Raw genomic sequence first — 56,036 nt, forward strand, 5'->3', positions numbered from 1 at the left:
ATAGCGACGCTGCAGCACATCCACAACAGCTCCGCCACAAGCAGCGGCGCCGGCAACGGTCTCAGCTTCCAGCCGCTGATCTTCGAGGAACAGGGCATCAAGCCGGGCAGTGGAGGCATGAATGCCTTCCATCGCTGCCGCCGTTCCCGTGCCGTTTCCCATACAAACATCTTCTAATGGGGGTCTGACAATTCTGGCGGGCATAGGTCCGGGGGCTGGTGGGGGTACAGGAGCAGCGGGCGAGGCAGGCGAAATCAGCACGTCACCGCCATGCTCGCCCGCAAGGATTCCCATAAAGACATCGTCTAATAGGGGTCTGACAGTTGTGGGGCAGGGGTGCCGGCGGCTCGAAACCCTTGGGTGCCTTTCATGCAGGGCCTGAAAAATGCCATACTCGGCGCGTGAAGCCGTCGTATTCCTTCAAGGCCGAACTCTGGCTCTATCCGGGCGAGGCTGGTTGGCATTTTCTGACCCTGCCTCCCGAGGTCGCAGATGACGTCCGGGTTCAAACTGCCGGTGCGAGCAAAGCGTTTGGCTCTATCAAGGTCACGGCCGAAACCGGTGGACACTCCTGGCAGACTTCCCTCTTCCGGGACACAAAGAGCGGCTCCTACCTGCTTCCCGTCAAAAAGGACATCAGGGACAAAGCCAAGATCGGCCAAGGCGACGAAGTAGTCGTCCACCTTTCTATATGGAACTTCTGAGCCCCCCTACACGGCGCAGGTTCCCGGCACAGGCGCACTAATGCAATCCAGCGCCCGAGCCGTGCCCGGACCCGGCACCGAACCGAGCCCCGGCCAGCACTAAATCTGCTTCAGTGCCTGTTCCAAATCGCCGATCAGGTCGTCCACGTCCTCAAGCCCCACGGACAGCCGAACAACTCCGTCACTGAGGCCGATGGCAGCGCGGCCTTCCGGCCCCATGGCGCGGTGCGTGGTGGTGGCCGGATGCGTAATCAGGGACTTGGAATCTCCCAGGTTGTTGGAGATGTCAATGATCCGCAAGGCGTCCAGCAGTGCAAAGGCGGCTTCCTTGCCGGAGCGCCCGCCCGATGGTGCCAGTTCGAGGGTGAGCACCGTTCCGCCGGCCTTCATCTGTTTGGCGGCAAGGCCGTATTGCGGGTGCGACTTCAGGAGCGGGTACTTCACCCAGCTCACTGCAGGCTGCTGCTCCAGCCACTCGGCGATCCGCAGCGCGGAGGCGGAGGAGTGGTTCACACGCAGGGCCATGGTCTCAAGGCCCTTGGTGAGGACCCAGGCGTTGAAGGCGGACAACGACGGACCGGTATGGCGCATGAGCTGCTTGACCGGACCTTCGATGAATTCCTTCGTTCCCAAAATCGCACCGCCCAGGACCCGGCCCTGGCCATCAATGTGCTTGGTCCCGGAGTAGACGATGACGTCGGCGCCCAACTGGCCGCAGCGCTGCAGCAGCGGAGTGGCAAAAACGTTGTCCACAACCACGGTGGCACCCGCCGCATGGGCGAGTTCGCTCACCGCGGCGATGTCCACGATCTCCTGCATGGGGTTGGACGGTGATTCGAAGAAAACGGCGGTGGTGGGCTGGGACAGGGCTTCGCGCCACTGGTCGAGGTCCGGGCCGTCCACAAAGACAGTCTCAACGCCCCACCGGGGCAGGATCTCGTTGAGGATCACAAAGCAGGAGCCAAAGAGTGAGCGGGCGGCGACCACGCGGTCGCCGGCAGCCAGCAAGGCGCCCAGGGCGGTGAAAACCGCCGACATGCCGGACGCGGTCGCAAAGCACGCTTCGGTGCCCTCAAGGAGTCGGAGCCGCTCCTGGAAGGTGGCCACAGAGGGGTTGCCGTAGCGGGAGTAGACAAAGCGCTCGTCCTCGCCGGTGAAGGCGCGCTCGGCAGCGGCGGCGGATTCATACACGAAGCCCGAGTTCAGGAACACCGCCTCGCTGGTTTCCTGGAAGTTGGTGCGGTCCAGTCCGCCGCGGACGGCCTGGGTGTCAGGGCTCCAGCCGGGGGCGTCTTCGTTGAAGGTCATTTAGTTCTTTCCCAGGTTGGTTGGCAGGCCGCGGTTCTTCCAGCCATTAACGGTGCGTTCGCCGTAGCGGTCCGGCTCGCCTTCGAAGCCCTCCAGCACGTTGTAGGAGGTGAAGCCGGCCTGTGTGGCGGCGATGGCGGCAGCGATGGACCGCTGGCCGGATCGGCACAGGAACAGCAGTTCAGTGGAGCCATCCTCGGGGGCCTGCAGGCTCAGGTCCTTGATGAAGTCGGGGTTAGGGATTCCGCCCGGGAAGGTCCACTGGATGAACAGGGGATCGTTGTCCGTGGCTTTGGTGTCCGGGATGCCGATATGGGCCCATTCACCCTCGGTGCGGACGTCCACCAGGATGGCACCCTGCTGTAGCTTGTCCCAGGCTTCCTGGGGAGTGAGGTCGCCGGCGTAGCTCATGCGTGGCCCTCGCCTGCGAACTCGAGGTCTTCGCCTGACAGTTCAAGCTCATCCACCGCAGTGGCCACCGCGGCATCAGCGGAAGCGATCGCTGCCGGCAGTACGACGGCCTGCGCCACGATGGCGGTGCTGCCGTTGAACGTGACGGCGGGGCTTCCGTGCAGCACATAGCCCTCGGCCAGGGCGGCGGAAATCCGCTCGCAGAAGGAGCGGTCATCAGGCCCCGTGATAAGGCGGTAGGCCAGTTTTTCTTCGTTGGCAGGGGCGTCTGACATGACGGATCTCCTTCTCTCACGCTTGCAGCTCGAATCGGTCGATATGCCGAGTATTCACCTGAGGCACCCCGCCGCGGAAGGAGGGTTGCCGACCGGCCAGTCAGGGCTTGGCGCCGGTACTCATTACTCCCCAAAAACGTAACACTTGGCACGTGGGCCCGCACCGCCGTCGTCGTCATGTTCCGTAACCGAAGCGCTGCTGGAGCAACTCGGGCGCACGTGCAGACGGTTCCCGGAACGGACGACGGCGGGAGTCACCACGGGCGGCTCAGGGCACCTGGCGCCCGTGGCTGCTTTCCGGGCAGATAGGGTTCTTGTGGGGCGCCGCCCCGGCAGTCGGAGCAAAGTCCTTGGGGGTCCTCATCAGTACGCCAACAGCCGCCGCACTGCAACACCTTTTAGGACACGGCCGTCTGCCAACTCGCCGCAGGCAACTCACCCGACAGTCCCTTCTCCGCGCCGCAGCTGCCCTTCTTGCCGCGATGCTGATTGCCGTCCTGGCAGTGATACTGCCCGCCGGGCCCGCCCGTGCTGCAGACACCGTCGCGGCCGAGGGCAAGCCGCTTCTGGGCGCAGTCCTCGAATGGGGCGAGGACACCGCGGCTGGCTTTACAGACAGGCTGGGAGCATCCCCGGCGCTCTTCGGGCATGACATCGCCCTACCCTTCCGCGGCTCGGAGGAGGAGAACATCAGGGGCTTCCTGGAGCAATCGGGGATGCAGGGCGCCCACGCCATGCTGACGGTCAAGCCCAGCATCGCCCTGGAGCAGGTCACCGCCGAGGCCGCCGCATCGTTTGCCGCCGAGGTACGGAAGCTGACTGCGAACTTCAAGGGCGAGGTGTTGATCCGCTTTGCCCCCGATATGAATGCCAGCTGGGTGGAGTGGGGCCAGCAGCCGGCCGCCTATCGGTCCGCCTTCCGGGCCGTCGCTGGGGCCTTTGAGGATACCGGCGGCCGTACGTCGATGGTGTGGGAGCCATACCTGGGAACGGGCTACCCATTTGTCCGGAACCGGAACGCTCCTGCGCCGGGCAGCGAGGGTTTCGCCCTCCTCGATAGCAACCGCGACGATGCGTGGAACGGTTCGGACGCGGCGTATGCCCCGTATTATCCCGGGGACGATGCCGTGGACTGGGTGGGTCTGACCGCGTTCCACGATGACACTGCCGGCGGGGCGCCGGTCAACACGGTGCCGCGGCCGAACGAACTGCAGGAAATGCTCACAACCTCCGGCGGGGAAGATTTCTACGCCACATATGCGGCAGGGAAGGACAAGCCGTTCGTCCTGCAGACCGCTGCGTTTTACAGCCCGGCATCCGGCGGCGCCTCGGATGTGGACATCAAGGCGGGCTGGTGGGACCAGGTCCTGGGTACGGCCACCTCCAGGGACTTCGCCAAAACGGCGGCCGTAGTCTGGGACGAGCGGACCAGCACCAGGGACACCGGGGTGGCAAGCATTGACTGGCTGCTCACCGGAAGCCCTGCGGTTGCGGCCGCCGCCCGGGACCGTCTAGAGACGTCCTCCATGGTGACCGGCCCGGTGACCCAGGTTGCGGCCGGCAGCGGATACGTCCGGGCCAACACACTCACCGGCGCCGCCGCCTGGACTGTGGGTGCGGCGCTGCTGATCCTCCTGGTGGCGTTGTGGCAGGTCCCCCGCAGGGTCAACACAGCAACTGCCTGGAGCTACACGGATCCTTCAAAGCGGGATTCGCGGGTGGACCTCCTGCGCGGCATGGCCATTGTGTTTGTGGTGGTGAACCACCTGGGCATGACGTCGCTGTTCCAGCTGTTGACCCAGGAAGCTGTGGGTTTCGTTTCCGGGGCCGAGCTTTTTGTCCTCTTCTCGGGCATCGTGGTGGGCATGGTCTATGGACCCAGGGTGAACGCGGACTTCGGAACCGTGGTGGACCTGACATCCCGGCGGGCAGGCAAGCTCTATGTAACGGCGCTCGCCGTGCTGATCGGCGTCTTCCTGATCTCCCTGGTGCCTGTGTTCCAGACCGATGCACTGACCACCTTCGTTGACCAGGGAACCGGCGGCGCGGGCCACAACGGCGCCGGCCGCACCTATGACCTCTACGCGGGAATGGGCTCGTTGTTCCAGTTCCCGGTGCCTCCGCAGGTCCTGCCCGCCATCCTGCTGCTGCAATTCGGTCCCTGGCAGTTCAACGTCATGGGCCTCTACGTGGTGTTGCTGCTCGTCAGCCCGCTCATCCTTGCCGCGCTTAACCGGGGCAAGGCCGTGTGGGTGCTGGCCGGCACCCTGGCCGTGTATGCGGTAGGGGCTGTCACCAGGTTCCGGATCCTGCCCTCGCAGTTTGAGGACTCATTCCCGTTGCTGGTATGGCAGGTCCTGTTTGTGGTCGGCCTCGTGGCCGGCTTCCACCGGCAGCGCATCGTTTCGTGGCTCACTGACCACACCTGGGTTGTGGGAGTCTGCACGGCTGCCGCGTTCGCCTTCGCGTTCCTGTCCTGGGGCAACCCCTATTTGGCCAACGGCTTCGACGTACGGCTGGCCATCATTCCGGACACGGTGTACCGGAGCATGTACGACCTCTTCTTTGGCCGCACCTACCTGGCTCCCGGCCGACTCCTGAACGTCCTGGTGCTGGTGGTAGCCGCCTACGCATTCCTGACGGCCTACTGGAAGCCGGTGGCACGCGCCCTTGGCTGGTTCCTGATTCCATTGGGCCGGGCCACCCTGTACGTCTTCATCATCCATGTGGTCCTCATTGCCGTCATCGCCAACATACCGGCACTGCGCCAGGGCGACATTTGGATCAACACAGCGGCGTACGCATTGGTCCTGGGGCTCCTCTGGGTGATGGTCCGGACGCGGTTCCTCTTCCGCATCATCCCCACCTGAGGGCTTCGCAGGGAGGGCCGCGGGCCGGCCGGCAGGGAGCATTAACGCGAAAGGCGTGAACACCTGCCCCGCCGGGGACAGTGTTCACGCCTTTTTTGGCGCATTACGAGGCGCTTAGACGAGCCCCGGGTAGCTCGTCAGGATGTAATCCGCGGCTGCGGGGCCCTTCATGCGCAGGCCGCTGTGACCTGCGGGCATGCGGTGTTTCATGGCTGCCCAGAAAACAGACTCTTTGCCGGGCTTCTGCTGGTTAATGAAGCACCAGCTGGTGTACAGGCCGTAAAGGCGGTCGTCGTCGAGGCTGTGGTCGTAGGCCTTATCCAGGTGGGTGGCTTCTTGGAGGAAAAGATCGAACTGCGAATGTGCCATGACGGCGTCCCTTCGCTACGTGCGTGGTGCCGCCGTTCGGCTACAGCAGCGGGAACTCAAAGCCGTGCACAAGGCAATGGAGTGTTGATCGAGTCTTTGGGAATCGATGGTCCAAGGCGGCGCTAACACCTTGTCTACGCTGTAGACTGTACCCGTAGACTACATATACGGCAAGCGTCTGGAATTATGTTCAGGCCGCACATGCCGCTAGTTCCAGAACGGAAAAACACATGCCGCCGCCAAAGACTTCAGGCACTGAAGACCGCGCCCGCAAGGCCCGGCTCAGCCGTGAGCTGGTGCTGGCCAAAGCGCTCGAACTGGTGGACGCCGAAGGCCTGGACGCACTGACCATGCGCCGCCTTGGCCAGGAACTGGGCCGCGACCCCATGAGCCTCTACCGCTATGCGGAGAACCGGGCAGCGTTGCTTGACGGAGTCTCGGAGCTGGTACTTAACGACTTGTCGATTCAGTCAGAGGACCCCGACTGGAAAGCGCAGCTGCGGCAGATTGCGCACAATCTCCGCCAGCTCGCGCTTGAACACCCCAACGTAGTGCCGCTGCTGGTCACGCGGCCGCTCTCTACGCCGCTGGGGCTGAGGCCATTGGGCACGCTGCGCCCGCTGGAGCAGATCCTCTCCCTGCTCAGCGGGGCCGGGTTTGATCCGGCCGGGGCGCTGCATGTCTACCGCGCCTACTATGGCTTCCTCTACGGCCACATCCTGAACGAACTGCAGGAGTTTGTGGTGGATCCGGAAGAAAACGAAGCGCTCTTGCGGCTCGGGCTGCACAGGCTCCCGGCCAAGGAATTTCCCCGGCTCAGGGCGCTGGCGCCGAACCTTTCCGAATACGACGGAGAAAAAGAGCTGGACCAGGGCCTGACCATCCTGCTCACAGGGCTTGAAGGGCAGCTCTCCAAGAAGCCGGTTCGCTCGTCCGCCTAGGGGAACGCCCGCTGCACGAGGGGCTGCTGGCCAAAGGCATTTACTCGAAGGACGCGCGGCGCCGGTCAGTACTGCGCGTGTTCCAGACGTCCGGTGTGTTCACCTTGAAGCGGCGGCCCGTCAGCGCCCGTGCTGACAACCTGATGTAGTGGGCTTTCTCGCCCGGCTCCCACGGCTCCAGCCCCAGGCTGTCCACCGCGTCCTTGTCAGCCTGGTCCTCGATGATGCCCGTATCCCCGCGCACCACCACGCTCCACGCTTCTTCCGTGTGGGGGTCGTAGCCATCGATCTCCAGGGCGGCGGGCCGTTCCTCCTTGGCGTTCCACAGCTTGGTCACGCCGGAGGTCCGGAAGACGATGCTCCGGCGGTGCACCACGTAATTGACCGGGAAAATCTCGGGGTGTCCGTCCACAACCAGTGCGAGCCGGCCCAGCGTGTCACCTTCAAGCAGTTCCCAGCAGTCGTCAAAGGTCAGTTTCCCGGTGTGCTCCGCGTCAGGGTTCATGACCATACCCTAAGGCCATGCTTAGTACCCGGGAAAGGTTACTGAATGCCGGCGAAAAGCTCGTTCAGCTCGGCAGTCAGCTCCTTCTGTAGTGAGGGCGTGCCGATTTCCTTGCCATCGATCCGGTTTACCGGCGCCAGCATCCGCACGCTGGAGATCAGCCAGACGGCGTCGGCGTCCAGCAGGTCCTGCGGCTCCAGCGGCCCGTAGCCCAACTCCCAGCCGGCGGCCTTGGCAGCGGCGAACAGCGCGCCTTGCGAGGTGCCGGGGAGGATGCCGCTGTCCAGAAGGGGCGTGATGAGGCGCTTAAGGGATGTCCCGTCGTCGGACGTTTCCACGTGTGCCATCAGCACGGTGGACGTGGGGCCCTCAAGCACGCGGCCATCGGAGGAAGTAAAGATGACGTCGTCAGCGCCCTGCTTGCGGGCGTAACGGAGGGCGGCCATGTTGACCGCGTAGGAGAGGGTCTTGGCGCCCAGCAGCAGCCAGGGGGCGCGCTCGGCAACATCGCTGTCGTAACCGCGGTCCAACAGAATGACGTCGATGCCGGTCTCGCGCTGGCGGCGGCCGGCAGCACCGGCAGGGGACACCTGCACCCAGGCGGTAGGGGCGGACGCTCCCTCCACACCGCGGGTCACAACGAGCTTCACCACCAGTTCGTCGTCGGTGGCGGAGGCGGGCGGGTGCTGGGCCCGGTGCTCGGACACCGCTGCGGCGATGGCGCGGCGCCACTCATCCTCGCCGGGAATTGCCAGATCCAGCGCCCCAGCAGAACCGGCAAGGCGGTCCAGATGTGCCTGGATCTTCCGGACAGTACCCCCCACGGCGAGCATGGTCTCAAAGATTCCGTCGCCCCGGGTGGCGCCCTGGTCCGTCACCAGCAGCTGGGGACTGGACGCATCGGCAAACCGGCCGTCAGGGAAGGCGGGATCGAGGAAGGCGAGAACCACGGCGGCTGGAGAGGTCATGGGTCCAGCTTAGTGCGGCGCTCACGGATAAGCTGGGCGGAGTGCCCTGGCCGGAACCCGTCCGCCGGGAGCCGTCCTCCGGGGGTTATTCACGTGTTGTGGCCATTTTCGCTTGCCGGCACCGCTCCGACGTGGGTGGTGGTGCTGCTGGCCGTCGCCGACCTGGTGATCAGGGTGCTCGCGGTTGGCATCATCCCCGGCAACCGCCGGCCCACTACCGCCATGGCATGGCTGCTGGGGATCTTCTTTGTCCCGTTCGTGGGCATCATCCTGTTCCTGCTGTTCGGCAACTTCAAGCTGTCCAGCCGCCGACGGCAGCAGCAGCAACAGGTCAATGAAAGGGTGAGGGCCGGAATTTCCTCCCTGGCCGACGTCGAAAGCGACTATCCCGGACCGGAATGGGTGCGTTCCGCTGCGGAATTGAACCGGCGGCTGGGTTCGCTGCCGATGGTGGACGGAAACTCCGTGGACCTGATCCCGGGCTACCCGGACTCGATCCTTGAGATGACCAAGGCGGTGCGGAACGCGAAGAAGTTCGTCAACGCCGAGTTCTACATCATGAGCACGGACCACATCACTGACGACCTGATGACCGCCCTGGAGGAAGCCGCCGAACGTGGTGTTGAAGTCCGGGTGCTGTTCGACCACATCGGCACCCTCCGCGTGAAGGGCTACCGTAACCTGCTCAAGCGGCTTCGGGCCGGCAAAATCCAGTGGAAGCGCATGCTTCCGTTGCTGCCCATCCATGGCCAGTGGCGCCGTCCGGACCTGCGCAACCACCGCAAGATCATGGTGATCGACGGCGAAATCGCCTTTACCGGCTCGCAGAACCTGATCGAGCCCTCCTACAACAACCCCCGCCACCGGAAGGCCGGCCGTGAATGGGTGGAGCTGATGGCGTGCCTTCGCGGACCCATCGTCACCACCTTAAACGTTGTTTTTGCCACGGACTGGCTGAGCGAAACCGACGAGTCCCTGGAGCACCAGCTGCAGCTGCCGGCCAACCCGCACCCGGGCAACGTCACGGCCCAGGTAGTGCCCAGCGGCCCGGGCTTCATCACCGAGAACAACCTGCGGCTGTTCAACACGCTCATCTATTCGGCCCAGCATAAGATTTCCATCTGCAGCCCGTACTTCGTCCCGGACGATTCCCTTCTCTACGCCATCACCACTGCCGCGCAGCGGGGCGTGGACGTGGAGCTGTTCGTCTCGGAGAAGGGCGATCAGTTCCTGGTCCATCACGCCCAGAGCTCATACTATGAGGCCCTGCTGGAGGCCGGCGTCCGGATCTACCTGTACAAGGCCCCGTTTGTGCTCCACGCCAAGCACTTCACCATTGACGACGAGGTTGCCGTTCTCGGTTCGTCCAACATGGACATGCGCTCGTTCTCGCTCAACCTTGAGGTGTCGGTGATGCTGCTGGGGGAGGACATTGTCACCAAGATGCGCGCCATCGAGGACACTTACCGGGACATCTCGCATGAGCTCAAGCTGGCCGACTGGATCAAGCGGCCCCTGGCCACGCGGTACGTGGACAACGTGGCCAGGCTGACGGCGACGGTCCAGTAGCGGCTCGAAGAGTGTCAGGCGTCGGGGAACTCTGCACCCAGTGTGGAGAGGACGCCGAAGGCCTTGGTGCGGATTTCCTCGTATTCCTCGTCCTGGACTGAGTCGGCCGTGATGGCGCCGCCGACGCCGAGGGTCAGATCTGCGGTCCCGTCACCTGCGCGGTTGATCACCAGGGTCCGGATGGCGACGGCGAGGTCCGTGGCGCCATTCAGCGAGAAGTAGCCGATGGCCCCGGAATAGAGCCCGCGTGAGCCGCCTTCCAGCCGGTCCAGGATGGCCATGGTGCTGATTTTCGGTGCGCCGGTCATGGAGCCTGCCGGGAAGCATGCTGCCACGGCCTCGGCCCGGGAGGATCCGCGCTGCAGCCGGGCGTCGATGGTGCTCACCATCTGGTGGACGGTGGCGTAACTTTCGATGGCGCAGAGCCGGCTGACGGTCACGGAGCCGGGGACGGCGAAGTGGCTGAGGTCGTTCCGCAGCAGGTCCACGATCATGATGTTCTCGGCGCGGTCCTTCAACGACGTCGCAAGGTCAGTGCGCAGCGCCGCGTCTTCAGCCGGATTGGAGGCGCGGCGGCGGGTTCCCTTGATGGGTTCGGCGCGCATGCCGCCGTCGGACGCAATCTTCAGGAAGCGCTCGGGGGAGGTGCTGGCCACGGCCAGGCTGCCGAACCGGAAGTAGCTGGCAAAAGGCGCCGGGTTTTTCCGGCGGAGGGCGAGGTACGTCGGCCAGGGGTCGAGCGCAGTTGCGGGAATCCGGGCTGACAACGTGGTGGTCAGGCAGACCTCGTAGGTATTCCCCTCGGCAATTTCGTACTGGGCGGCCGCAATCTTCTCCCGGTACGCGGCGCCGGTATCGCGGCTTGTGAACCTGGCCGCTTGGGGAAGGACGACGCCGGTGCTGCCGCCGGCTGGGGTGGCATCGCCCGCCCGGGCTTCAGGGACGGCAGCCTCTTCGACCGCCGTACGGGCCTTGTCTAACCATTCCGGGCCATCCAGTGCGTCCAGGGCCAGCAACCACGCGGTGCCTTCGGCGTGGTCCAGGACCACGGCCCTGCTTGCGAAGATCAGGGCAGCATCGGGGGTGGGGGCGGAATGATCGGTTCCGCCGGTTTCCCGTTTGAGTTCGTAGCCCAGGCATCCGAGCCATCCCAGTGTGAATTCGCCTGGGTAGCCATCCGGGGTGCTGACCGAAGCATCGCCCCACACGGTGTCCAGCCAGCGGAAGAATGTGCCTTCCACCGTCGCTGATGCGTTGCCGGCCTGGATACTGGTGACGCCCGAACGGTGCGACACCTTCTGGCCCAACAGCCCGCCGTCGTCCGCAATGATGCTGAATCGGCTGCGTTCAGCGGCGGCCGATTCGGCCTGGTCCTCCCCGGCGGGGGCAGCATGGCGGGCCTTGGGAAAGTTCACGGCCGGAGCGCCGGCGTTGGACGAGTCCAGCCAGACGGCGTTGGCGGAAGTGCCATAGAGGGCGTTGAACAGGGTGGCTGCGTCCGGGCGCGCGTCCAGACGTTCGGCATGTATACCCAGGCCGCGCCGGGCCGAGAGTTCGGGAGCCAGTACGGGGGCCAGCGCGGGAAGGTACGGAAGGAGCTGCAGCACGTCCCTCGGGGCGGACCCGTCAGCGCGGTTCAGCACGCGCACGTCCGCGTGCTCCGGGACGTCGTCGCCGCGCAGCCATTCCTCTTCTTGCGCCGCCCATTGGTCCCAATAGGGTTCGTAGGTTCCGCCGTCACGCTCCAACGCGCGCGTCCTGCGGATGTCATCCGGGGAGTCAGCCCAGATGACGGCGCTGAGCAGGGGCCTGGCCGCGGCGGCGGCGGCCCCCACTCCCTCAACGATCACAATCTCGGCGGGCAGCGTGACGCGGGAGTCGCCGTCGTAATGTCTTTCCCAGTCCCAGCTGGTCCACGTGGCCGCCCCGCCAAGGCTCAGCGGTTCCAGGACTGTGGCGACATAGCGGTCGATGCCGGCCAACAGGCCGTTCCAGCCCGGGTAGATGTCCTCAAGGTGGAACAGGGAGACCTTGTGGTGGGCGCGCAGCTGTGCCGCCAGTTCGATGGCGAGGGTGGTTTTGCCTGCCCCCGAGCGCCCGTCGATGGCGATGATGACGGGGGCTGGGCTCATGGATTAGAGCGTACCGGTATCCCTGCCAGGCTTTCACTTTCGATTGAGCCGGCCCTGCCGGAGCAGGGCCTGGGACTTATGCCTGCCGCTGGAGCTGCGTGTTTTTCAGGACGGCCCCTTTGATGTATTCCACCAGGCCGGGGAGGGCGTTATGGACCTGGTGCCAGACGACGTCGAAGTCGGCCTGCCCGCCGTACCAGGGGTCCTCAATGCCCTGGTCCAGCAGGTCTTTGTCAGCCAGCCGCGGATCAAAGCTGCGCAGCATGCGGATTTTGTTCCTGGATTCCTGGTCCGGGGCGGACTCGCTGAGCCAGGCGTGGTGGTCAATGTCCAGTGCGAGGATCAGGTCCCGTTCCTGGAACCACGAGTGCTGCCACTCGCGGGCGATGTGTTTGTCCCAGTTGAGCTGTGTCGCGCCGAGGCGGCGGGCCGCGCGTGGATCTATCGGCCGGCCTGCCTCATAGCCGGTAGTACCCGCAGAATCAACGGTCACCAGGCCCTCAAGCCCTTCGCGTTCCAGAGCCGCGGCGAGCATCAGCTCAGCCATGGGGGACCGGCAGATGTTCCCGGTGCAGACGGCGATAACACGGTATGGGCTCGACGCTGAGTTCATAAGCTAAGCATGCGTGCTAATGAGCCCTGTTGGCTAGCGGTGAGTTCATAATGCATGACTATTTTGTAAAGAAACTGTGCTTATCCGTCATCGCCCTGCTGCCGCGTGGCTCAGGGGTGCTCAGTGGAGGAAGGCCAGCAGGATTCCCACGGCGACAAACAGAACGCCGAATGAGCGGTTGAGGACCAGCTGCCCGCGGGCGCTGTGGGTGAACCGCTCAAAGGATCTGGCGGCCGCCGCGAAGAAGAACCACATCACCAGGACGTCGATGGCGACGATCGTTGCCGTCAACACCGCGTACTGGGCCAGGAGGGGTTGTTCAGGCCGGATGAACTGGGGCATAAAGGCCAGGAAGAAGATGATGGCCTTTGGATTCAGCAGATTTACCCAGAATCCACGCCGGAAGATGGACCAGGCGGGCTCGTTCTGAAGGCCGGCGATTTTCTCCTGCTCGAGATCCGGCTTGGCGAGGAATTGCCGGATGCCCAGATACACCAGGTAGGCAGCGCCTGAATAGCGGATGACATTGAAGGCGATAGGCGAGCTGGCCACCAGGACGCCCACGCCAAGGGCCACGATCACCACATGGATCACCAGTGCTGCCTGCTGGCCGAGGATTCCCCACATGGAGCGCCGGAACCCGGAGTTCAGTGAATTGCTCATGGTGTTGATGGCCCCTGCGCCGGGGGTGAAACTGATCAGGACGCCGGCGCCGGCCAGGGTGAGCCACAGGGAAAATTGCACCAGCCAAGTTTAGTGCCGCAATCACCAGAGGGTTGCCACGGGTCCGAACGCCTGCAGGTCTTCATCCGCGGTAACGAGGGTAAGCCCCTCCACCATCGCCTGGGCAGCGAGCATTCGGTCGAAGGGATCCTTGTGGTCCCAGTCCAGTTGTCCTGCCGCCAGGGTGTGGGGAGACGAGACAGCGAGCTCAGAGGCGTAGAGGTGGGCAACCTGCCGGCCAAAGCTCGTCACGATTGCCGCTCCAAAAGGCAACTTTCCTTGCCGGTGCTTGTAGGACAGCTCGTAAGCGGTGACCGGGGAGACGAAGACTTGGTTTTCCAGTTTGGTAATGGAACTCCTGGCCTTGGTGGACAGCCTCTTGGGTTCCGCGACCGCCCACAGGAAAACGTGGGTATCCAAGAGCAGCCGCATCATTGGGCGGCACCCATCTCCTCGTCGCTCCAAGGCTCGTAGAACTCATCAGGAATGTGAAGGGGGCCCAGGAATCCCAGTTCCCGCTTATGGGGGCGTTCGATCTTTACCAGCCGGGCAACAGGCCTTCCGGCTTTGGCAATGACCACATCCTCGCCGTTTTCCACTTGGTTCAACAGCTCGGACAAACGCGTTTTTGCTTCCTGGACGTTGTACTGTCCCATGTTGACCAAGTCTACTTGGTCAACCTCCACTGTGTATGGTTCTGCCCAGTATTCGTTGTCGCCGTAGTAGCTCATGGGCCGACGATATTCCCGGGCAGCAACCAGCGGCAGCCCGCAAAGTGGCTATGTGGATATTGGCGCTGGCGCTTGCCGTTAACTAGGCACGCGCGATGACCTCGCCGTTGGGAATCAGGAACCAGCCGTCGTCCGTGGAGCCCCAGCGGTGCCAGCCGGCAGAGATCCTGGCCAGGTCCGCGGGATTGGCGAAGCCGTATTCGAGGGCCTGCTCGGCGAAGGCGGAATGGAGCACCCGCTCGCCCCAGACGCGCGCCTGCCACCGCCGCTGCTGTCCCGTGGCGTAAAGCCAGTTGCTGCTGGTGGGCGCGACGTCGGTGAAGCCTGCTGACTGGGCCCAGCTCACCAGCCGCCGCCCGGCGTCGGGCTCTGCTCCGTTCCTGCGCGCGATGCGCTGGTAAAGCTCCATCCACTCATCCAGCTCAGGGATGGCGGGGTACCAGCTCATGCCGTGGAAGTCGGCGTCGCGCACCGCCACAATTCCGCCCGGCTTCGCTACCCGGCGCATCTCCCGCAGCGCCTCCACAGGATCCGTCAGGTGCTGGAGCACCTGGTGGGCGTGGACGACGTCGAACGTTTCGTCTTCGAAGGGGAGGTCGTAGATGTTGCCGGCAACGAATTCGACGTTCGCTACTTCACGCTCTACGGCGAGGGCCTTGGCCTGGGCAATGATGTCCGGCGAGCGGTCCAGGCCGATGACCTTGCCGGGGCTCACCAAGCCAGCGAAATCGCAGGTGATGCTGCCCGGGCCGCAGCCGACGTCGAGCAGGGCAGTTCCGGGGGTGAGGTGCGGCAGGACAAACGCGGCCGAATTCTCGGCGGTCCTGGCGGCATGGGCGCGGACCACCGATTCGTGGTGGCCGTGCGTGTAAACGTCGTCTTCGGGCTGCTGCGCGCTCATAAGCAAACGCTACCCCCAACTGGGTTGCGCTAAGTGTCGTTTTGCCGCGTCAAAACGACACTTGCTGCTACTTACTTGGGGTGGGCGGGGGAACTGGGTGCGCCGGACGGTTCTTCCCGGGCTGCCACCGTGGCTTCCACCATCGCGATCATAAAGCGGGTGACTGTTTCCAGTTCCTCGGGGGAGAAGTGGGCCATCGCGCTGCCCATGTGGCGTGCGAGCGGAGCGAAAATGGCGCCGCCTTCCTCGAAGGCCTTGGGCGTCATCCGGAGGTGGACCTGCCGGCGGTCGGAGATGTCCCGCTCCCGCACGACATGTCCCGAGTTGTCCAGTCTGTCAATCAGTGCGGTGGTGGCCGGAGAGCTGAGGTTCAGCTCCTTCCGCAGCAGCCCGGGCGTGACGCTGCCCCCGCTTGCAGTGTGCCGCATGATGACTGCCAGCGCATTCAGGTCCGTCCGGTGCATGTCCTTCCGCCCGCCCGCCGCGTCCACGTAGCGGTTGGCTTCGAGCGTGAACTCCTGAAGGATCCGGATCAGCGGGTGGGGGCCGGCGCCGCGGGGCGGTCCCTGAAGCGGTGCGCCCCGCGCGGGCCGGCCCTCGGGAGGTTCGGGCGCGGCGGGAGTCCTGTTGCCAGCCACGTCCACCTCCAGATTCTTACCGCACGAGTCATTGCCGGGCGAAGCGCCTGCAGCGCCCGGCCGTACTGACGGATATTACTTCAGCCGCGGGGGCGCTCGGGGCATCGGCCGCAAAAGAAAAGCTAGGCCAGCACTTATCTCCATGATGGAGATACTCTACTATGGAATCAATCCTACTCCCGTCGCTGTCCGGAAGGCATCATGAAATCCCATTCCCCGGCCAAAGAGCGCGTGCCATTCTGGCTGCGCTGGCTGGTCCCCGTCATCCTCGTGCTGGCCTGGCTGGTGCTCGCAGGCGTGGGCGGACCCACGTTCGGCCGCCTGGACGAAGTCTCGTCCAACGACCAGGCATCGTTCCTGCCTGCCAGTGCCGAGGCCACCGAGGCCCAGGACTGGCAATCGAAGTTCCGCGATTCGGACGAGGTGCCCGGCGTTATCGTCCTCGAAGGCGACCAGCCCCTTAGTCCCGCGCAGCTCGCCGGAGCAGCAGCTCTCCGTGCAGAGCTGGAAGGGCTCCAGGCGGGCAGCGCGGTGATCGGGCCCATCCCGTCTGAGGACGGGAGGGCGGTTCAGTTCATCGTCCCGATTGACTCTTCCAAAGAGGTGAAGGAGGTTGTCCAGGAACTGCGGGACACCGTCGCAGAATCAGCCCCGGAGGGCATCAAAACGTATGTCACCGGTCCCGCAGGACTGGCAGCTGACCTCACGGCGGCATTCGCAGGCATCGATGGGATCCTCCTGCTGGTGGCGCTGGGAGCCGTGTTTGTAATCCTGCTGGTGGTGTACCGCTCGCTCCTGCTGCCCATCGTGGTGCTGCTGACCTCCGTGTTCGCGCTTTGTGCGGCCATCCTGCTGGTTTTCGGCATGGCCAAGGCCGGTTGGATCCAGCTCAACGGGCAGAGCCAGGGCATCCTTTCCATCCTGGTGATCGGTGCCGCCACTGACTACGCCCTGCTGTTCGTGGCAAGGTTCCGGGAAGCCTTGACCCACACCACCAACCGCACCGCTGCCGTGCTGAAAGCCTGGATGGCCTCCTTCGAGCCCATCCTGGCCTCCGGCGCCACCGTGATCATCGCGCTCCTGTGCCTGCTCTTCTCCGACCTGAACTCCAACAAGGCGCTGGGTCCCGTGGCCGCGGCCGGCATCCTCTGCTCGCTGTTTGCGGCCCTCACCCTGCTTCCCGCCCTAATGGCACTCCTGGGCCGCGCTGCATTCTGGCCGTTCCGGCCCAAGCTCGTCCCCGCGGACCAGCGTGAACCGGAGCTTGTTACCGGGCTCGAAGGCCAGAAAGGGTTGTGGCGTGCTACCGGCTCCCTGGTTTCGCGCCGGCCGCGGGCTGTCTGGGTGGCCTCGGTCCTGCTGCTGGTGGTTGCCGCAGGCGGCCTGCTCCAACTGAAGGCCAACGGTGTCCCGCAGACGGACGTTATCCTCACGGCGTCCAACGCCGTGGACGGCCAGGACGCGCTGGCGCGCCATTTCGACGCCGGCAGCGGCAGCCCCGCCGTCGTGATTGCGGACCGGGGAAAGGCGCAGGAAGTGCTGGACGCAGTAAAGGCGGCCGACGGCGTCGGTGAGGCTTATCTGCTGGCCCAAGGTTCTGTGCCCATCACCGGAGCCCCGGGAGCTCCCACCGCCCCTGACGTCCGCGACGGAAAGGTGCTGATCAACGCCACACTGAACAACGCAGCGGATTCACTGGAGGCTGAGGAGACGGTTAAGGCTCTTCGCGAAAATGTGAAGTCCGTGGATCCCGGCGCGCTCGTGGGTGGCGTGACCGCGACTGCGCTGGATACCAATACCACCGCCCAGCGCGACCTGGTGATCATCATCCCGGTTGTCCTGACCGTGATCCTCCTGATCCTCATGCTGCTGCTGCGCTCGGTTGTGGCGCCGGTCCTGCTGGTGCTCTCGGTGGTGCTGTCCTACGCCGCGGCCATGGGTGTTTCCGCATTCGTCTTCAACAACATCCTTGGCTTCCCAGGCGCAGATGCCACCGTTCCCCTGTTCGGCTTCGTGTTCCTGGTGGCGCTGGGCGTGGACTACAACATCTTCCTGATGAGCCGGGTCCGCGAGGAATCCCGGAAGCACGGCACGCGGCCCGGCATCCTTCGCGGGCTTGGTGTGACCGGGGGCGTGATCACCTCCGCCGGGGTGGTCCTGGCCGCCACGTTCGCGGCGCTGGGGGTCATTCCGATCATGTTCCTGGTGCAGCTCGCGTTCATCGTGGCCTTCGGAGTGCTGCTGGACACGGTTTTGGTGCGCTCGCTGCTGGTCCCCGCCCTCGCTTACGACATCGGTCCGCGGATCTGGTGGCCGGGCAAGCTGGGGCGGCCGGATCTGGACGCCGCAGCGCAGCGCGACTCCAGCGACAGTCCCGAAACCGATCTTGAAGGCGCCGGACGCCGGTAGTCCCGCTCCCGGCGTCACGCACAGCATGCTTTTGGGCTCCCGTCATCGCCGCGGTCCCGGTTTTCCGGGCTCGCGGCGGCGCTGCCGGGCTAAAAGCATGCCGTGCGTGACACGCCTGGCTGAGGGGTGGCCCTGCCTGCAAGCGAGGGAAACCCGCCCCTGTTGGCGGAAGTTCGCGCTGATTAGACTGCAAGTGCGCCCGCATGGACGCGCAACTCAGAGGAGAGATGCACCATGACTGAGAACCCGGAAGTCCCCGGCGAGGAGGCCCGCAGGGGAAGCACGGCCCCCGGCCTGGAAGGCGAGGGCGGGCAGTATGTGGACGGCGACTACGGGGACGCCGGCACTGTGGGCGAGCCTGCCGGGAACCTTCAGGATGCCGAATACCCGGATGGGGACTATGGCGATGCCGGTACTGCCGGTGCTGCCCATGAAGCGGATGCTGTCCGCGAGCGGCTCACCGACGGGCAGGTCAACACCACTGCCGAGGAACGCGGCCCCCTGCATGGCGACACTGACAGCGAACGGTAACAGCGGCAGGCAACCCAGCACTAAAGCACCCCGGCGGCGCGGTTCTCCAAGAGCGAACGGAGGACCGCCGTCGTCCGTTAACCCCGGAATTTCAAGGAAAAGATACCCTTCCGATTTCCTGCCTAAATCAAAGTTGAGCGTACTTCACTCAACTTGGATTGACATCGCTGGCGCCCTGAGTAAAGTTGAGTGCAGAACGCTCAATCATCGGGGCGCCAGCAAGTTTCCAAGGAAAGAAGGAAGCAACACATGTCACGTGCAGTAGGTATTGACCTCGGAACCACCAACTCCGTCGTCTCCGTTCTCGAAGGTGGCGAGCCCACCGTTATTGCCAACGCCGAGGGTGGCCGCACCACGCCGTCCGTCGTTGCATTCTCCAAGTCGGGCGAGGTCCTGGTCGGCGAGATCGCCAAGCGCCAGGCCGTCAACAACATCGAGCGAACCATCGCTTCGGTCAAGCGCCACATGGGCACTGACTGGAAGGTGGACATCGATGGCAAGAAGTACACCCCGCAGGAAATTTCCGCGCGTATCCTCATGAAGCTGAAGAACGACGCCGAGTCCTACCTGGGTGAAAAGGTCACCGACGCTGTGATCACCGTTCCGGCGTACTTCAACGACGCCGAGCGCCAGGCCACCAAGGAAGCCGGCGAAATCGCAGGCCTGAACGTCCTGCGCATCGTCAACGAGCCCACCGCGGCGGCTCTCGCCTACGGCCTGGACAAGGGCAAGGAAGACGAACTCATCCTGGTCTTCGACCTCGGTGGCGGTACCTTCGACGTCTCCCTGCTGGAAGTCGGCAAGGACGAAGACAACTTCTCCACCATCCAGGTGCGGGCCACCGCCGGTGACAACCGTCTCGGCGGCGACGACTGGGACCAGCGTGTTGTTGACTACCTGCTGAACCAGCTCAAGGTCAAGGGCATCGACCTGTCCAAGGACAAGATTGCCCTGCAGCGCCTCCGCGAAGCAGCTGAGCAGGCCAAGAAGGAACTCTCTTCCTCCACCAGCACCAACGTCTCGCTCCAGTACCTGTCCGTCACCCCCGACGGCCCGGTCCACCTGGACGAGCAGCTGACCCGCGCCAAGTTCCAGGACCTCACCAAGGACCTGCTGGAGCGCACCAAGAAGCCGTTCCACGATGTGATCAAGGAAGCCGGCATCAAGCTCTCCGACATCAACCACATCGTGCTCGTCGGTGGCTCCACCCGTATGCCCGCCGTCTCAGAACTGGTCAAGGAACTGGCCGGCGGCAAGGAGCCGAACAAGGGCGTGAACCCCGATGAGGTTGTGGCCGTTGGCGCAGCCCTGCAGGCCGGCGTGCTGAAGGGTGAGCGCAAGGACGTCCTGCTGATCGACGTCACACCGCTGTCCCTCGGCATCGAAACCAAGGGTGGCGTGATGACGCACCTGATCGAGCGCAACACCGCCATCCCCACCAAGCGGTCCGAGACCTTCACCACCGCTGACGACAACCAGCCGTCCGTGGCCATCCAGGTCTTCCAGGGCGAACGCGAATTCACCCGCGACAACAAGCCGCTGGGCACGTTCGAGCTGACCGGCATCGCCCCGGCTCCGCGCGGCGTTCCCCAGGTTGAGGTCACGTTCGACATCGACGCCAACGGCATCGTCCACGTCTCCGCGAAGGACAAGGGCACCGGCAAGGAACAGTCCATGACCATCACCGGCGGCACCGCGCTCTCCAAGGAAGACATCGACCGTATGGTCCGTGACGCCGAGGAGCACGCTGCCGAGGACAAGGCCCGCCGCGAGGCTACCGACACCCGCAACTCCGCCGAGCAGCTCGCCTACTCCGTAGACAAGCTGATCGCCGACAACGCCGACAAGCTGCCTGAAGAGGTCAAGACCGAGGTCCAGACCGACGTCGACGACCTCAAGAAGGCCCTCGAAGGCACCGACGACGCCGCGGTGAAGTCCGCCTTCGAGAAGCTGCAGGCATCGCAGACCAAGCTGGGCGAGGCCATTTACGCCCAGGCCGGTTCGCCGGACGGTGCCGGTGCTTCTGCAGGTGCTGAAGGCGCTGCCGGTGGTGCTGCAGGTGACAAGGCCGACGAAGATATCGTCGATGCCGAAATCATCGACGAAGACGAAGCGAAGAAGTAACCATGCCGCATCACGGTAACGAGGAAGAGCACAACTCATCCACAAGCCAGGAGCGCGCGGAGCAGCAGGGCAACGGCCACCAGGAACCGGTCATCCGGGACAACCGCAAGGTTGACCCGGTGACCGGCCAGGCCCGGCACCCCGAGGGCGGTCACGCTGAGGGCAGCCAGTCTGCCCCCGGTACCGGTTCCGAGGACTCCGACGGCGATGCGCTGGCCCAGGCTGAGGAAATCCTCAACGGCGTCGACGTGCCGGCTGAGGAATCCGTGGCCCAGGGTGTTCCCGCAGGCTCAACCAGCGCCGAGGCAGCCGAGCTGAAGAACGACCTCCTCCGCCTGCAGGCCGAGTACGTCAACTACCGCAAGCGCGTTGAACGCGACCGGGCGGTGGCAGGGGAGATGGCCGTCATCGGTGTCCTGAACTCGCTGCTGCCGGTCCTGGACGATATCGACGCCGCCCGCCAGCACGGTGACCTCACGGACGGACCGTTCGCCGCGATCGCCACCAAGCTGGAGAACGCGCTGAAGACCTACGGCCTGGTACGGATCGATGAGACCGGCGTGGAGTTTGATCCGAACATCCACGAGGCCCTCATCCAGCAGCCCGGCGAGGACCTTGAAGTCGACACCGTCAGCCAGGTGCTCCGGTCCGGCTACAAGTCAGGCGACCGCGTCCTCCGCGCGGCACAAGTGATTGTGGCTGTTCCGGCTTAGTCGGGGTACTTCCGGCGCTACGCCTCCGCTGGGACCGCGCCGAACGGATAAGGGGCCCCGCCCCTGCGCCGGGTGGCTGAGGATCTGCGATCCTTAGCCACCCGGCTCCGGCAGGCCCGATGCCACTCCCGGGCCCCTTATCCGTCCGTCGCTCAGCGGTCATCTCGCCTAAGGTGAGATGACCGCAGCGCGCAGCTGGATAGGGGGCCGCGGCGTGGCGGGCACCGCGGAGCGGGCACGGCCCCCTATCCAGCGGAGCGTAACGGCGCCGTGGACTAAAGGTTTGAACGAGAAAGGAAACGCCATTGGCTAGCCAGGATTGGGTGGACAAGGACTTTTATAAGATCCTTGGTGTTGCCAAGGACGCTTCCGATGCCGACATCAAGAAGGCCTACCGGAAGCTTGCGCGGCAGCACCACCCTGATACCAACTCGGGGAACACTGCTTCCGAGAAGAAGTTCAAGGACATCTCCGAGGCTTACTCCGTACTTTCCGATCCCGACGAGCGGCAGCAGTATGACGCCATCCGGGCGATGGGCGGGGGAGCCCGCTTCGCCCCCGGAGGTGCCGGCGGAGGCAACGGCGGGTTCGAGGACCTGTTCGGCGGCCTCTTCACGGGCAACACCGGCAGGCACGCGGGCGGCTTCAACCCGTCCGCCGGCGGCATTCCACCCGAGTTCGCCGACCTGTTCGGCGGCGGCTTCGGTGGCTCTCCCGGCTTCCAGCGCGCCCCGCAGAAGGGTGCTGACCGGACCGCCTCCACCAGCATCTCGTTTGCCGGATCCATCCGCGGCACCACCATCGGCCTGCGCGAGCCCAGCGGCGACGTCATCGACGTCCGCGTCCCTGCCGGCATCAAGGACGGCCAGAAGGTCCGGGTACGCGGCAAGGGCCAGCCCGGTCCTGCCGGCAACGGCGACCTGGTGGTGACCGTCTCGGTCCAGCCACACGCGTTCTACACGCGCGACGGCGACAACCTCCGCATCCACGTCCCGGTCACCTTCCCGGAAGCTGCCCTGGGCGCCGACATCGAAGTGCCCACCATCGAGGGCGAAAAGGTGCGGGTCCGCGTACCGGCGGGGACGCCGTCGGGCCGTACCCTGCGGGTGAAGGGCAAAGGCGTGAAGACGTCCAAGGGGACCGGCGACCTGCTGGTGACCATCGACGTCGCGGTCCCCAAGAACCTGAACAAGGACGCCGAAGCCGCGGTCAAGGCGTTTGCTGAGGCCACCGCCGATGCCGACGTCCGAGAGGGCCTGGCCGCCAAGGCCCGGCTATAGCAACGGGGTGAGCCGTGGACATCAACGCCGCGAACATCAACTCAGACCAGCCGATCTTTGTCATCTCGGTAGCGGCTGAACTGGCGGACATGCACCCCCAGACGCTCCGCCAGTACGACCGGCTGGGCATCGTTTCGCCCAGCCGCGCGCCTGGCAAGTCCCGCCGGTACTCCCAGCGGGATGTCAACATGCTGCGCGAGGTGCAGCGGCTTTCCCAGGAAGGCGTCTCACTCGAAGGCATCAAACGGATCCTGGAACTCGAAAACCAGGTAGCAGCCCTGCAGCGCCGGGTCTCGGAACTCTCCGAGGAACTCAGCCGCCGCCCACAGCCATTCGATTCCCGGATCTTCGCGGCAGGCGCTGCGGGAGACGTGGTCAGCCTGGCCCGCGGGCAGCGCCCCCGGCCACGGTCCCAGGCCATGGTGCTCTGGCGGCCGCGGGCGATTGGCCAGTAGGTACCGCTTTATACGTGCCGGCTGAAATTCGAGTACCCACTACTCGTGACGCTTTTACCCCCGGAAACTTGAATGGAACCACTGCCGCTGGATCAGCAGCAGTGGTTCCACGTTTCTGGGGGTTTTTATGTTTGGTTCTCAAAGCAAGGCCCGGCCGTGAGCCCGGGCATGGAAGCCGTGGCAGCATTCAGCGGCTCGATCCCGGGCCAGATCCTGCTGGCACTCGGCCAGACGGTGGTGGTGGTGTGCGTGTGCTTCGACATGGTGCGTGCCCTGTCCGTGCCGCGGTCCCACCGGCGATATGTGGCGAGCACGGTTTTCCGGACACTTGCCGTTCCTTCCATCATTGCCAACGGTGTGACGGTCCTGATTGCCCTGGTGCTCGCGTCCTGGATTGATGTGGTGATGGGGATGTTCGTGCTGATGGCCATCATTTTCCGCCTGCATCACGACAAGGATGAGGACAACTGGTGGAAGGGCAAGGGCAAGAAGCTCGCCCGCTGGGCCCGCCGCCAGCTTTCGGGCCGGACCGCCGCCGCCCCTGCCATGGGGTAAGCCGGCTGGATTAGCCCATGGGGCGGCGGCAGGGGTTCAGCCGTTGATAACCTGCGGCACGCCGAGGGCTTTGAGGCCTTCGACGCCGAACTCGAGGCCGTAGCCGGACTGTTTGGCGCCGCCGAACGGGATCCGCGGGTCCACTGCGCCGTGCTTGTTGATCCAGACGGTGCCGGCCTGGAGGCGTGCTGCAACTTCGCGGGCAGTGTCGCGGTTGGCGGACCAGACGGAGGCACCCAGTCCGACGTCGAGCGCGTTCGCCTTCTCCACGGCTTCGTCCACTGTGTCGTAGCGGATGATGGGCAGGGCGGGGCCGAACTGTTCCTCAGTCACGAGCGGATTGTTGTTGTCGATGTCCGCCACGAGGGTCGTGGGGTAGAAGTAGCCGGGCTGGCTGGTGTCAGGGTTTCCGCCGAGAAGGATCCTGGCCCCGGCCTCGCGGGCCGCCTCCACGAGGTTCGCGACGACGTCGTATTGTGCCTTGTTCTGCAGCGGTCCCAGGACGTTGTTTTCGTCCAGGCCGTTGCCCATGGGCATGGCTGCGGCGACCTTCGCGAGTTCTTCACAGACGGCGCCGTAGATATCGGTGTGGACGTAAAGCCGCTTGAGGGCGGCGCAGGTCTGGCCGGTGTTGATGAACGCGCCCCAAAAGAGGTCCTGTGCGATGGCTGTGGGGTCGGCGTCGGGGAGGACGATGCCGGCGTCGTTTCCGCCCAGTTCCAGGGTGAGGCGCTTCACGGTGTCCGCGGAGGATTTGATGATGGCCTTGCCGGTGGCTGTGGATCCCGTGAACATGATCTTGCCGATGGCTCGGTGTTCGGCCAGCCGGGCGCCAACGTCGCGTCCTCCGCTGACGACCGTGAGGAGTCCTTCGGGCAGTTCTTCGTTGATGACCTTCGCGAGTGCCAGGACACTGAGTGGTGTGTACTCGGAGGGCTTGACCACCACGGCGTTGCCCATGCGCAGGGCAGGTGCGATCTGCCAGACGGTGATCATCATGGGCCAGTTCCACGGGCCAATGGCGCCCACGACGCCGATGGGCTTGTAGTGCAGCTCGGCGTGGGTTTCGCCGTCGTCCACCACCGTCTCCGGTTCCATAGGGGTGGTGGCGGCGACGCGCAGCCAGGCGGCGCAGGCGCCCACTTCGAAGCGGGCGTTGGGGCCGTTGAGGGGTTTGCCCTGCTCGCGGGAGAGCAGGCGGGCGAGCTCTTCGGCGGAGCGTTCGACGGCGTCGGCTGCCTTCAGGAGTGCGGCGGACCGGGCGTCGTGTCCCAAGGCAGCCCAGGCGGGCTGGGCTGCCTGGGCTGCGGTAATCGCCTGTTCGAGGTCTTCCAGGGAGTGGATGGGTGCCTCGCCCACGGCTTCACCGGTGGCCGGGTCCAGGATGGTACGGCCGGTGCCGGATGCGGGAGATATGGACGCCAGAAGGGCATCGTAAGTTTCCATGGGGTACTCCACTTCGAGTAGTCAGGCGCTTGCCGGATGGCCGGCGGGTTGCTCCCAGTCTGGGTGACCGCCTGCCGTGGGTTCTTGTGTTTGTGCGCAGAGCCCTTGTCCGGGAGCGAACGCCGTGTCACGCCAGGCATGTTTTCGCGGGACGCGCCACGGCGGGACCCCGGATTTCCGGGATCCCGCAGCCGAGGTGGGCCGAAAGCATGCCCTGCGTGACGCCGTCGGACGCCTTCCCGCCTACGCTGCTCGGAAGCGGTGGCGTCAGTAGCTGGCGGGGGTGCCGCCGTCAGCGGGCTGGATGAACTGCTTGGCGAGGGCTTCGGAGCCTCTGGCGAGGAGGGCGACGTCGGCCCCCACCAGGATGAAGTTGGCGCCGTTCTCGAGGTAATGGCGGGCGGTGTCGGGGTTGAAGGCGTTGACGCCGGCCGGTTTACCGGCGGCTTTGGCGGCGGCGAGGCAGTGTTCGACGGCGGCGCGCACCTCGGGGTGTTCCTGCTGTCCCAGCAGGCCCATGGAGGCGGCGAGGTCGGAAGGTCCCACGAAGATGGCGTCCACGCCGTCCACCTTCAGGATGTCCGCCACCGACTCCACTGCCGCCGTCGATTCAATCTGGACGGTGACGCTGATCGTGTCACTGGCGCGGGCGAGGTAGTCCGGGACCCGGTTCCAGCGGGCGGCGCGGGCCAGTGCCGAACCGACGCCCCGCACGCCATGGGGCGGGTAGCGGGTGGCCGCCACGGCAGCCTCAGCCTCGGCCACGGAATTCACCATGGGGATGAGCAGGTTCTGCACGCCCAGGTCCAGGTACTGCTTGATCAGCACGGTGTCGTTGACGGGCGGCCTTACCAGGGTGTGGACGGGGTAGCCGTGGATGGCTTGGAGTTGGGCGAGGATGGATTCGAGGCCGTTGGGGCTGTGTTCGGCGTCCACCAGGAGCCAGTCCAGCCCGGATCCGGCGCAGAGTTCGGCGATCAGAGGGCTGCCGGAGCAGACCCACATCCCGGCCAGGGGCCGGCCTGCTTTACCTGTTTGCGCGGCGAGGGCGTCGCGGAAGGTGTTTTCTACTGGAAACGGCATGTGACACTCCCTAAAGGTCCGTAATCGGCGTGGACGGTATCACCCTTGTAGACCCAGAGCGGGCGGGTGAAGGACCCGGCCAGGATGATGTCACCGGCCTTCAGTGAGTCGCCGTGGGCGGCGATTTTGTTGGCCAGCCAGTGCACCCCGTTCGCAGGGTGGTCCAGGACGCCGGCGGCCACGCCGGTTTCCTCCACGGTCTGGTTTTTGTACAGGATGGCCGAAACCCAGCGGAGGTCCACCGCGTCCGGTTTCACGGGGCGGCCGCCGATCACCATGGCGCCCATGGCAGCGTTGTCCGAAATGGTGTCCACGATGGTCCGGCCCTCCATCTCAATCCGCGAGTCGAGGATCTCGAGGGCCGGGACCACGTAGTCGGTGGCCTTCAGGACATCAAAGATGGTGACACCCGGGCCCTTCAGACCGTCCTTGAGCACGAACGCCAGCTCCACCTCAACCCGGGGGTGGGTGTACTGGTCCCACTCCACCGAGCAGCCGGTTTCGAGGACCATGTCATCGAAGATGGCGCCGTAGTCCGGTTCGGTGATGCCCGTGGCGTCCTGCATGGCCTTGGACGTGAGGCCGATCTTGCGGCCCACCAGGGTCCGGCCGGCTTCCTCGTTCCGGCGCCGCCACAACTGCTGCACCGCGTACGAGTCCTCCACCGTCATGTGCGGGTAGCGGGCCGTCAGCCGCGGAACCGGGGTGCGGGTGCGCCCGGCTTCCAGCAGTTCGTCCGCTATGGCCTCAATTGTCTTGGCATCCAGCATGGCTACAGCTGTGCTCCCAGCTTGAAGCCCTCAGCCCCGGCTGCTTCGCTGGGCCGGGTGTAGGAGAAGCCGTCGGCGCCGACGGTGACGGCCATTTCGGACTTTTCCTCGCGTTCGATGACTGGCTGGGGGTTGCCGTCGAGGTCCAGGACGAGGGACGCTTCGGTGTACCAGGAGGGGACCACGGGGTTGCCCCACCAGTCGCGGCGCTGGTTGTCGTGGACGTCCCAGGTGATGGTGGGGTTGTCGGGGTCCCCGGTGTAGTAGTCCTGGGTGTAGATCTCGATGCGGTGGCCGTCCGGGTCCAGGATGTAGAGGTAGAACGCGTTTGACACGCCGTGCCGGCCGGGGCCGCGTTCGATCCGGTCGCTGATGCGCAGGGCGCCCATCTTGTCGCAGATCTGGATGATGTTGTGCTTCTCGTGGGTGGCGAACGCGACGTGGTGCATGCGCGGTCCGTTGCCGCCGGTGAGGGCGGTGTCGTGGACGGTCTGTTTGCGGTGCATCCACGCGGCGTAAGTGACGCCGTCGGAGTCCTTGATGTCTTCGGAGACGCGGAAGCCGAGGTCTTCGAGGTAGGCGCGGCCGCGGGGGACGTCGGGGGTGACCTGGTTGAAGTGGTCCAGGCGGACCAGTTCCCCGGCGGAGTAGAGGTCGTAGCGCTGGGTGAGGCGCTCCACGTGCTCCACGTCGTAGAAGAACTCGTACGGGAAGCCCAGGGGGTCCTCGACGCGGACCGAGTCGCCGACGCCCTTGGTGAAGCCTTCCTTGCGGCGCTCAACCCGGCAGCCGAGCTCGCGGTAGTAGGCCTCGGCGGCGTCCACTTCAGCGGGGGACTTCACCCGGTAGGCGAACGCGGCGACGGCGGCGATGGGTCCCTTGCGGAGCACCAGGTTGTGGTGGATGAACTCCTCCAGGGAGCGCAGGTAGATGGCGTTCTCGTCTTCTTCGGTGACGTGCAGGCCCAGGACGTCGACGTAGAACTCGCGGGATTTGGCGAGGTCGGTGACCACGATGTCCATGTAGGCGCAGCGGACGATATCCGGTGCCGGGAGAGTGGGGGTGGGAACGAAGTTGGTCATGATGGTCTCTCTTCTTTGAAAGGGTTTGAAATAAGTACGACGGCGGCAGGCCGGGGTGGGTGCCCGAGCCTAGCCTTCGTTGGCGGCGGAGGCTTCGATGCTGCCGAACTTGGGGGTGTGGACAGAACCGAGGGTGATGTGGACGGCCTGCTGGTCGGTGTAGAAGTCGATGGAGCGGTAGCCGCCCTCGTGGCCCAGGCCCGAGGCTTTGACGCCGCCGAACGGGGTGCGCAGGTCGCGGACGTTGTGGCTGTTCAGCCACACCATGCCGGCTTCGACGTTCTGGGAGAAGTTGTGGGCCCGGGTCAGGTTCTGGGTCCAGATGTAGGCGGCGAGGCCGTATTTGGTGTTGTTGGCCAGGGCGAGGGCTTCGTCGTCGTTCTCGAACGGGGTGATCGCCACGACGGGGCCGAAGATTTCCTCCTGGAAGATCCGGGCGTCGGGGGCGACGTCGGCGAACACAGTGGGGGCGATGTAGTTGCCCTCGGGGAGGTGGTCGGGGCGGCCGCCGCCGGCCAGGAGCCGGCCCTCGGACTTGCCGATCTCCACGTAGGAGGCCACTTTCTCGTAGTGCTCCGGGTGGACCAGGGCGCCCACCTGGGTCTTGGGATCATGCGGGTCACCGACCACGATGTTCTTTGCCCGGGCGGCGTACTTCTCGCAGAACTCGTCGTAGATCGCCCGTTCGACGAGGATGCGGGAGCCGGCGGTGCAGCGTTCGCCGTTGAGGGAGAAGACCCCGAAGAGGGCCGAATCGATCGCGGCGTCCAGGTCGGCGTCGGCGAACACCACGCAGGGGGACTTCCCGCCGAGCTCCATGGACAGGCCCTTGAGGTTGGCTGCGGCGTTGCGGAAGATGGTCTGGCCGGTGGTGGTCTCGCCGGTGAAGGAGATCAGGGGCACGTCCGGGTGCTTGACCAGGGCGTCGCCCGCTTCCTCGCCCAGGCCGTTGACCAGGTTGAAGACACCGTCCGGGAGGCCGGCTTCCTTGAAGATGGTGGCCCACAGCGAGGCCGAGAGCGGGGTGAATTCGGCGGGCTTGAGGACCACGGTGTTGCCGGTCGCCAGTGCAGGAGCGAGCTTCCAGGACTCGAGCATGAACGGGGTGTTCCACGGCGTGATCAGGCCCGCGACGCCGATCGGCTTGCGGTTCACGTAGTTGATCTGCGAGCCGGGGACCTTCATGGCGTCGTCGAACTGGGCCACGATCAGGTCCGCGAAGAACCGGAAATTCTCCGCCGCGCGGAGTGCCTGACCCTTGGCCTGGGTGATCGGCAGGCCGGTGTCGAAGGTTTCGAGTTCGGCGAGCCGGGCTTCCTGGGCCTCGACGGCGTCGGCGATCTTGTTGAGAATGCGGGCGCGTTCGCGGGGCTTCATCTTCGGCCACGGGCCGTTGACGAAGGCTCCGCGGGCGGCGGCCACGGCGAGGTCGATGTCCTCTTTCTGGCCCGCCGCGGCGGTGGCGTAGTTCCGGTTGGATACTGGGTCCAGCACATCAAAGGTCTTGCCGCCCACGGAGTCGACGAACTGGCCGTTGATGAAGTGCTGGATATGGGTCGGAAGGTCCTGCGGTACGTAGTGCTTGGCGGTTTCTGCAGAGGTCGTCATCGTTGAAGTCCTTACTGTGGTTGAGAGCAACGCGGGGTCACTTTTGGCCCACTGGAGGCCTAATATTGGGCGTTTACTGACCCCGTGTTGCGTTCGGATGGGGATGCCTGGGCGAGGTAGGCGTCCAGGGTGGCGGAGCGGTGCAGGCGGGCTGCCTTTTCGATCGAGTCGGCGTCGGCTCCGGTTTCGATCAGCTTCAGGAGTGCCTCGTGCTCGTCCACGGAATCGTGGGCGCGGCCGGGGACGAAGCGGAAGGTGGAGGACCTTAGTGCTGCGAGCCGGTTCCAGCCGCGGTGCACGAGGTCCAGGATGTGCGGGTTGGGGCAGTGCTCGAACAGGACGCTGTGGAAGTCCTGGTTGAGCCGGGTGAAGCGGACGGGGTCAAAGTGCTCCAGGCATTCGCGCATCTCCTCGTTCACGGCGCGGGCCCGGGCAATCGCCACCGAATCGATCAGCGGTGCGGACAACGCGGTGGCGGCGCCTTCCACGATGCTGAGGGTCTGCATGGTGTAGAGGTATTCGGTGGGGTCGATTCCGGCCACGGTGGCGCCGACGTTGCGTTCGAACGTCACCAGGCCTTCGGCCTCCAAACGGCGGATGGCCTCCCGTACCGGCACCACACTGAAGCCGAGGTCCTTGGCGATGCTGCCCAGGACCAGCCGGTACCCGGGGGTGTAGGTTCCCTCGATGATCCGGGCTTTGACAGCCTGGTAGGCCTGCTCGGACTTGCTGCCGGGGGAAGCGGCAAGCTCAGCCACTGCTTCAGTCATGAGGGTTCCCTGCCTTCCATTCCTTCCCACTCCAAGTACCTGTTCCGCCATTCAGCGTTCATCGGGTAGAGGCCGTCCACGCTGTTGCCCTGCTTGACCATCTCGAAAATGAAGGTTTCTTCCTGCTCCTGGGTGATGCAGTCCTCCACGAGTTCTTCGGCGATGGCCGGGGGGATCACCAGGATGCCGTCGGAGTCGGCCACGATGATGTCGCCGGGCTGGATGGTGGCGCCGCCGCAGGCGATGGTGATGTCGGTGTCCCACGGGATGTGGCGGCGGCCCAGTACCGCGGGGTGCGGGTTGGCGAAATAGGTGGGCATGTCCAGGCCGGCCACGGCGGTGAAGTCGCGGACGCCGCCGTCGGTGATGATGGCCGCGGCGCCGCGGACCTGGGCGCGCAGGGCCAGGATGTCGCCCACGGTGCCGGTGCCCTTTTCACCGCGCGCTTCCATGACGAGGATTTCGCCCTCGTTCACGGAATCGATGGCCTGCTTTTGGGCGTTGAAGCCGCCGCCGTGGGTCTTGAACAGGTCCTCGCGGTTGGGGACGTAGCGCAGGGTCCTTGCCAGGCCCACGACGCGGCGGTCCGGGCGGGTGGACTGCAGGCCGTCGATGCTGACGTTATTAAGGCCGCGTTTGCGCAGCTGCGACGAGAGGGTGGCCGTGGCGACGCTCTCCAGTTTGGCTTTCAGCTCGGGGGAGAGGGAAGGCGCGACGGCGGACGTAGCCTCAGTCTCTTCGACGGCGGGCAGGCCGGCGGCTTCGCGTGAACCCCATGCCTCCTCCCTTTGCAGGTCGTCAACCTTCGGTCCGGCACCAAAGTCCGCGAACGGCGTCGTGCCTTCTTCCACGCGGGTGACCAGGCGGCCCGTGGTGAGGCCACCGGCTGAGACTTCCACTTCGAGGACATCGCCCGGCCTGGCGACGGAGGCGCCGGCGGGGGTGCCGGTGAGGATGATGTCCCCCTCTTCGAGGGTGAGCAGCTGGGACAGGTCGGCGACCAGGCGGGCGAACGGGAAGAGAAGGTCCTCCGTGGTGTCGTCCTGGACCAGCTGCCCGTTGTGCCAGGTGCGGATCCGCAGGCCGGCGGGGTCGACGGCGTCTGCCGGGATCAGTGCCGGTCCCACGGGTGTGAACCCGTCGCCGCCCTTGGACCGGAGATTGGAGCCTTTGTCCGCCCAGCGCAGGTCGTACACGCCCAGGTCGTTGCTGGCCGTGACGGCGGCGACGTGGCTCCATGCGTCATCGATCCCGACGCGGCGTGCTGCCTTGCCGATGACCAGCGCAATCTCGCCCTCGTAGCCGAGGAGCTCGCAGCCCGCGGGACGTTCGACGGCGTTCCCGGTCAGGGAAAGCGACGACGACGGCTTGAGAAAGTAGGACGGCTGGGCGGGAGTCCGACCCCGCTGCTCAGCACGGCTGGGGTAGTTGATATGCACAGCGATCACCTTCCGTGCCGCTGCGAGGGTGTCCCCGTTGACCTGCTCCAAAGCATCTCCTACTGAAGTACGAAATCGTATACGATCACTTTCACGCTCCGACCCGGCGTTTGTCAAGCCTGGCAGGTAGCCGATTTTGCCGCCCTTGTCGTCCTCGTCACATCTGGCGTACAGTGTTGCTCCAACAAGCGGTTTTCTCATATGGAAACCAAAATTCTATTATCGAACACGATCCTTCTGGCGCATCAGCCACACAACGAAGTGAGGAATCCCGTGCAGTTTCACCACCACGGTTACGTATCCGGAGACCCGCAGGTAAAGCCGGCAGCCGGCGTCGGTCTCAACCGACCCGATGAGCTCCCGGATGAGGTTGACGTCCTGATCGTCGGCACTGGTCCGGCGGGGATGCTCGCTGCCGCCCAGCTTTCCATGTTCCCGAATGTCACCACGCGGATCATCGAACGCCGCCCCGGACGCCTCGCCATTGGCCAGGCCGATGGTATCCAGGCGCGCAGCGTTGAGACTTTCCAGGCCTTCGGATTCGCGGAGCGGATCATCGCCGAGGCCTACCGCATCACCGAGATGGCGTTCTGGAAGCCCGACCCCGCAAACCACGCCAACATCATCCGCACCGCCCGCGCCGTGGACGATGAGATGGGCATCAGCGAGTTTCCGCACTTGATCGTCAACCAGGCCCGCGTGCTGGACTACTTTGCCGAATTCGCCGCCAACTCACCCACGCGCCTGAAGCCTGACTACGGCTACGAGTTCCAGTCCCTGAGCGTCGCGAACGAAGGGGAATACCCCGTCACCGTCACGTTGCTCCACACTGCGGGTCCCAACGAGGGCCAGGAACGCGTGATCCGGGCCAAGTATGTGGTGGGTGCCGACGGCGCACGCAGCAAAGTGCGCGCGGCGATCGGCTGCACCCTTGCCGGGGACCAGGCCAACCACGCGTGGGGCGTCATGGACACCCTCGCCGTCACCGACTTCCCCGATATCCGCACCAAGTGCGCCATCCAGGGCGAAAAGGGCAGCATCCTGCTGATCCCCCGCGAAGGCGGCCACCTGTTCCGCATGTATGTGGACCTCGGCGAGGTGGACCCGGCCACCCACCATGCGGTGCGGAACACCAGCATCGAGCAGATCATCGCCAAGGCCAACGAAATCCTCCACCCCTACACATTGGACGTGCGGAATGTAGCGTGGCACAGCGTCTACGAGGTGGGGCACCGGCTCACGGACAGGTTCGACGACGTCCTGCCGGAGGAGCGCGGCGCGCGGACCCCTCGGGTGTTCATCACCGGCGATGCCTGCCACACGCACAGCGCCAAGGCCGGCCAGGGCATGAACGTGTCCATGCAGGATGGTTTCAACATCGCCTGGAAGCTCGGGCATGTGCTCGAGGGCCGCAGCCCGGAGAGCCTGCTGTCCACCTACTCAGCCGAGCGGCAGGTGGTGGCGAAGAACCTCATCGACTTCGACAAGGAATGGTCCACCATGATGGCCAAGAAGCCCGAGGAGTTCGAAAACCCCTCGGACCTCGAGGATTTCTACGTGCGCACTGCCGAGTTCCCGGCCGGATTCATGACCGAATACGCGCCGTCCATGCTGGTGGCGCCCGCCAAGCACCAGGCGCTGGCCGCGGGATTCACGGTGGGAAAGCGCTTCAAATCGGCACCCGTGGTGCGCGTGGGCGACACCAACCCCATCCATCTCGGCCACCACGCCACGGCCGACGGGCGGTGGCGCATCTACGTCTTCGCCGACGCCGCGCCGGCCGGAGCGCACTCAGGGGTGGCGGACTTCGCCGAGTGGATCGCGAACTCGCCGGACTCGCCGCTGGCCGCAACGCCGTCGGCCGCTGATCCTGACGCCTGGTTCGACCTGAAGGTGATTTACCAGCAGCCGCACACGGCCGTGGACATCGGAAAGGTTCCCGCGGTCTTCAAGCCGCAGGTGGGCCCGTTCAAGCTGACGGACTACGAGAAGGTGTACGCCACCGATCCGGCTGCGGACATTTTTGAGCAGCGCGGCCTGGACCGCGGCGGTGTGGTGGTGGTGGTCCGCCCGGACCAGTATGTGGCGAATGTCCTGCCGCTCACGGCGACGGCCGAGCTGGGGGAGTTCTTCGCCGCCCTGCTCAAGCCGCGCCAGGCCTCGGGTCAGCCGTTGACGGTCTGAGCTGTCCTGTACTCCGCGGCCGCGTAGACACCAAGGATGCGCACCTCGGTGGTGAAAAAGTCCAGTTCCTCGAGGGCCAGCTTCAGCGGCAGGTCCTCGGGGTGGCCTTCCACGTCGGCCATAAACATGGTGGCGGCGAACTCGTCGCCCACCATGTAGCTTTCCAGCCGGGTCATGTTCACGCCGTTGGTGGCGAACCCGCCCAGCGCCTTGTACAGGGCTGACGGGACGTTGCGGACCCGGAACACAAAGCTGGTGACGGCCGGCCCGGGGAGTTCGTCCCGGGCCGGCAGCGCCGTTTCCCGGGCCAGGACCACAAAACGGGTGGTGTTGGAGGGATCGTCCTCCACGCGGGTGGCCAGCACTTCGAGGCCGTAAATCTGCGCGGCGAGCGGGGGAGCGAGGGAGAGTTTTCGCGGATCGTTCCACTCCGCCACTTCGCGCGCCGATCCCGCTGTGTCGCCGGCGATGACCGGCTTGAGCCCGTGCTCGCGGATCAGCTTCCGGCACTGGCCCAGGGCGTGGATGTGGCTGTGGACCTCGGTGGCACCGTCGATGGTGCTGCCCGGGATGCCCAGCAGGTCGAAGTGGATGGGCAGGAAGTACTCGCCCACAATCTGCAGGTTGGACTGGGGCAGCAGGACATGGATGTCCGCCACCCGGCCCGCGATCGAATTCTCGATGGGGATCATGCCGAGGTCCGCCTCGCCGCTGGAGACGAGTTCAAACGCGTCCTCGAAGCTCGCGCAGGGCACGCTTTCCATGTCCGGGAACATCTGTTTGCACGCGATATTGGAGTTGGCGCCGGGCTCACCCTGGTACGCAATCTTGGAGGCCATGATCCGTATGGTTTCACGCCCCGCCCCCGCCCGCCCAACTGGGTCGCGCTAAGTGTCGTTTTGGGCGGTCATAACGGCACTTAGCGCTACTTAGTTGGGATTAGACGGGGGTGACACGCAGCCAGAGGTACTGGCGGGGAAGGAGCGTGACTCCTTCGTCCAGCTGGAGGCCGGCTTCGGAGAGAAGGTCGACGGCGGCGCTTGCGTATCCGGAGAAGGTTTCGGCGGGCAGGGACTGCGGCTGGTCGCTGAAGTTGGCCAGGGCGAGGATCCAGGATTGCCACCCGGGGCGTTGATAGGCCAGGACGCTGCGGTTGTTCGTGGCGAAGTCGATGAGCCGGGTGCCTGCGAGTTCAGGGGTGGCCGCCCGGACCTCGATCATCCGCTTCAGGCCGGCAAAAACCGCGCCTTCGGGAGTGGACGGATCCCGGCGGCGGGCGTACTGCTCGGCCGGGTAATGCGGCCGGTGGACCCACCGGCTGTCCGCCTCGTGCCCCGGCTCGGAGGCGTAGCCGTAGTCGTTCACCTGACCCACCTCATCGCCCAGGTACAGCAGCGGAATGCCGCCGGTGCTGAAAGCAACCGAGTGGGCCAGGAGGATCCGCTCCACCGCCTCAGCCGGGTCGACCTCCATCCCGCACAGGGACGCCGTCGTGCCTGAAATCCTGCAGTCCCCGGTCTTCGGGTTGTCCTGGAAGGGCACGCCGCGCGCGAAGCTGCCCGGGAAACGGTCGACGTAGAAGGAGTTCAGGAACCGGCGGTGGTCGAAGCCGTTGATGCCCAGTTCGGCGGCGTCCTCATCGGCGAAGGTCCAGCCGATGTCGTCGTGGCTGCGGACGTAGTTCACCCAGGAGGTTCCGTCCGGGATGTTGTGCCGGCGCTCCAGTGCCTGGGCCAGCAGCGAGGCGTCACGGGTGGCCAGGGATTCCCAGATCAGGGCCATCTGCAGCGGGTTGTAGGAAATCTGGCATTCGGCGGGGTCGATGTAGAGGGCCACCTCGTCCGGGTGCACGATGGCCTCGGACTTGAACAGCAGCGACGGCGCCGCCAGCCGGCATACGGCGTTGAAGGCCTGCAACAGGGTGTGGGCTTCGGGAAGGTTTTCACAGGGGGTGCCGAGCTGTTTCCAGATGAAGGCCACCGCGTCCATGCGCAGGATGTCCACGCCCTGGTTGGCAAGGAACAGCATCTCGCCGGCCATGGCGCGGAAAACGTCAGGGTTGGAGTAGTTCAGGTCCCACTGGTAGGTGTGGAACGTGGCCCAGACCCAGCGGCCGTCCTCCATCCGGATAAAAGAACCGGGGTGGTTCTCCGGGAAGATCTCCCGCACGTTCTGTTCGAAGGCGTCCGGCATGGTGCGGTCCGGGAAGATCCAGTAGTAGTCGCTGAACCCGGGATCGCCGGCGGCAGCGCGCCTGGCCCACTCGTGCTCGTCCGAGGTGTGGTTGAAGATGAAGTCCACCACGAGGCTGATCCCGTTGGCCTTGAGTTCTGCGGCCAGATCGCGGAGCTGCCCCATGGTGCCCAGTTTCGGGTTGACCTGGCGGTAGCTGGAGACGGCGTAGCCGCCGTCGGAGTGGGGTTCGGGCGCCAGGAACAGCGGCATGAGGTGCAGGTAGGTGAGGCCGAGTTCCTTGAAGTACGGGATGCGGCTCCGGACTCCTTCGAGGTTTTCCGCGTACCGGTCAACGTAGCAAACGCCGCCCAGCATGGTGTTGGCCTGGAACCAGCCGGGGTTAGCCTCCCGCTCGCCATCGATGGCCTTCAGCTCCGCCGGGCGGTCCTGCCACGAGCGCGCGCATTGCAGGACCAGTGCAGTGAGCTGGTCCAGCCAGTCCCCACGGGAACCGTACAGCGAATGGAACAGCCGGAGGAGGTCCGGGAAGTGCCGGTGGAACCGCTGCTCGAAGTCAGTTCCTGCGCTGACGTCCGCCCGGGCAATGGCCTCGACGACGTGCTGCCGCGCCGTCTCATCCACACTGGCGAGTTCCTGCATAAAGGGGGCCCCTTCCGGCCGGCGTATCCGGCGATCTCCGGTCTAGGGCAGTATGCCACGGAGGTGTGGTTCAGGTGGCGGCGCCGGTCCGGAGCAGCAGGACTTGGTGCACTTCTTCCAGGGAAGCTGCGATTTCCTCGCGATCCACCCCCGCCAGGTACTGGAGAACCAGGCCGTCCAGTGAAGCAAACAGGGTCCGCGCAACCACCTGCACGTTGTGGGTCAACCCGGAGGCCCGGAGACCATCGGCCAGGGCTTCGATGTAATTGTCGTATAGGGCGGACACCGATGCAGCGAGCTCGGGGCGGCGCCGGGCCTCAAGGATCATTTCGTACTGGAAAACCTGCAACTCCGGCTCGGACAGCAATAAGTCCAGCAGCGCTTCTGTAAAGGGCTGTCCCAGGTCGGCGGCCTCGCGGAGCCTGGACGAACTGATCGACTGCTCCGCAGCCCAATCGAGGGCTGCTGCGATCAGCGCATCCCGGGATCCGAAGTGGTGTGCCACCAGGGTGTTGTTGACGCCTGCGGCTTCTGCTACGGAGCGATAGGTAAGGCCGCGCAGGCCCTTTGCGGCCACCACGCCCACTGCGGCACGGAGCAGGGCCTCCTTGCCGGTCCCGTATTTCGACGAGGCCGCAGCTGCGGCAGTGGTCTTCATACGCCCGAGTCTAGCCAGTGCGGGCAATCGCCATAATTGCACCATTGACTTAAACTAAGCAACTGCTTAGATTTGTATCCACCGGTGACTCAGCTCACTGGACGCCTGTGCCAGCTCTGGCTCCCTATCCCAAAACTCACCGTTTCCGGTCCCGTCCGGCACCACTCGCTTGGAGAAAACCATGTCAGAATCTCTGAAGTTCACCACCTCCTCGGTCCTCGATCCGGCCCAAAACGAGCCCTTCGAACTCGGCCAGGTCCAGTGGGTCCGCAGGTTCGGGGAGGGGGAACGGCCGGCTCTTGCCTGTGGATACTGGCACGTCCACCCTGACGAGGCACCGGAACCATTCGACCTCCTGATCCATGCCGACGAGACCATCTCGATTATTGACGGACACCTTCGCATCGAAGTGGAGGGCGGAGACACCTACGATCTGACCTCCGGCGGGGCGGCTTCCTTCAACAAGGGGGCCCGAACCAGGTGGTCGGTCCTGGCGCCCACCGTCGAGTTCTTTGTGTACTCCTAGGTTGGAAACCGCAATGGCGCAGAACCCGGATACCGAGCTGTACGACGTCGTGGTGGTCGGGGCAGGCTTCGCAGGTTTGACCGCGGCCCGCGAGCTCAGCAGGCGTGGCTTGTCCGTCCAGATTGTCGAAGCCCGGCGCCGGATCGGCGGGCGGACCTGGCTTGATCACCGGCTGGGCCGGGACCTGGAAATCGGCGGCACGTGGGTGCATTGGACGCAGCCCTACGTGTGGGCCGAGTTGAAGCGTTACGGTCTGGACACCACGCCCAGCCCCGACCCGGAACGTGCCTACTGGTGGGCGGCGGGCGCACGCCACGAGGGCGCACCGGATGAGTTGCTTGCGCTGATAGGGCAGACGAACGGCGACTTCGTCAAGGAGTCACGCACCTACTTTCCCGAACCCTTCAAACCGTTGGCCCGCGAGGATTTCAAAGCCATTGACGAGGTATCTGTCCTGGCGCGGATCCGTGAGCAGTTCCCGGCCGGAGCCGCACGCGACGTCCTGGAATCGTTCTGGACCCTGAACTTCAACGGTCCGCTGGAGAACGCTGCCCTGACCCAGGCCCTCCGCTGGGTGGCACTGACCCACGGCGACTGGGCGCTCAACTTCGAAGCCTGTGCCACGTATAAGATCCGGGGTGGAACAGCCGCCCTGGCAGCCGCAATACTGGCCGACTCCAAGGCCACCGTGGAATACGGGTTCACGGTGGAAACTGTTTCGGACAACAGCGGTTCCGTGGACATCCGCAGTGTGGACGGGCGTACCGTCAGCGCGAGGACTGCGATCGTCACGGTTCCGCTGCACGCACTGAAGGCCCTGGCTTTTGAGCCTCCCCTGCCAGCCGCAAAAACTGACGGCATCCGCCTGGGCCAAGTGGCCAAAGGCGCCAAGGTCTGGCTCAGGCTCCGGGGTGAACGCGCACCGTTCGTTGCGTTGGGTGGAGCGGACTGGCCACTGAACTTTTTCCAGGCGGAATACACCCAGGGCGGGGACACCATAGCCGTGGGATTCGGCCCTGACGCCGCAAAGATCGACGTCGAAGACCGCGCTGCCGTCCAGGCCCAGCTGGCTCGGCTGGTTCCCGGCGCCGAGGTGCTGGAAGTGGCGAGCCACAACTGGGTGGACGATCCGCTGTCCGGGGAAACCTGGCCCATGCACCGCACAGGCTTCCTATCCACCTTCCTGCAGGCAATGCAGGCACCGCACGGGAAGGTTCACTTTGCCGGCTCGGACATAGCCAACGGCTGGGGCGGCTTCATCGATGGCGCCATTGAGAGCGGCATGGAAGCCGCCAATGATGCAGCCGCCTTGCTGGCGGCCCGGCACCCCTGACGCGCACTCCGGAAGACCGTGTTGCGCTCAGCTACAACAACTGATCGCTGCACGACAAACCAGCCGGGCCCGCCAAGTGCCATGCTGAATCCAATGGTGCAGGACGGACGAATCCGCACCCTCCCCCAACGCTCATGACCGTTAAGAAGGATCCAATGAGTATTTCGAATTCCGAGTCCCGGACTGCCGATACAAAGCCCGCCAAGGAGCACTCCACGTCCCTCCGCGCCGGCAGCATCGGCGTGATGGGAATCCTGTTTTTTGTCCTCTCCGCCCAGGCGCCCCTCACCGGAATAGCCGGCGCTTCCCCCTTGGCTGCCGCGCTTGGCAATGGTGCCGGCGCCCCTGGCGCCTACTTGATCGTCGGCGTCGTGATTGTCATTTTCGCCGTGGGATTCGTGGCCATGAGCCGCAGGATCCAGGCCAACGGCGCCTTTTATGCCTACGTGACGGCGGCCTTCGGCAGGAAGGCAGGAGCGGGCGCGGCCTGGCTCGCGCTGCTGGCCTACAGTACAGTGCAGGCGGCGATGTACGGCCTGTACGGGGCCGCATTTTCCGGGCTGCTGGCTTCCGTCGGCGTCAGCGTCCCCTGGTGGCTGCTGGCCCTGGCCACAATGGCAGGAGTTCAGGTACTGGGCTCACTCAACATCGAACTCGGCGCCAGGGTCCTGGCCCTGCTGGTGGGCTTCGAGGTGGCCATCCTGCTGATGTTCGGCCTTACAGTGCTGCTCAGCGGCGGCGGGCCCGAAGGGATCAGCATCCCGGCGTCCTTCTCCCCGGAGGCCATCGCCGCCGGCGCCCCCGGCGTAGCCATTATGTTCGCCGTGGCCTCCATGTTCGGCTTCGAATCCACCGCCATCTATTCGGCAGAAGCCAAGGACGCCCACCGCACAGTCGCGCGGGCCACCTACCTGTCCGTGGGCGTGATCGCCGTCTTCTTCTCCTTTATTTCCTGGATGCTGGTGAGCTATTACGGCCCGAGCCAGGTCATGGACGCCGCCGGCGCGGCCCTCGAATCAGGCGACTCCACCAGCTTTGTGCTCAACCCCATGGTGGAACTCTTCGGTCCGTGGGCGGGCGTCACCACCGGCATCCTGCTGGTGACGTCCCTGCTGGCCGGCATCATCGCCTTCCACAACGGCATTAACCGGTACCTTCACTCCCTGGCACTTCAAGGCTCCATGCCCGCCGTCCTGGCCAGGACCAACCGCCACCGCGCCCCGGCTGTGGCCGCACGGATCCAGACGGGCACCGCCGTCGTGCTGGTGGTTCCGTTTGCGCTGCTGGCGCTGGATCCCGTGCTCACCCTGTTCTCCTGGTTCAGCGGGCTCGCGGTTGCCGCACTCCTGGTGCTGTACATCCTCTGCTCGGTGGCCGTGGTGGGATTCTTCCGGCGCGAGCGCGTGGAAGGCCAGCTCTGGCAGACCCGCGTGGCGCCGGCCCTGGCCACGCTGCTGCTGGCGTGGGTGCTGTCCCTGGTGGTCAGCAACTTCACCGCACTGATCGGCGGCAGTGCTGAAACGGCCACGGCCCTGCTGGTGGCTGTCCCGGTGATGTTCGCCGCCGGTGTCCTGGTGGAATTACGGATTGAACGGCGGAAGCGGCCCAGCAGTGTGGGGAATGCCGGCTAACGCGCTGCGTCCTTTTCGGCAGCGAGGCGTTGGCTAAAGGCCCGGTCTGGTGCAGCTGCACCCGACCGGGCCTTTCCGTGTGCGTCCGGGGTCCGGCGCGCCAGGACGCCGGCGGCGGCGAACAGCCCGGCAAGCAAGACTGCTGCTGCGGCAGCAACCATCGGGCTGCGCGGCCACAGCCCGGCCAGCCCCAGGAAAGCCGGGACGGTGGCGCTCACCTGGCTGGTGAGGACCAGTGCCCAGCCGGTGAACGGCTCCACCCGGGACAGGCCCAGGGCCATCGAGGCAAAAAACAAACCCCACAGCAAAGACCAGGCCAGCCAGAGAACGGCCAGCAGGGGATCGTCGGCAAACCACGCCGCTTCCAGCAGAAGCCCAACGAAGGACACCATGCCGCAGAACCAGCCCAGCCCCTTCGACCCGAGCCCCAGCAGAAAATCCAGGCCCACATAGACGTACGTCAGGCCGAACAGGAACATGCCGGCGGCCGTCAGCGCTGCGCCCGCAGAGCTGCCCGGAGACAGGACGACGACGCCGAGCACCAGTTGGACGATGCCCACCGCCAGGCTCAGGGCGGCTGCGTCGCGCCGGGGTACGTGCCCCAGCATGGCCAGGCCGTTGATCAGCAACGCTGCGCCGGAGAGGAGGAGGCATACGTACGGCATCAGGACGCCCCGCTGCCTGGCGAGCCATCCGAAAAGCATTTCATAGAGTGGAATATCGCTGTCACAATACGGAGATTAGCGGAAGCTGCGATGCCCGCCTAACAGTCCGCAGTCGTAATCGGATAAGTTGAAACGTAAACCTTTGGGACAGCGCCGCCCTGCGTGTGCCTGCCCTCGTTCGGCCACGTAAGGAAAAGTTCATGCATGCTCGGCTGGAGGCCATCAGGGATACAGTCCTGGCCAGAAACCCCGGTGAAGCGGAATTCCACCAAGCCATCACCGAGGTCTTCGAAAGCCTCGGTCCGGTCCACGACCGCCACCCCGAGTTCCTCGAAGCAGCCATTCTGGAGCGGCTCTGCGAACCTGAGCGGCAGATCATTTTCCGCGTCCCCTGGACGGACGATCAGGGCCGGGTGCAGATCAACCGCGGCTTCCGCGTGGAATTCAATTCAGCGCTGGGTCCCTACAAGGGCGGACTGCGGTTCCACCCCTCAGTGAACCTGGGCATCGTCAAATTCCTCGGGTTTGAGCAGATCTTCAAAAACGCGCTGACCGGCATGCCCATCGGCGGCGGCAAGGGCGGCTCCGACTTCGACCCCCGCGGCCGCAGCGACGCCGAGGTCATGCGGTTCTGTCAGTCCTTCATGACCGAGCTTTACCGCCACATCGGCGAGTACACCGATGTCCCGGCCGGCGACATCGGCGTGGGCGGGCGCGAAATCGGCTACCTCTTCGGCCAGTACAAGCGCATCACCAACCGCTACGAATCCGGCGTCCTCACCGGCAAGGGCATCTCCTGGGGCGGGTCCCTGGTGCGGCCGGAAGCCACTGGTTTCGGGACCGTCATCTTCACCAACGAAATGCTCAAAACCCGCGGACTCTGCTTCGACGGGCAGCGCGTGGTGGTCTCCGGTTCCGGCAACGTGGCCATCAATGCCATCGCGAAAGCCCAGGCATTGGGCGCCACTGTGGTTGCCTGCTCAGACTCCAGCGGCTACATCATCGACGAGGCCGGGATCGACGTTCCGCTGCTGCGCCAGATCAAGGAAGTGGAGCGCGCCCGGCTCAAGGAGTACGGCGTCCGCAAGCCGGGCGCCACCTACGTGGACGGCGGCTCGGTGTGGGATGCCGGCGCCACTGTGGCGCTGCCGTGCGCAACGCAGAACGAGCTCGACGGCGATGCTGCCGCGGCCCTGGTGCGCGGCGGCCTGCTCGCCGTGGGTGAGGGCGCCAACATGCCGAGCACACCCGACGCCGTCGCGGTCTTCCAGCAGGCAGGGGTCCTGTTCGCGCCCGGCAAGGCAGCCAACGCCGGTGGAGTTGCCACCTCCGCACTGGAGATGCAGCAGAACGCCAGCCGCGATTCCTGGTCCTTCGAGCACACCGAGCAGCGCCTGACGGACATCATGGTGGGAATCCATGACCTGTGCGCTGCCACCGCCGAAGAATACGGTGCCCCCGGGGACTATGTCCTGGGCGCGAACATCGGCGGGTTCGTCAAGGTCGCCGACGCCATGCTGGCACAAGGGCTGATCTAGGCTTCCAATCCGGCGCCAGCCCGCCGTCGTACGCCCCTGCCACTGTAACGCGGGGTCACTTACGGCCCCTCGCGGCCGGAAAATTGGGCCATAAGTGACCCCGCGTTGGCCGGATCAGGTCTGCCGGCGCCAGTCAGTGGGGGACAGGCCGAAGGCGTCGCGGAAGGTGCGGCTGAAGTGGGCAGCGTCCAGGAAGCCCCAGCGGGCAGCGACTGTGCTGACAGACTTCCCGGCATGCAGCGGATCGCGCAGGTCGCGGCGCGCGCCGTCCAGACGCTGGCTCCGGATCCAGCTGGCCACCGTGGTGCCGGACTCGTGGAAGACGTTGTGCAGGTGCCTGGTGGAGATGAAGTGGGCAGCGGCAATGCTGGCCGGGGACAGCAGCGGGTCGGAAAGGTTGGCCTCGATGTACTCACGTATGGCGGCGGCCAGCAGCGCCTGCGGCTTCATCCGGTCCGGAGCGATGTCCATCTCCGCGTGCAGCATGGTGGACACCAGATCCAGGGCGTTGGCGGCCAGCCGTGAGCCGCTGGGGCCGCCCAGGACGTCAAGGTTTTCGGAGAGCTGGCGGATGAACTGTCCCACGATCCCGCTCAGTCCGGTACCGCCTGCCATCCTGACGGCGGCGAGCTGGCCGACGTAATCCGTGGGCAACGTGAGGGCATCGCAGGGAAACATCACAACCATCATCCGGGCCTGCTCCTCGAACGCCAGGGTGTAGGGGCGGTTGGTGTCGTAGATGGCCAGATCGCCCGGCTCGAGGAGTGCCTCGCGGTTGTCCTGGATCAGCAGGCCGGTGCCCTCGAGCTGGAGGTTCAGCTTGAAGTAGCGCTCGCCGGCCTGGGCAATGAGCGCCGGAGTGCGGTGGACCTCGTGGGATGTGGCCGTCACTTCCACGATGGACATCCGGTCCAGCACGCGCGAGCGCAGCTGTCCGCGGAAGCCGTCCACGTCTGCCGTGCGTGCCGTGAGCGGCACAAAGGATTCGGCCACAAGATGCTTCCAGTCATCAAAAGTCCGGGCAACACTGGTGGTGACGTCCTGGCTGGTGGGTGCGGTAGCGGTGAGCATGGATGTTCCTGTCGACGGGCGGCCATCTGGCGTTCCCCAAGAACTGTGTCCTGGAACACAGTCCTATGAGGTTAGCCCCCGCTGCCATCTTTTTTCAACACTTGGCGAAAAAAGAATTCCTGCGCTCAATGATCTGGCTACTTGTTCTTCCCCCGGGTGGCCACGGCCCAGCGGCCGACGAGCTCGCCCTGGCTGACCACCGCCACGTCGTCCACGAGGTTCATCGCGAGACAGACGTGGTTGGGGATGACCCGAAGCTTTGTGCCAATGGACGGGGGAGGCCCGGGATCGTGCCATTCCACCGTGGCATGGTGCTCGGACAGGGCCGTGATCCTTGCGTCGGGGTGGTCCATCAGCCGGCCGAAGCCGCTGGCCCACGACGGCCTGTCACTGCCCAGGATCTTGCTGCCGGCGTCGAGGATAAACCGCGGCGGGGTGCCGGGAGCTGTGCTGTGGTGGCTTACCACCGTTGCCGCAACCGTCAAGGCGATGTCTTCAAGCGCGCAGCGGCCCAGTTCCAGTTGTTGGGCGTCACCGAACACGTAGACGCCGGGCCGCACTTCGGTGGCGGACGAGCCCTCGGTGAGGAGCGCCGTCGGGGTGGATCCTCCGCTTCGCACGGCTGTCTCAAAGCCTGCCGCGCTCAGTGTTTCCACTGCCTGGCGCAGGGCCTCCTGCTCCTGGGCTGCCGCCTCAACCGGCATCCCCGGCGCGTAGCTGTGGCCCGGAAAGGTGAAGACCCCTGCAACGTTGAGTCCGGCGTCGGACGCCGCCCACGCAACGGCCGCGGCGGCTTCCGGCTGGACGCCGCTGCGGTGGTGGCCGCTGTCGATCTCCACCAGCACACTGATCTCCCCGGCTGCTTCGCCGAGGCCTGCCCCCAGTGCGGCCGCGCCGGCTTCGGAGTCCACGCCCGCCGAAATTTTCGCTGTTGCGGCCAGCCAACGGAGCCGCTCCGCTTTCTGCGGTGAAAGCCAGAGGGGGTAGGCGATGAAGAGGTCCCGCACTCCGGACGCGGCGAACACTTCGGCCTCACCGATGGTGGCCACGGTCAGCCCTGCTGCGCCGGCGGCGAGCTGCCGTGCCGCAATCTCCGGGATCTTGTGGGTCTTGGCATGCGGGCGCAGGGCGAACCCTTTCGCCTTCACGGCCTGTGCCATCCGCTCGATGTTCCGGTCCAGGACGTCAACGTCCACCAGGATCTCGGGCGTATCGACGGCGGCCGGAATCATCGCGGGGGCACTCTCGGCATTCACTGCTGCGTTCATCCGGCCGACGGCTGGGTCAGCAGGGCAAGGTAGCCCTCAAGCTGGCGGTCGTGGCCGAAGTCCGTGCGTCCCGCCGGAGCAAGGGCGGCTTCAATCTGCGCGCCGAGCAGCATGTTCAGGAGCTGGCCCGCCAAAGCGGTGTCGTCGACGGCGGTACTGACGTCGCCGGCGTCCCGCGCCTCCCTGAGGTGGCGCCGGATGGCGGTGAGCCACTCGTCCATGGACTGCTGATGGATCACGGCCTTTTGGGGATCGTTGACGGCTTTCTGCCAGAAGGGGATCACGATCCGTGCCTCGTTGATGCGCTCCTCATCGAGCGGCAAGACTTCGAGGCAAAAGGCCCGCAGCGCTGCCAGGCCGGTTTGATCCGCAGTGACCTCGGCAATCCTCTGGTTGGTCCGGTTGAAGACATGGCTGAAGGCGAACTCCAGCAACGTGTCCTTGGTGGGGAAGTACGGCTTTAGGGCGCCGTTGGCGAAGCCCGCCTCCATGGCAATCTCGCGCATCGTGGCACCCTCAAGTCCGTTCCGGGCGATGATCCGCCAGGTGGCGTCCACCAGCTCCAGGCGCCGCTCGTCATGGTCAACAATCTTTGGCACCGCAGCTGCTCCCTGAAAAATATTCTTGCCCAAACCCTTGTGAGCCATCTTACGTAGAGCTTATTCTCTACAACTATAGAAAATAAACCGGCCGACCCCCAAGCGGTCCGATCAAAGGCTCACCCATGACGCTCGCACCAGTTGAAACAACCCCGGCATTTGGCCTCACCACGGCCCCGGAGATCCTCGAGGTCCGGTCCATCCTGCAGCAGGAGGGCCTGCTCGGGCCGCAGCACCGGATTGCCTACCTGGGCCTCCTGGACCCGGCCCGGCCAGGCGCGCCCGCAGCCGGGGGCAACCAGGCCCAGGACCGGCGCTTCCGGATCTTCATCCACGACGTCTCAGGGGCTGCGCCAACCGACGCCATCGTTTCCCTCACGCACCAAAGGGTGGAATCCGCCGTCGTGCTGGATACCGCCGTAACCGGCGAACTTCCCGTCCTCGAGGAGGAGTTCGAGGTGGTGGAAGCACTGCTGGCCACCGACCAGCGCTGGCTGGACGCCCTTGCTGCCCGCAACCTGCAAGTCAGCAACGTCCGCGTGGCCCCGCTGTCCGCCGGCGTGTTCGAGTATGCCGAGGAGAAGGGGCGCCGGATCCTGCGTGGGCTCGCTTTTGTGCAGGACTTCCCGGAGGACAGTGCGTGGGCGCACCCCGTGGACGGGCTGGTGGCCTACGTGGATGTGGTGAACAGGGAAGTCACCCAGGTCATCGACCTCGGCGTGATGCCCGTCCCGGCCGAGCACGGCAACTACACCGATCCGGAACTGACCGGGCCGCTCCGCACCACCCAGAAGCCCATCAGCATCACCCAGCCCGAAGGACCCAGCTTCGCCGTCACCGGCGGCAATCACGTCGAGTGGGAAAAGTGGAGCGTGGACGTCGGGTTCGACGTCCGCGAAGGCGTGGTCCTGCACAACCTCGGCTTCCGGGATGGCGACCGGGTGCGGCCGATCATCAACCGCGCGTCGATCGCCGAGATGGTGGTGCCCTACGGCGATCCGTCGCCCATCCGGTCCTGGCAGAACTACTTCGACACCGGCGAATACCTGGTGGGCCAGTACGCCAACTCCCTGGAACTCGGCTGCGACTGCCTGGGCGACATCACCTACCTCAGCCCCGTCATCTCGGACGCCTTCGGCAATCCGCGCGAGATCCGCAACGGCATCTGCATGCACGAGGAGGACTGGGGCATCCTGTCCAAGCACTCGGACCTCTGGACCGGCATCAACTACACCCGCCGCAACCGCCGCCTGGTGATCTCCTTCTTTACCACCATCGGCAACTACGACTACGGTTTCTACTGGTACCTGTACCTGGACGGCACCATCGAGTTTGAAGCCAAGGCCACCGGCGTCGTCTTCACCTCGGCGTTTCCCGAGGGCGGTTCGGACAACATCTCCCAGCTCGCCCCGGGCCTCGGCGCGCCGTTCCACCAGCACCTGTTCAGTGCGCGGCTGGACATGGCCGTCGACGGGTTGACCAACCGGGTGGAAGAGGAGGACGTGGTCCGCCAGGCGATGGGCGAAGGCAACGAGCGCGGCAACGCGTTCTCCCGCAGGCGGACCGTGCTGGCGCGCGAATCCGAAGCGGTGCGGGAAGCTGACGCCCGTGCCGGCCGGACCTGGATCATCTCGAACCCTGAATCCCGGAACCGGCTGGGCGAGCCCGTGGGCTACAAACTGCACTCGCACAACCAGCCCACCCTGCTGGCGGACCCGGGATCCTCCATCGCTAAGCGGGCAGCCTTCGCCACCAAGGACTTGTGGGTGACCCGCTACGCCGAGGACGAGCGCTACCCCACCGGCGACTTCGTCAACCAGCACTCCGGCGGGGCAGGCCTGCCCGCGTATGTGGCACAGGACCGGGAACTCGACGGGCAGGACCTCGTGGTGTGGCACACCTTCGGGCTGACCCACTTCCCGCGGGTGGAGGACTGGCCCATCATGCCCGTGGACACCGTGGGCTTCAAGCTCCGCCCCGAGGGGTTCTTCGACCGCAGTCCGGTGCTGGACGTGCCGGCAAACCCGAACCAGCAGGCCGCGTCCTGCCACAGCGAGGGAACCACCGGTGCGTCCTGCCACTAGCCTCGCGGCAGGTGCGGCGTCAGGACCCGGCGCTGCAGGACCCGGGAAGCGTACGACGGCGGCGGGACGCGTCCGTGCCGGCGGTCCCCTCGCGCATCCCCGGCTGGTCGCCGTGGTCACGGCTGTGTCTTGCGTTGCGCACCTCTGGGTGGCAGCCGCCGGCTACCACGGTGCCTGGCTCGGCATTCTGATGGTGGCGCTGGCGGCCGTCTGCGTACCCTGCAGCGTTCACATCTGGCGGCACAGCCGGGTGGGCGCACTGCATCAGGTGACTCTTTCGGCCCTGCTGATGGCCGGCCTGCATGCGGCGCTGCTGCTCGGCTCGGGAGGTGCGGGGCACGCCCACGGCGGCAGGCCGGCGTCGTCCGCTGTCCAGGCGACCGGGAACATCCAGCTGCTGCTGGTCATCGGACTGGAGCTGGCCACGGCCCTGCTCGCCGCGACCCTGGTGGCACGGCTGCGCCAGGAGAACCGCACCACAATGGCGCGTCCCGGCGCATAGTCGCGCTACTTCTCGTTGGGTCCCAGGTCCGGAGCAGAGACGAACCGTACGTCCCGGGTCGAGCTGCCTTGCAGTTCGAGAATGGCGAGTTCGTTGGCGCCTTCGCGGATGAGCGGGCCGGGCACGTAGAGCGTGCGCTGTGGTCCGCGGCTCCAGTAACGGCCCAGGTTGAAACCGTTGATGAAGGCATTGCCCTTGGTCCAGCCGTCCAGCCGCAGGTACCGGTCGCCAGGCTCCTCGGCGGTGAAGGAGCCGAAGGACAGCGATGGGCCGCCCACTCCTCCATTGTCCGGCAGTTCCTTGGCGGCACGACGGAAACCATCCAGCGAACCCAGGTCCAGCGGCCGGATCGTCCAGTCCAGGACCTCCACGCCGTTCAACATTGCCGGCCCGATCAGCCCCTTCGCTTCGCCGATCCGCGGCCCGTAATTGACCCGGCCCTGGTCCTCCACCAGAATCTGCAGCAGTCCGCCCGTCGGAAGGAAAATCGAACGTTCGCCGAGTTCCCGGCTCAGGGTCCCCACGGGGAATCCGTCCAGGAAGAACTGCGCGCGGTCACGGATTTCGTCGAAGCTGAGGACGCCGCCGTCGGGCACCTGCCGTTCATACAACTGGAACCCCCGGTACTGTCCGGTGGCCTCGCTGACCGGCAGGGATCCGGGGACCGTCAACGGGCTGCCGAAAGACTCTACGGCCTTCAACAGGGGCACAGAGGACACAACGGACACGGCGCACTCCACTGCCCCGGCGCGTCGCGCAGGAACCTCGGCCGGTACGTCAAAATGCCGGGCGATGACATCCCGGAAGGCAAAGTATTTGTCGGTGGGGAAGCCATCTTCGCTTAGCGGTGCGTCGTAGTCGTAGGACGTGATGGTGGGCTCGTAAATGCCCTTGTCGTTGGCGCCGTTGGCGAAGCCGAAGTTGGTGCCGCCGTGGAACATGTAGATGTTGACAGAGGCTCCGGCAGCCAGCACAGCGTCGAGCTCGGCTGCGGAAGCGGCGGCATCGGTGGTGTGATGGTGGGTGCCCCAGTTATCGAACCAGCCGTTCCAGAACTCCGCGCACATCAGCGGCCCCGTGGGCTGGCGTTCGCGGAGGAACGCCAGGCGTTCGGCGGCGCGGGAACCGAATGTTCCGGTCTTGTGCAGCTCAGGCAGCGAGCCATCCTCGATCATGGTGCCGAAGGGCTGGTCGCAGGTGAAGAGCGGGACGTCCACGCCGGCACGTTTCGCAACGTCCACCAGATGCTGGAGGTACGCCTTGTCGTTGCCGTACGCGCCGTATTCGTTCTCGATCTGGAACAGGATAACGGGACCGCCGCGGGTGATTTGGCGTTCCACCACGATGGACAGCAGCCGGTCCATGAATGTGTCCACAGCGGCCAGGTAGCCGGGCTCACTGCTGCGCACACCGATGGTGGGGTCAGTGAACAGCCATGCCGGCAGCCCGCCGTTGTCCCACTCGGCACAGATGTAGGGGCCCGGCCGGACGATGGCCTGCATTCCTTCGGCTGCCACCAGGTCAAGGAAACGCCCAAGGTCAAGGCCGCCGTCAGTACGGAAAGCCCCTGGTGCGGGGGAGTGTTCGTTCCACGGCACGTAGGTCTCGATGGTGTTCAGCCCCATGAGCCGGGCCTTGTGGATCCGGTCCGCCCACTGGTCGGGGTGGACCCGGAAGTAGTGGATGGCGCCGGAGAGAATCCGGAAGGGCTCCCCGTCCAGCAGGAAGTCGTGGTCGCCAATGGCGAAGGTGTTCAAGGAGATTCCTCCGGGGTTGTTTCACGGCCACCGAGGACCGCATGGAACGCGTACGCTGCGTTGCTCCAGACCACAAACAGCAGGGGCGCCGGCGCCAGGGCCACGCCCAGGACCGGTTGGAGGAGCGCGGCCGAGGCGATAATGCCGAGCAGTACCAGCATGGCCAGGCTTAGGTACCAGCGCTGGATGCAGAGGTAGAGGGACGCCTTCACCAGGCTTCTGAGCCGGGCGTCCGGGAGCAGCACGGCCCCGGCGACGGACAGCACCGCCACACTCACCACCACGGCCGCCGCCACCACAATGACGGGAACCAGCACCGCTCCGGCGGGCAGCGCCTGGACTATCGCGAGGTCCACGCCGAGGAACAGCAGCGCCGCGACGGCGGCCAGGCCCACCGGGGCCGTCCGCCGGAAACCGCGCCGGTAGCCCCGCAGGAAGGAGGCGACCGGCTTCACCGCAGTGCCGTCGTCGTTCAGTGCCTGGAAGGCGGCAAACAGGCCGGCGAGCGACGGCGGAACCGTCACCGAGAGGGCCAGGAAGAACGGCCAGGCGGCGATAGGGTCGGCCACCAGGGCAAGGCACAGCACCAGCGGGGCGTTGGCCAGCGCCGTCAACACGTTCCCGGCCAGGAAGGTGTAGACGAAGCCGAAGATGCCGCCGAACGTTTCGAACCCTGGGCTGGGAATCCGGCCCGCCAGTCCGCGCCGCCGGGGTTGGTGCTGTGCCACGGAGCTCATCCTTTCATGCCGCTCGTGGCGATGCCCTGGATGAAGTAGCGCTGGCCCAGCAGGAAGATGATCAGGATGGGGATCACGGAGATGACTGAGCCGGTCATGATCATGGCGTACTCGGCGTCGAACTGACCCACAAAGGAGCGAAGCCCCAACTGGACAGTCCACAGGCGGTTGGACGTGAGGTAAATGAACGGGCCCATGTAGTCGTTCCAGGTGTTCACGAACGTCAGCAGTGCCAGGCTGGCCAGGGCCGGCTTGGACAGCGGCAGGATCACCCGGGCCCAGATGCCGTATTCGCTCAGCCCGTCGATGCGGGCCGCCTCACACAGTTCGTCCGGGATGGTCATGTAGTACTGGCGCATCAGGAACACCCCGAACGCTCCGAACGCCTGCAGCAGGATCAGGGCGTTGAAGCTGTTGGTCAGGCCCAGGTTCTGCATCATGATGTACTGCGGCACCATGTAGGCCTGCCACGGCACGGCGATGGTGCCGATGTAGGCCAGGAACAGCACGTCGCGGCCCGGAAAGCGGACTTTTGAGAACCCGTAGGCGGCCAGGGACCCGGTGAGCACCTGCAGGCACGTGATGATGACGGCCAGGTACAGAGAGTTCTGCAGGTATCCCATCATGGGAATCCGGGTCCAGATGTCCGTGTAGTTGCTCCACACAAACTCGGACGGGATCCACTGGATGGGAACCGTGAGGACCTGGTTGTTCTCCTTCAGTGACGAGGACACCATCCAGATGAACGGCACCATCAGCGCCACCACCAGCACGGCCAGCACGGCGTAGATCACGGTATCCGTGGTGCGGGCTTTCCGTTCGCGAGTGGAGCGTTTGCGCTGCCCGGAACCCCGCGTGCCGGTACCAGGCGTACGACGGCGGCCTTCCGCAGGTGCCAGCCCCGCCTTGGCAAAGGGTGCCTCGGCCTTGAGGTCTTCGGCCATGTTGGTCATCAGCGTTCCCTCCGCTGTTGGATCTTGAACTGCAGGACGGTGACCGTCAGGACGATGAGGAACAGCACCAGCGAGATGGCCGACGAGTAGCCGAACTTACCTTCGCCGATGCCCTCCTGGTAAATGAGCTGGGACAGGACAGTGGTGGAGCGGCCCGGCCCGCCGTTGGTCATCACCACGATGAGGTCGAAGACCTTGAAGCTCGAGACCGTCAGCATCACCACAACAAAGAACGTGGTGGGCCGCAGGGACGGGATGGTCACGTTCCAGAACCGCTGCCAGGCGCTGGCGCCGTCCACTTCGGCCGCTTCATAGAGCTCATTGGGGATGGCCTGCAGACCGGCCAGGTAGAGAACCATGTAATAGCCCATGTCCCGCCAGACGCTGGTGATGATGACGGCGGGCATGGCCCAGTCGGAGCTTGACGTCCAGCCGGGGGCCTCGGCGATGCCGATGGAGTGCAGGAACTGGTTGATGGGGCCGTTGTCCGGACTGAACAGCATGTTCCAGACGACGGCGACGGCCACCAGCGAGGTGATGTAGGGGAAGAAGATGGCCACCCGGAAGAAGCCGATCCCCTTGAGCTTCCGGTTCAGGAGCATGGCCAGGAGCAGTGCCAGTGCCATGGTGAGGGGGACGTGGCCCAGGGCGTAGGCGACTGTGTTGCGCAGCGCCACCCAGAAGGTGTCGCTGGCCAGCATGCGCTGGAAGTTGGCCAACCCCACCCACTTCGGTGCCGTGAACGAGGTCCATTCCATAAAGGAGAGGGCGAACGCCGCCAGGACGGGAATGAGCGTAAAGGCCAGGAAGCCCAGGAAGTTCGGCAGGATGAAGGTCCAGCCAATCAGGGTGTTCCGCCGGGCCTGCTTCCGGTTGCCCCGGCTGGCAGCCGGGGCAACGGGAGGAAGTGTTTTTGTTGTCATGATGGCTGTTACTGTCCGAGGACTTCGCTCTTGACGCGCTTGCCCATCTCGGCGAGGCCGTCAGTGACAGAGCGCTCGCCCACCATAATGAGGTCGTGCTCCTGGTTCAGGACCTTGTCCGTTGCGGCGGACTTGTCGCTGACCGGCATCTCCAGGGCGGTTTCGTCCGGGGTGAAGGCCTTCTTGGACAGCTCGTCCGTGGGCATGCCGTCGAGCTTGAAGTACTCGGCGGTGATGGCATCGTTTTGCAGGGCCGGGACAACACCGATCTTGGAGATGGCCTTGGCGCCGTCTTCACCGGCGGCCCATTCGATGAACTTCTTGGCTTCGTCCGAGTGGGATGCGTTCTTGTTGACAGCGAAGGCGGTGGGGGAGCCGAACGTGGTGACCTTACCGTCGGAGTCCTTCTGCGGCAGGGGAGCCAGGCCCCAGTTGACGTTGGTCTTGCCGTCCTTCTTGGCCTGCAGGACGCCGGCGATGTACCAGGTGCCCATGGGCATCATGGCCGCCTGGCCGGATTCAAACATGGTGCGGTAGCTGGTTTTCTGGCTCTTGGCCGTGCCGAAGTCCAGGGTGGCGCCGCTCTTCTGCAGGTCCAGGGTGGTGTTGTACTGGTCCTGCATGAAGCTGTAGTCGCCGCTGTTCTGGTCCGCGTGGTTCTGGGCGGCTGCGATGGCCTGGACCGTGGAGCGCCAGATGTGGTGGTAGGTGCCGTAGACCTTCTTGCCGCCGGCCTCGGTGGAGAGCTTCTTGGCGAGCTCCGTGTACTTCTCCCAGATCAGGTCCTTGGGATCGTCGATTCCGGCGGCCTTGAACAGGTCCTTGTTGTAGTACAGCAGCCAGAAGTCCTGGCGGTATGGGGCCGCGAAGTACTTGCCGTTGATGTCAAAGGCGTCGCTGCCGGCGAGGTTGTCCTTGCCCACCTTGTCCACCACGCTGTTGATTTCCTGCAGCTGGCCGTTGTTGGCGTACCGGGAATAGTCGATGACGTTCTTCATGGTCAGGACATCCGTCGTGTCGCCGCCGGCCAGCATGGTGGTGACTTTCTGCGGGTAGTCATCGGCGAGGATGTCCACCGGCTCGATGTCCACCTTCGGGTTGGCGGCCTCATAGGCATCAAAGAGTGCCTTGAACTCCGGGGTGCCTTCGTAGTTCCAGACGGACACCGTCAGGCGGGTCTTGCCGTCCTGGCCCTGGGGTTCGGCTGGGCCTGCGGCACCTGCGCAACCGGTCAGGCCAAGCCCGGCGGTCACTGCCAGGGCGATGGCGGCGAGGGTTGTGCGCTTCATTGCGATCTCCTTTGTAGGGTTTCAATTTTGCCGTAGCGGCGGCGGTGTTCTTTGGTCAGGCGCTGAGGGAGAGGTCCTCGTGGAGGACCTGGGCGAGGAGGTCCCGGCCGGTGAGGTACCGTTCCAAGTCGTCCAGCGCGGCGTCGGACATCCTCCGGGTTTCTGTGCCCAGTGAGCCGGCGATGTGGGGGGTGATGATGACGTTGGGAAGGTCGTAGAGCTTTGAATCCGCGGGCAACGGCTCCGGTTCGGTGACGTCCAGCAGGGCCACGATGCGGCCGGTGGCGCATTCTGCTTCCAACGCCGCGGTGTCAACGAGTGAACCCCGGGCTGTGTTGATCAGGGTGGCGTGGTCCTTCATGGCCTGCAGTTCCGGTGCCCCGATCATGTGCCGGGTTTCCGGCAGGGCAGGGGCATGGACCGTGACGATGTCCGAGGCCGGCAGCAGCTCCGCCAGCGGAACAAGGTGTCCGCCGGCCGCTGCCACTGCCCTCGGATCGGCATGCGGATCGCTGACCAGGCAGGTCACGTCCTGCAGCTGCTGTACCAGCTGCACCACCCGGCGTCCGATGCGGGAGAACCCGATGACGCCCACCACCCGGCCGATGTTGCCGAGCTCGCCGCGCCGGGTGGTGTAGCTCCAGTCCTCGCGGAAGGTGCGGGCGTCATTGGACAGTACGTGCGCTTTCTTGCCGGCCAGGACGATGGACGCGAACGTGAACTCGGCCACCGGGATGGCGTTGGCGTCCGCACCGTTGGTCACCAGGATGCCGCGGTCCCACAGTTCCTCGCTGACGAAGCTGCGGACGGTTCCCGCGCAGTGGAACACTGCCCGAAGCTTGGGCATCCGCTCCAGGCGGGCGGCGTCCAGGCGGGGCACGCCCCAGCTGGTCAGGAGGATTTCGACGTCGGAAAGCCGCTCCGTGAGCTCCGCACCATCGAGCGAATCAGTCCAGGGGTCCGCGCCGAGGTCAACGACTTTTCCCAGCCGTTCCAGCCGGGTTGAATCAAATTGATCGGCAAAGGTTCCACTGTTCATGACCAGCAGCGCCTTGGGCTTTCGTGACATCAGGGATCCTCCTTTCGCATTCTGTGGCTTGACCCGTAGGGGCTGAATCATGTCTTGCATCACATCTAACAATCAGTAGATACTCATAAACAAGACAGTTCATTCAAGCTGTTCTCGTTCGTTCTAAGACGATCACACTCGAACAATGGAAAGAAGTCCATGGCCCCGAACACCCTGCCGACGGCCACCCGTGAAATGCCGCTGGCGTCCGCATGGGGCAACAAGTCCGCCGGGCGTGAACTGACAGAGCTGCTTCGTGGTGCCCCCCAGCGCATGCGTGTGCGGCCGGCAGAGGAAAGGGTCTGGGAGAAAGTTCCCGCCGGGCTGCTCGTGGCACTGCGCCGGCATGCCGGCGAAGAGAGGGGTGCTCCCTGGCCGCAGCCCCTCGTCTCGCATTACGCCCGCTACTTCCGCGACGGGAACCGCACCGCCTACGAAGGTCTGGTGGCGGCACGCCAGCAGCGCCTCACCCGGGCGGCGCTGATGTGTTT

The 56,036-nt window shown here is 65.2% G+C and carries 52 protein-coding genes and 1 riboswitch (1 of these 53 running past the window's edge); of the genes, 19 read left to right on the top strand and 33 right to left on the bottom strand.

The genetic code is table 11. The features are described from left to right. Positions 1 to 401: 401 nt before the first annotated feature. On the top strand, positions 402 to 704 hold the full coding sequence (locus tag QRN11_RS04195) for a DUF1905 domain-containing protein (protein WP_142063365.1): 303 nt from the start codon (positions 402 to 404) through the stop codon (positions 702 to 704). 99 nt (positions 705 to 803) lie between these two features. Here the strand turns inward: QRN11_RS04195 and QRN11_RS04200 are convergent, their stop codons facing one another. The 3 genes from QRN11_RS04200 to QRN11_RS04210 are packed head-to-tail and all read right to left on the bottom strand — an operon-like array spanning position 804 to position 2,698. Next, the gene (locus tag QRN11_RS04200) at positions 804 to 2,012 is read right to left on the bottom strand and encodes an O-succinylhomoserine sulfhydrylase (RefSeq protein ID WP_142063368.1); all 1,209 of its coding nucleotides are present in this window, start codon (positions 2,010 to 2,012) and stop codon (positions 804 to 806) included. After that, positions 2,013 to 2,423, bottom strand: coding sequence for a rhodanese-like domain-containing protein (locus tag QRN11_RS04205; protein ID WP_091423994.1), 411 nt, complete (start codon positions 2,421 to 2,423; stop codon positions 2,013 to 2,015). Beyond that, on the bottom strand, positions 2,420 to 2,698 hold the full coding sequence (locus QRN11_RS04210; protein ID WP_091423992.1) for a DUF1737 domain-containing protein: 279 nt from the start codon (positions 2,696 to 2,698) through the stop codon (positions 2,420 to 2,422). The genes QRN11_RS04205 and QRN11_RS04210 overlap by 4 nt, the downstream gene beginning before the upstream one ends. Before the next feature lie 13 nt (positions 2,699 to 2,711). Next, positions 2,712 to 2,826: riboswitch (SAM riboswitch) on the bottom strand. 354 nt (positions 2,827 to 3,180) lie between these two features. Between QRN11_RS04210 and opgC the strand changes: the two genes are divergently transcribed. After that, entirely contained in the window at positions 3,181 to 5,568 is a 2,388-nt protein-coding gene (gene opgC, locus QRN11_RS04215; protein ID WP_285249999.1) for an OpgC domain-containing protein, read from the top strand. A 114-nt stretch (positions 5,569 to 5,682) separates the two neighbouring features. Here the strand turns inward: opgC and QRN11_RS04220 are convergent, their stop codons facing one another. After that, on the bottom strand, positions 5,683 to 5,937 hold the full coding sequence (locus QRN11_RS04220; RefSeq protein WP_142063384.1) for a hypothetical protein: 255 nt from the start codon (positions 5,935 to 5,937) through the stop codon (positions 5,683 to 5,685). A 230-nt stretch (positions 5,938 to 6,167) separates the two neighbouring features. On the opposite strand from QRN11_RS04220, the gene QRN11_RS04225 reads away from it, so the two are divergent. Next, positions 6,168 to 6,878 carry a TetR/AcrR family transcriptional regulator C-terminal domain-containing protein gene (locus QRN11_RS04225; RefSeq protein WP_285250000.1) on the top strand — a complete coding sequence of 237 codons (711 nt, stop codon included), beginning with the start codon at positions 6,168 to 6,170 and terminating at the stop codon, positions 6,876 to 6,878. A gap of 40 nt (positions 6,879 to 6,918) precedes the next feature. On the opposite strand, the gene QRN11_RS04230 is transcribed toward QRN11_RS04225, so the two are convergent. Continuing rightward, positions 6,919 to 7,383 (bottom strand): pyridoxamine 5'-phosphate oxidase family protein, encoded by a 465-nt coding sequence (locus QRN11_RS04230; RefSeq protein WP_285250001.1) that lies wholly within the window; start codon positions 7,381 to 7,383, stop codon positions 6,919 to 6,921. 38 nt (positions 7,384 to 7,421) lie between these two features. Further along, on the bottom strand, positions 7,422 to 8,351 hold the full coding sequence (locus QRN11_RS04235; RefSeq protein ID WP_285250002.1) for an aminodeoxychorismate lyase: 930 nt from the start codon (positions 8,349 to 8,351) through the stop codon (positions 7,422 to 7,424). 96 nt (positions 8,352 to 8,447) lie between these two features. On the opposite strand from QRN11_RS04235, the gene cls reads away from it, so the two are divergent. Next, positions 8,448 to 9,920: a cardiolipin synthase gene (gene cls / locus QRN11_RS04240; RefSeq protein ID WP_502935011.1), complete on the top strand. Its 1,473-nt coding sequence runs from the start codon at positions 8,448 to 8,450 to the stop codon at positions 9,918 to 9,920. 14 nt (positions 9,921 to 9,934) lie between these two features. On the opposite strand, the gene QRN11_RS04245 is transcribed toward cls, so the two are convergent. The 7 genes from QRN11_RS04245 to QRN11_RS04275 form a co-directional block, all read right to left on the bottom strand. After that, the gene (locus tag QRN11_RS04245; protein ID WP_285250004.1) at positions 9,935 to 12,052 is read right to left on the bottom strand and encodes a chorismate-binding protein; all 2,118 of its coding nucleotides are present in this window, start codon (positions 12,050 to 12,052) and stop codon (positions 9,935 to 9,937) included. A 76-nt stretch (positions 12,053 to 12,128) separates the two neighbouring features. Next, a complete protein-coding gene (locus QRN11_RS04250) occupies positions 12,129 to 12,665 on the bottom strand; it encodes a low molecular weight protein-tyrosine-phosphatase (protein WP_285250005.1) in 537 nt (178 codons plus the stop codon). 120 nt (positions 12,666 to 12,785) lie between these two features. Continuing rightward, positions 12,786 to 13,409 (bottom strand): LysE family transporter, encoded by a 624-nt coding sequence (locus QRN11_RS04255; protein ID WP_285250006.1) that lies wholly within the window; start codon positions 13,407 to 13,409, stop codon positions 12,786 to 12,788. Between the two features lie 21 nt (positions 13,410 to 13,430). After that, complete coding sequence (locus tag QRN11_RS04260) at positions 13,431 to 13,823, bottom strand: type II toxin-antitoxin system VapC family toxin (RefSeq protein WP_285250007.1); 393 nt, start codon at positions 13,821 to 13,823, stop codon at positions 13,431 to 13,433. Then, positions 13,820 to 14,119, bottom strand: coding sequence for a type II toxin-antitoxin system Phd/YefM family antitoxin (locus QRN11_RS04265; protein ID WP_285250008.1), 300 nt, complete (start codon positions 14,117 to 14,119; stop codon positions 13,820 to 13,822). The genes QRN11_RS04260 and QRN11_RS04265 overlap by 4 nt, the downstream gene beginning before the upstream one ends. Positions 14,120 to 14,201: 82 nt before the next feature. Next, positions 14,202 to 15,020: a methyltransferase domain-containing protein gene (locus QRN11_RS04270; protein ID WP_091423963.1), complete on the bottom strand. Its 819-nt coding sequence runs from the start codon at positions 15,018 to 15,020 to the stop codon at positions 14,202 to 14,204. Positions 15,021 to 15,091: 71 nt separating this feature from the next. Then, a complete protein-coding gene (locus tag QRN11_RS04275; protein WP_502935007.1) occupies positions 15,092 to 15,658 on the bottom strand; it encodes a MarR family winged helix-turn-helix transcriptional regulator in 567 nt (188 codons plus the stop codon). A gap of 201 nt (positions 15,659 to 15,859) precedes the next feature. On the opposite strand from QRN11_RS04275, the gene QRN11_RS04280 reads away from it, so the two are divergent. From QRN11_RS04280 to QRN11_RS04310, 7 genes are all read left to right on the top strand, one after another. After that, positions 15,860 to 18,067: an MMPL family transporter gene (locus tag QRN11_RS04280; RefSeq protein ID WP_285250009.1), complete on the top strand. Its 2,208-nt coding sequence runs from the start codon at positions 15,860 to 15,862 to the stop codon at positions 18,065 to 18,067. Between the two features lie 234 nt (positions 18,068 to 18,301). After that, on the top strand, positions 18,302 to 18,598 hold the full coding sequence (locus QRN11_RS04285) for a hypothetical protein (RefSeq protein ID WP_142063411.1): 297 nt from the start codon (positions 18,302 to 18,304) through the stop codon (positions 18,596 to 18,598). Positions 18,599 to 18,847: 249 nt separating this feature from the next. Continuing rightward, positions 18,848 to 20,722 carry a molecular chaperone DnaK gene (gene dnaK / locus QRN11_RS04290; RefSeq protein ID WP_091423953.1) on the top strand — a complete coding sequence of 625 codons (1,875 nt, stop codon included), beginning with the start codon at positions 18,848 to 18,850 and terminating at the stop codon, positions 20,720 to 20,722. Between the two features lie 2 nt (positions 20,723 to 20,724). After that, positions 20,725 to 21,435 carry a nucleotide exchange factor GrpE gene (locus QRN11_RS04295; RefSeq protein ID WP_285250010.1) on the top strand — a complete coding sequence of 237 codons (711 nt, stop codon included), beginning with the start codon at positions 20,725 to 20,727 and terminating at the stop codon, positions 21,433 to 21,435. A 305-nt stretch (positions 21,436 to 21,740) separates the two neighbouring features. Next, entirely contained in the window at positions 21,741 to 22,715 is a 975-nt protein-coding gene (locus tag QRN11_RS04300) for a DnaJ C-terminal domain-containing protein (RefSeq protein ID WP_285250011.1), read from the top strand. A 20-nt stretch (positions 22,716 to 22,735) separates the two neighbouring features. Then, entirely contained in the window at positions 22,736 to 23,170 is a 435-nt protein-coding gene (locus QRN11_RS04305; protein ID WP_091424010.1) for a heat shock protein transcriptional repressor HspR, read from the top strand. A 168-nt stretch (positions 23,171 to 23,338) separates the two neighbouring features. Then, a complete protein-coding gene (locus QRN11_RS04310) occupies positions 23,339 to 23,725 on the top strand; it encodes a hypothetical protein (protein ID WP_091424007.1) in 387 nt (128 codons plus the stop codon). 36 nt (positions 23,726 to 23,761) lie between these two features. Here QRN11_RS04310 and QRN11_RS04315 read toward each other — a convergent pair whose 3' ends face one another. The 7 genes from QRN11_RS04315 to QRN11_RS04345 form a co-directional block, all read right to left on the bottom strand. After that, complete coding sequence (locus QRN11_RS04315; RefSeq protein ID WP_285250012.1) at positions 23,762 to 25,171, bottom strand: aldehyde dehydrogenase family protein; 1,410 nt, start codon at positions 25,169 to 25,171, stop codon at positions 23,762 to 23,764. Positions 25,172 to 25,438: 267 nt separating this feature from the next. Further along, entirely contained in the window at positions 25,439 to 26,254 is an 816-nt protein-coding gene (locus tag QRN11_RS04320) for an HpcH/HpaI aldolase family protein (RefSeq protein ID WP_285250013.1), read from the bottom strand. Continuing rightward, positions 26,239 to 27,024, bottom strand: a complete 786-nt coding sequence (gene hpaH, locus QRN11_RS04325; RefSeq protein ID WP_142063423.1) for a 2-oxo-hept-4-ene-1,7-dioate hydratase — start codon at positions 27,022 to 27,024, stop codon at positions 26,239 to 26,241. Before hpaH ends, QRN11_RS04320 begins: the two co-directional genes overlap by 16 nt. 2 nt (positions 27,025 to 27,026) lie before the next feature. After that, entirely contained in the window at positions 27,027 to 28,106 is a 1,080-nt protein-coding gene (gene hpaD, locus QRN11_RS04330; protein WP_285250014.1) for a 3,4-dihydroxyphenylacetate 2,3-dioxygenase, read from the bottom strand. 69 nt (positions 28,107 to 28,175) lie between these two features. Then, the gene (hpaE, locus tag QRN11_RS04335; RefSeq protein WP_285250015.1) at positions 28,176 to 29,714 is read right to left on the bottom strand and encodes a 5-carboxymethyl-2-hydroxymuconate semialdehyde dehydrogenase; all 1,539 of its coding nucleotides are present in this window, start codon (positions 29,712 to 29,714) and stop codon (positions 28,176 to 28,178) included. A gap of 59 nt (positions 29,715 to 29,773) precedes the next feature. After that, positions 29,774 to 30,484 carry a GntR family transcriptional regulator gene (locus QRN11_RS04340; protein WP_285250016.1) on the bottom strand — a complete coding sequence of 237 codons (711 nt, stop codon included), beginning with the start codon at positions 30,482 to 30,484 and terminating at the stop codon, positions 29,774 to 29,776. After that, positions 30,481 to 31,974, bottom strand: a complete 1,494-nt coding sequence (locus QRN11_RS04345; protein WP_285250017.1) for a fumarylacetoacetate hydrolase family protein — start codon at positions 31,972 to 31,974, stop codon at positions 30,481 to 30,483. Before QRN11_RS04345 ends, QRN11_RS04340 begins: the two co-directional genes overlap by 4 nt. Before the next feature lie 222 nt (positions 31,975 to 32,196). On the opposite strand from QRN11_RS04345, the gene QRN11_RS04350 reads away from it, so the two are divergent. After that, positions 32,197 to 34,107 carry an FAD-binding monooxygenase gene (locus QRN11_RS04350; protein ID WP_285250018.1) on the top strand — a complete coding sequence of 637 codons (1,911 nt, stop codon included), beginning with the start codon at positions 32,197 to 32,199 and terminating at the stop codon, positions 34,105 to 34,107. On the opposite strand, the gene QRN11_RS04355 is transcribed toward QRN11_RS04350, so the two are convergent. The 3 genes from QRN11_RS04355 to QRN11_RS04365 all read right to left on the bottom strand — a co-directional run bounded on the left by QRN11_RS04355 (position 34,089) and on the right by QRN11_RS04365 (position 37,600). Beyond that, the gene (locus QRN11_RS04355) at positions 34,089 to 34,946 is read right to left on the bottom strand and encodes a prephenate dehydratase (protein WP_285250019.1); all 858 of its coding nucleotides are present in this window, start codon (positions 34,944 to 34,946) and stop codon (positions 34,089 to 34,091) included. The two genes, QRN11_RS04350 and QRN11_RS04355, sit on opposite strands and share 19 nt — an antisense overlap. 100 nt (positions 34,947 to 35,046) lie before the next feature. Further along, on the bottom strand, positions 35,047 to 36,942 hold the full coding sequence (locus QRN11_RS04360) for an amylosucrase (protein WP_285250020.1): 1,896 nt from the start codon (positions 36,940 to 36,942) through the stop codon (positions 35,047 to 35,049). Between the two features lie 70 nt (positions 36,943 to 37,012). Then, positions 37,013 to 37,600: a TetR/AcrR family transcriptional regulator gene (locus QRN11_RS04365; RefSeq protein WP_285250021.1), complete on the bottom strand. Its 588-nt coding sequence runs from the start codon at positions 37,598 to 37,600 to the stop codon at positions 37,013 to 37,015. A 181-nt stretch (positions 37,601 to 37,781) separates the two neighbouring features. Here QRN11_RS04365 and QRN11_RS04370 point away from each other — a divergent pair, with 181 nt between their 5' ends. From QRN11_RS04370 to QRN11_RS04380, 3 genes are all read left to right on the top strand, one after another. Then, positions 37,782 to 38,126: a cupin domain-containing protein gene (locus tag QRN11_RS04370; RefSeq protein ID WP_285250022.1), complete on the top strand. Its 345-nt coding sequence runs from the start codon at positions 37,782 to 37,784 to the stop codon at positions 38,124 to 38,126. A gap of 13 nt (positions 38,127 to 38,139) precedes the next feature. Continuing rightward, positions 38,140 to 39,459 carry a flavin monoamine oxidase family protein gene (locus QRN11_RS04375; protein ID WP_285250023.1) on the top strand — a complete coding sequence of 440 codons (1,320 nt, stop codon included), beginning with the start codon at positions 38,140 to 38,142 and terminating at the stop codon, positions 39,457 to 39,459. Between the two features lie 155 nt (positions 39,460 to 39,614). Next, positions 39,615 to 41,090, top strand: a complete 1,476-nt coding sequence (locus QRN11_RS04380; RefSeq protein WP_285250024.1) for an APC family permease — start codon at positions 39,615 to 39,617, stop codon at positions 41,088 to 41,090. On the opposite strand, the gene QRN11_RS04385 is transcribed toward QRN11_RS04380, so the two are convergent. Then, entirely contained in the window at positions 41,087 to 41,794 is a 708-nt protein-coding gene (locus QRN11_RS04385; RefSeq protein WP_502935008.1) for an AmiS/UreI family transporter, read from the bottom strand. The two genes, QRN11_RS04380 and QRN11_RS04385, sit on opposite strands and share 4 nt — an antisense overlap. 161 nt (positions 41,795 to 41,955) lie before the next feature. Between QRN11_RS04385 and gdhA the strand changes: the two genes are divergently transcribed. Continuing rightward, entirely contained in the window at positions 41,956 to 43,293 is a 1,338-nt protein-coding gene (gene gdhA / locus QRN11_RS04390) for an NADP-specific glutamate dehydrogenase (RefSeq protein ID WP_285250025.1), read from the top strand. 114 nt (positions 43,294 to 43,407) lie between these two features. Here gdhA and QRN11_RS04395 read toward each other — a convergent pair whose 3' ends face one another. The 3 genes from QRN11_RS04395 to QRN11_RS04405 all read right to left on the bottom strand — a co-directional run bounded on the left by QRN11_RS04395 (position 43,408) and on the right by QRN11_RS04405 (position 46,231). Then, positions 43,408 to 44,364 carry an AraC-like ligand-binding domain-containing protein gene (locus QRN11_RS04395; protein ID WP_285250026.1) on the bottom strand — a complete coding sequence of 319 codons (957 nt, stop codon included), beginning with the start codon at positions 44,362 to 44,364 and terminating at the stop codon, positions 43,408 to 43,410. A 137-nt stretch (positions 44,365 to 44,501) separates the two neighbouring features. Continuing rightward, complete coding sequence (locus tag QRN11_RS04400) at positions 44,502 to 45,632, bottom strand: alanine racemase (RefSeq protein ID WP_285250027.1); 1,131 nt, start codon at positions 45,630 to 45,632, stop codon at positions 44,502 to 44,504. Then, a complete protein-coding gene (locus tag QRN11_RS04405; RefSeq protein WP_285250028.1) occupies positions 45,629 to 46,231 on the bottom strand; it encodes a TetR/AcrR family transcriptional regulator in 603 nt (200 codons plus the stop codon). The genes QRN11_RS04400 and QRN11_RS04405 overlap by 4 nt, the downstream gene beginning before the upstream one ends. Before the next feature lie 125 nt (positions 46,232 to 46,356). Between QRN11_RS04405 and QRN11_RS04410 the strand changes: the two genes are divergently transcribed. Next, positions 46,357 to 48,315, top strand: coding sequence for a primary-amine oxidase (locus QRN11_RS04410; RefSeq protein ID WP_285250029.1), 1,959 nt, complete (start codon positions 46,357 to 46,359; stop codon positions 48,313 to 48,315). After that, the gene (locus tag QRN11_RS04415; protein ID WP_502935009.1) at positions 48,299 to 48,817 is read left to right on the top strand and encodes a hypothetical protein; all 519 of its coding nucleotides are present in this window, start codon (positions 48,299 to 48,301) and stop codon (positions 48,815 to 48,817) included. Before QRN11_RS04410 ends, QRN11_RS04415 begins: the two co-directional genes overlap by 17 nt. Before the next feature lie 5 nt (positions 48,818 to 48,822). Here QRN11_RS04415 and QRN11_RS04420 read toward each other — a convergent pair whose 3' ends face one another. From QRN11_RS04420 to QRN11_RS04445, 6 genes are read right to left on the bottom strand one after another with little or no spacing between them, the layout of a single operon-like run. Beyond that, entirely contained in the window at positions 48,823 to 50,574 is a 1,752-nt protein-coding gene (locus tag QRN11_RS04420; protein ID WP_285250030.1) for a glycoside hydrolase family 35 protein, read from the bottom strand. Further along, complete coding sequence (locus QRN11_RS04425; RefSeq protein WP_285250031.1) at positions 50,571 to 51,311, bottom strand: hypothetical protein; 741 nt, start codon at positions 51,309 to 51,311, stop codon at positions 50,571 to 50,573. The genes QRN11_RS04420 and QRN11_RS04425 overlap by 4 nt, the downstream gene beginning before the upstream one ends. Next, positions 51,308 to 52,264, bottom strand: a complete 957-nt coding sequence (locus QRN11_RS04430; protein WP_285250032.1) for a carbohydrate ABC transporter permease — start codon at positions 52,262 to 52,264, stop codon at positions 51,308 to 51,310. The genes QRN11_RS04425 and QRN11_RS04430 overlap by 4 nt, the downstream gene beginning before the upstream one ends. Continuing rightward, entirely contained in the window at positions 52,264 to 53,187 is a 924-nt protein-coding gene (locus QRN11_RS04435; protein ID WP_142063476.1) for a carbohydrate ABC transporter permease, read from the bottom strand. The genes QRN11_RS04430 and QRN11_RS04435 overlap by 1 nt, the downstream gene beginning before the upstream one ends. Before the next feature lie 8 nt (positions 53,188 to 53,195). Then, the gene (locus QRN11_RS04440; protein ID WP_285250033.1) at positions 53,196 to 54,476 is read right to left on the bottom strand and encodes an ABC transporter substrate-binding protein; all 1,281 of its coding nucleotides are present in this window, start codon (positions 54,474 to 54,476) and stop codon (positions 53,196 to 53,198) included. A 55-nt stretch (positions 54,477 to 54,531) separates the two neighbouring features. Further along, positions 54,532 to 55,545: a hydroxyacid dehydrogenase gene (locus QRN11_RS04445; protein WP_285250034.1), complete on the bottom strand. Its 1,014-nt coding sequence runs from the start codon at positions 55,543 to 55,545 to the stop codon at positions 54,532 to 54,534. A 159-nt stretch (positions 55,546 to 55,704) separates the two neighbouring features. On the opposite strand from QRN11_RS04445, the gene QRN11_RS04450 reads away from it, so the two are divergent. Further along, a protein-coding gene (locus QRN11_RS04450) for a heparinase II/III family protein (protein WP_285250035.1) crosses the window boundary here: on the top strand, positions 55,705 to 56,036 show its start. The gene runs 1,696 nt beyond the window's last position; only the first 332 of its 2,028 coding nucleotides appear in the window; the start codon lies at positions 55,705 to 55,707; its stop codon lies beyond the right edge, outside the window.

Source organism: Pseudarthrobacter sp. fls2-241-R2A-168 (genome assembly GCF_030209335.1).
GTDB lineage: Bacteria > Actinomycetota > Actinomycetes > Actinomycetales > Micrococcaceae > Arthrobacter.

Bases quoted from the DNA above. Each gene is read 5' to 3' on its own strand.
- QRN11_RS04200 (WP_142063368.1), bottom strand. From the start codon at position 2,012: ATGACCTTCAACGAAGACGCCCCCGGCTGGAGCCCTGACACCCAGGCC.
- QRN11_RS04205 (WP_091423994.1), bottom strand. From the start codon at position 2,423: ATGAGCTACGCCGGCGACCTCACTCCCCAGGAAGCCTGGGACAAGCTA.
- QRN11_RS04210 (WP_091423992.1), bottom strand. From the start codon at position 2,698: ATGTCAGACGCCCCTGCCAACGAAGAAAAACTGGCCTACCGCCTTATC.
- opgC (WP_285249999.1), top strand. From the start codon at position 3,181: ATGCTGATTGCCGTCCTGGCAGTGATACTGCCCGCCGGGCCCGCCCGT.
- QRN11_RS04220 (WP_142063384.1), bottom strand. From the start codon at position 5,937: ATGGCACATTCGCAGTTCGATCTTTTCCTCCAAGAAGCCACCCACCTG.
- QRN11_RS04225 (WP_285250000.1), top strand. From the start codon at position 6,168: ATGCCGCCGCCAAAGACTTCAGGCACTGAAGACCGCGCCCGCAAGGCC.
- QRN11_RS04230 (WP_285250001.1), bottom strand. From the start codon at position 7,383: ATGAACCCTGACGCGGAGCACACCGGGAAACTGACCTTTGACGACTGC.
- QRN11_RS04235 (WP_285250002.1), bottom strand. From the start codon at position 8,351: ATGACCTCTCCAGCCGCCGTGGTTCTCGCCTTCCTCGATCCCGCCTTC.
- QRN11_RS04245 (WP_285250004.1), bottom strand. From the start codon at position 12,052: ATGAGCCCAGCCCCCGTCATCATCGCCATCGACGGGCGCTCGGGGGCA.
- QRN11_RS04250 (WP_285250005.1), bottom strand. From the start codon at position 12,665: ATGAACTCAGCGTCGAGCCCATACCGTGTTATCGCCGTCTGCACCGGG.
- QRN11_RS04260 (WP_285250007.1), bottom strand. From the start codon at position 13,823: ATGATGCGGCTGCTCTTGGATACCCACGTTTTCCTGTGGGCGGTCGCG.
- QRN11_RS04265 (WP_285250008.1), bottom strand. From the start codon at position 14,119: ATGAGCTACTACGGCGACAACGAATACTGGGCAGAACCATACACAGTG.
- QRN11_RS04270 (WP_091423963.1), bottom strand. From the start codon at position 15,020: ATGAGCGCGCAGCAGCCCGAAGACGACGTTTACACGCACGGCCACCAC.
- QRN11_RS04280 (WP_285250009.1), top strand. From the start codon at position 15,860: ATGAAATCCCATTCCCCGGCCAAAGAGCGCGTGCCATTCTGGCTGCGC.
- QRN11_RS04285 (WP_142063411.1), top strand. From the start codon at position 18,302: ATGACTGAGAACCCGGAAGTCCCCGGCGAGGAGGCCCGCAGGGGAAGC.
- dnaK (WP_091423953.1), top strand. From the start codon at position 18,848: ATGTCACGTGCAGTAGGTATTGACCTCGGAACCACCAACTCCGTCGTC.
- QRN11_RS04295 (WP_285250010.1), top strand. From the start codon at position 20,725: ATGCCGCATCACGGTAACGAGGAAGAGCACAACTCATCCACAAGCCAG.
- QRN11_RS04310 (WP_091424007.1), top strand. From the start codon at position 23,339: ATGGAAGCCGTGGCAGCATTCAGCGGCTCGATCCCGGGCCAGATCCTG.
- QRN11_RS04315 (WP_285250012.1), bottom strand. From the start codon at position 25,171: ATGGAAACTTACGATGCCCTTCTGGCGTCCATATCTCCCGCATCCGGC.
- QRN11_RS04320 (WP_285250013.1), bottom strand. From the start codon at position 26,254: ATGCCGTTTCCAGTAGAAAACACCTTCCGCGACGCCCTCGCCGCGCAA.
- hpaH (WP_142063423.1), bottom strand. From the start codon at position 27,024: ATGCTGGATGCCAAGACAATTGAGGCCATAGCGGACGAACTGCTGGAA.
- hpaD (WP_285250014.1), bottom strand. From the start codon at position 28,106: ATGACCAACTTCGTTCCCACCCCCACTCTCCCGGCACCGGATATCGTC.
- hpaE (WP_285250015.1), bottom strand. From the start codon at position 29,714: ATGACGACCTCTGCAGAAACCGCCAAGCACTACGTACCGCAGGACCTT.
- QRN11_RS04340 (WP_285250016.1), bottom strand. From the start codon at position 30,484: ATGACTGAAGCAGTGGCTGAGCTTGCCGCTTCCCCCGGCAGCAAGTCC.
- QRN11_RS04355 (WP_285250019.1), bottom strand. From the start codon at position 34,946: ATGGCCTCCAAGATTGCGTACCAGGGTGAGCCCGGCGCCAACTCCAAT.
- QRN11_RS04360 (WP_285250020.1), bottom strand. From the start codon at position 36,942: ATGCAGGAACTCGCCAGTGTGGATGAGACGGCGCGGCAGCACGTCGTC.
- QRN11_RS04365 (WP_285250021.1), bottom strand. From the start codon at position 37,600: ATGAAGACCACTGCCGCAGCTGCGGCCTCGTCGAAATACGGGACCGGC.
- QRN11_RS04370 (WP_285250022.1), top strand. From the start codon at position 37,782: ATGTCAGAATCTCTGAAGTTCACCACCTCCTCGGTCCTCGATCCGGCC.
- QRN11_RS04375 (WP_285250023.1), top strand. From the start codon at position 38,140: ATGGCGCAGAACCCGGATACCGAGCTGTACGACGTCGTGGTGGTCGGG.
- QRN11_RS04380 (WP_285250024.1), top strand. From the start codon at position 39,615: ATGAGTATTTCGAATTCCGAGTCCCGGACTGCCGATACAAAGCCCGCC.
- QRN11_RS04385 (WP_502935008.1), bottom strand. From the start codon at position 41,794: ATGCTTTTCGGATGGCTCGCCAGGCAGCGGGGCGTCCTGATGCCGTAC.
- gdhA (WP_285250025.1), top strand. From the start codon at position 41,956: ATGCATGCTCGGCTGGAGGCCATCAGGGATACAGTCCTGGCCAGAAAC.
- QRN11_RS04395 (WP_285250026.1), bottom strand. From the start codon at position 44,364: ATGCTCACCGCTACCGCACCCACCAGCCAGGACGTCACCACCAGTGTT.
- QRN11_RS04400 (WP_285250027.1), bottom strand. From the start codon at position 45,632: ATGAACGCAGCAGTGAATGCCGAGAGTGCCCCCGCGATGATTCCGGCC.
- QRN11_RS04410 (WP_285250029.1), top strand. From the start codon at position 46,357: ATGACGCTCGCACCAGTTGAAACAACCCCGGCATTTGGCCTCACCACG.
- QRN11_RS04425 (WP_285250031.1), bottom strand. From the start codon at position 51,311: ATGAGCTCCGTGGCACAGCACCAACCCCGGCGGCGCGGACTGGCGGGC.
- QRN11_RS04430 (WP_285250032.1), bottom strand. From the start codon at position 52,264: ATGACCAACATGGCCGAAGACCTCAAGGCCGAGGCACCCTTTGCCAAG.
- QRN11_RS04435 (WP_142063476.1), bottom strand. From the start codon at position 53,187: ATGACAACAAAAACACTTCCTCCCGTTGCCCCGGCTGCCAGCCGGGGC.
- QRN11_RS04440 (WP_285250033.1), bottom strand. From the start codon at position 54,476: ATGAAGCGCACAACCCTCGCCGCCATCGCCCTGGCAGTGACCGCCGGG.
- QRN11_RS04445 (WP_285250034.1), bottom strand. From the start codon at position 55,545: ATGTCACGAAAGCCCAAGGCGCTGCTGGTCATGAACAGTGGAACCTTT.